The sequence below is a fragment of the Microvirga zambiensis WSM3693 genome (assembly GCF_016735695.1).
Taxonomy (GTDB): domain Bacteria; phylum Pseudomonadota; class Alphaproteobacteria; order Rhizobiales; family Beijerinckiaceae; genus Microvirga; species Microvirga zambiensis.
In genome coordinates, this window is record NZ_JAERQD010000036.1 from 1 (window position 1) to 57,104 (window position 57,104).

Annotated in this window: 54 protein-coding genes and 3 pseudogenes (1 of these 57 running past the window's edge); 33 read left to right on the forward strand and 24 right to left on the reverse strand. The window is 61.2% G+C overall.

Going from position 1 to position 57,104, the window contains the following annotated elements:
• Positions 1–92: 92 nt before the first annotated feature.
• Positions 93–896 carry an IclR family transcriptional regulator gene (locus JKL46_RS22780; protein WP_246529469.1) on the reverse strand — a complete coding sequence of 268 codons (804 nt, stop codon included), beginning with the start codon at positions 894–896 and terminating at the stop codon, positions 93–95.
• A 117-nt stretch (positions 897–1,013) separates the two neighbouring features.
• On the opposite strand from JKL46_RS22780, the gene JKL46_RS22785 reads away from it, so the two are divergent.
• The 9 genes from JKL46_RS22785 to JKL46_RS22825 all read left to right on the forward strand — a co-directional run bounded on the left by JKL46_RS22785 (position 1,014) and on the right by JKL46_RS22825 (position 9,637).
• Positions 1,014–1,448 (forward strand): VOC family protein, encoded by a 435-nt coding sequence (locus tag JKL46_RS22785; protein WP_201837687.1) that lies wholly within the window; start codon positions 1,014–1,016, stop codon positions 1,446–1,448.
• Positions 1,449–1,457: 9 nt separating this feature from the next.
• The gene (locus JKL46_RS22790) at positions 1,458–2,633 is read left to right on the forward strand and encodes a mandelate racemase/muconate lactonizing enzyme family protein (RefSeq protein WP_201837689.1); all 1,176 of its coding nucleotides are present in this window, start codon (positions 1,458–1,460) and stop codon (positions 2,631–2,633) included.
• Positions 2,634–2,651: 18 nt separating this feature from the next.
• Positions 2,652–3,818 (forward strand): mannonate dehydratase, encoded by a 1,167-nt coding sequence (locus JKL46_RS22795; RefSeq protein ID WP_201837691.1) that lies wholly within the window; start codon positions 2,652–2,654, stop codon positions 3,816–3,818.
• Positions 3,819–3,835: 17 nt separating this feature from the next.
• A complete protein-coding gene (locus JKL46_RS22800; RefSeq protein ID WP_201837692.1) occupies positions 3,836–5,053 on the forward strand; it encodes an ABC transporter substrate-binding protein in 1,218 nt (405 codons plus the stop codon).
• 68 nt (positions 5,054–5,121) lie between these two features.
• Entirely contained in the window at positions 5,122–5,979 is an 858-nt protein-coding gene (locus tag JKL46_RS22805; RefSeq protein WP_343074097.1) for a carbohydrate ABC transporter permease, read from the forward strand.
• Positions 5,976–6,836 (forward strand): carbohydrate ABC transporter permease, encoded by an 861-nt coding sequence (locus JKL46_RS22810; RefSeq protein ID WP_343074098.1) that lies wholly within the window; start codon positions 5,976–5,978, stop codon positions 6,834–6,836. The genes JKL46_RS22805 and JKL46_RS22810 overlap by 4 nt, the downstream gene beginning before the upstream one ends.
• A gap of 9 nt (positions 6,837–6,845) precedes the next feature.
• Positions 6,846–7,652 (forward strand): aldo/keto reductase, encoded by an 807-nt coding sequence (locus tag JKL46_RS22815; protein ID WP_201837693.1) that lies wholly within the window; start codon positions 6,846–6,848, stop codon positions 7,650–7,652.
• A gap of 24 nt (positions 7,653–7,676) precedes the next feature.
• Positions 7,677–8,414 (forward strand): RraA family protein, encoded by a 738-nt coding sequence (locus JKL46_RS22820; protein WP_201837694.1) that lies wholly within the window; start codon positions 7,677–7,679, stop codon positions 8,412–8,414.
• A gap of 26 nt (positions 8,415–8,440) precedes the next feature.
• Positions 8,441–9,637 carry a mandelate racemase/muconate lactonizing enzyme family protein gene (locus JKL46_RS22825; protein ID WP_201837695.1) on the forward strand — a complete coding sequence of 399 codons (1,197 nt, stop codon included), beginning with the start codon at positions 8,441–8,443 and terminating at the stop codon, positions 9,635–9,637.
• A 53-nt stretch (positions 9,638–9,690) separates the two neighbouring features.
• Here the strand turns inward: JKL46_RS22825 and JKL46_RS22830 are convergent, their stop codons facing one another.
• From JKL46_RS22830 to JKL46_RS35695, 7 genes are all read right to left on the reverse strand, one after another.
• Positions 9,691–10,515 (reverse strand): ATP-binding cassette domain-containing protein, encoded by an 825-nt coding sequence (locus JKL46_RS22830; RefSeq protein ID WP_201837696.1) that lies wholly within the window; start codon positions 10,513–10,515, stop codon positions 9,691–9,693.
• Entirely contained in the window at positions 10,484–11,467 is a 984-nt protein-coding gene (locus tag JKL46_RS22835) for an ABC transporter ATP-binding protein (protein WP_201837697.1), read from the reverse strand. Before JKL46_RS22835 ends, JKL46_RS22830 begins: the two co-directional genes overlap by 32 nt.
• Positions 11,464–12,381 carry an ABC transporter permease gene (locus tag JKL46_RS22840; protein WP_201837699.1) on the reverse strand — a complete coding sequence of 306 codons (918 nt, stop codon included), beginning with the start codon at positions 12,379–12,381 and terminating at the stop codon, positions 11,464–11,466. Before JKL46_RS22840 ends, JKL46_RS22835 begins: the two co-directional genes overlap by 4 nt.
• A gap of 1 nt (position 12,382) precedes the next feature.
• Positions 12,383–13,390 (reverse strand): ABC transporter permease, encoded by a 1,008-nt coding sequence (locus JKL46_RS22845; RefSeq protein WP_201837701.1) that lies wholly within the window; start codon positions 13,388–13,390, stop codon positions 12,383–12,385.
• A gap of 108 nt (positions 13,391–13,498) precedes the next feature.
• On the reverse strand, positions 13,499–15,088 hold the full coding sequence (locus tag JKL46_RS22850) for an ABC transporter substrate-binding protein (RefSeq protein WP_201837703.1): 1,590 nt from the start codon (positions 15,086–15,088) through the stop codon (positions 13,499–13,501).
• A gap of 37 nt (positions 15,089–15,125) precedes the next feature.
• Positions 15,126–15,791, reverse strand: coding sequence for an AroM family protein (locus tag JKL46_RS22855; RefSeq protein WP_201837705.1), 666 nt, complete (start codon positions 15,789–15,791; stop codon positions 15,126–15,128).
• A gap of 107 nt (positions 15,792–15,898) precedes the next feature.
• Positions 15,899–16,801 (reverse strand): AroM family protein, encoded by a 903-nt coding sequence (locus JKL46_RS35695; RefSeq protein ID WP_343074099.1) that lies wholly within the window; start codon positions 16,799–16,801, stop codon positions 15,899–15,901.
• A 208-nt stretch (positions 16,802–17,009) separates the two neighbouring features.
• Between JKL46_RS35695 and JKL46_RS22865 the strand changes: the two genes are divergently transcribed.
• Together JKL46_RS22865 and JKL46_RS22870 are read left to right on the forward strand one after the other, a co-directional pair.
• Positions 17,010–18,089 (forward strand): S-methyl thiohydantoin desulfurase family protein, encoded by a 1,080-nt coding sequence (locus JKL46_RS22865; protein WP_201837707.1) that lies wholly within the window; start codon positions 17,010–17,012, stop codon positions 18,087–18,089.
• On the forward strand, positions 18,086–19,642 hold the full coding sequence (locus tag JKL46_RS22870; RefSeq protein WP_201837709.1) for a hydantoinase/oxoprolinase N-terminal domain-containing protein: 1,557 nt from the start codon (positions 18,086–18,088) through the stop codon (positions 19,640–19,642). The genes JKL46_RS22865 and JKL46_RS22870 overlap by 4 nt, the downstream gene beginning before the upstream one ends.
• Positions 19,643–20,878: 1,236 nt before the next feature.
• Here the strand turns inward: JKL46_RS22870 and JKL46_RS22875 are convergent.
• Together JKL46_RS22875 and JKL46_RS22880 are read right to left on the reverse strand one after the other, a co-directional pair.
• Complete coding sequence (locus JKL46_RS22875) at positions 20,879–21,943, reverse strand: magnesium transporter CorA family protein (protein ID WP_201837711.1); 1,065 nt, start codon at positions 21,941–21,943, stop codon at positions 20,879–20,881.
• 197 nt (positions 21,944–22,140) lie between these two features.
• A complete protein-coding gene (locus tag JKL46_RS22880) occupies positions 22,141–22,476 on the reverse strand; it encodes a hypothetical protein (protein ID WP_201837713.1) in 336 nt (111 codons plus the stop codon).
• 438 nt (positions 22,477–22,914) lie between these two features.
• Between JKL46_RS22880 and JKL46_RS22885 the strand changes: the two genes are divergently transcribed.
• From JKL46_RS22885 to JKL46_RS22905, 4 genes are all read left to right on the forward strand, one after another.
• A complete protein-coding gene (locus tag JKL46_RS22885) occupies positions 22,915–24,060 on the forward strand; it encodes an alpha/beta hydrolase (RefSeq protein WP_201837715.1) in 1,146 nt (381 codons plus the stop codon).
• Between the two features lie 140 nt (positions 24,061–24,200).
• The gene (locus JKL46_RS22890) at positions 24,201–25,343 is read left to right on the forward strand and encodes an L-dopachrome tautomerase-related protein (protein WP_201837792.1); all 1,143 of its coding nucleotides are present in this window, start codon (positions 24,201–24,203) and stop codon (positions 25,341–25,343) included.
• Positions 25,344–25,387: 44 nt separating this feature from the next.
• The gene (locus JKL46_RS22895; protein WP_343074100.1) at positions 25,388–26,440 is read left to right on the forward strand and encodes an SDR family NAD(P)-dependent oxidoreductase; all 1,053 of its coding nucleotides are present in this window, start codon (positions 25,388–25,390) and stop codon (positions 26,438–26,440) included.
• Positions 26,441–26,999: 559 nt separating this feature from the next.
• Positions 27,000–27,287: an arginase family protein gene (locus JKL46_RS22905; RefSeq protein ID WP_201837718.1), complete on the forward strand. Its 288-nt coding sequence runs from the start codon at positions 27,000–27,002 to the stop codon at positions 27,285–27,287.
• Between the two features lie 5 nt (positions 27,288–27,292).
• On the opposite strand, the gene JKL46_RS22910 is transcribed toward JKL46_RS22905, so the two are convergent.
• Positions 27,293–28,150 (reverse strand): c-type cytochrome, encoded by an 858-nt coding sequence (locus JKL46_RS22910; protein ID WP_201837720.1) that lies wholly within the window; start codon positions 28,148–28,150, stop codon positions 27,293–27,295.
• Positions 28,151–28,358: 208 nt separating this feature from the next.
• Between JKL46_RS22910 and JKL46_RS22915 the strand changes: the two genes are divergently transcribed.
• Positions 28,359–28,592 (forward strand): DUF2934 domain-containing protein, encoded by a 234-nt coding sequence (locus JKL46_RS22915; protein ID WP_201837722.1) that lies wholly within the window; start codon positions 28,359–28,361, stop codon positions 28,590–28,592.
• Between the two features lie 56 nt (positions 28,593–28,648).
• Here the strand turns inward: JKL46_RS22915 and JKL46_RS22920 are convergent, their stop codons facing one another.
• The 4 genes from JKL46_RS22920 to JKL46_RS22935 form a co-directional block, all read right to left on the reverse strand.
• Entirely contained in the window at positions 28,649–29,197 is a 549-nt protein-coding gene (locus tag JKL46_RS22920; RefSeq protein ID WP_201837725.1) for a sigma-70 family RNA polymerase sigma factor, read from the reverse strand.
• Complete coding sequence (locus JKL46_RS36920) at positions 29,187–29,270, reverse strand: NepR family anti-sigma factor (protein WP_425493292.1); 84 nt, start codon at positions 29,268–29,270, stop codon at positions 29,187–29,189. The genes JKL46_RS22920 and JKL46_RS36920 overlap by 11 nt, the downstream gene beginning before the upstream one ends.
• Positions 29,271–29,276: 6 nt before the next feature.
• On the reverse strand, positions 29,277–29,423 hold the full coding sequence (locus JKL46_RS22930) for a hypothetical protein (protein WP_201837727.1): 147 nt from the start codon (positions 29,421–29,423) through the stop codon (positions 29,277–29,279).
• Positions 29,424–29,583: 160 nt separating this feature from the next.
• On the reverse strand, positions 29,584–30,141 hold the full coding sequence (locus JKL46_RS22935) for an ATP-dependent Clp protease proteolytic subunit (RefSeq protein WP_201837729.1): 558 nt from the start codon (positions 30,139–30,141) through the stop codon (positions 29,584–29,586).
• 122 nt (positions 30,142–30,263) lie between these two features.
• Between JKL46_RS22935 and JKL46_RS22940 the strand changes: the two genes are divergently transcribed.
• The 10 genes from JKL46_RS22940 (at position 30,264) to JKL46_RS36615 (ending at position 39,608) form a co-directional block, all read left to right on the forward strand.
• Entirely contained in the window at positions 30,264–30,518 is a 255-nt protein-coding gene (locus JKL46_RS22940; RefSeq protein WP_201837731.1) for a hypothetical protein, read from the forward strand.
• Between the two features lie 447 nt (positions 30,519–30,965).
• Positions 30,966–32,771 (forward strand): PQQ-dependent dehydrogenase, methanol/ethanol family, encoded by a 1,806-nt coding sequence (locus tag JKL46_RS22945; RefSeq protein WP_201837733.1) that lies wholly within the window; start codon positions 30,966–30,968, stop codon positions 32,769–32,771.
• Positions 32,752–33,576, forward strand: coding sequence for a substrate-binding domain-containing protein (locus JKL46_RS22950; protein WP_201837735.1), 825 nt, complete (start codon positions 32,752–32,754; stop codon positions 33,574–33,576). Before JKL46_RS22945 ends, JKL46_RS22950 begins: the two co-directional genes overlap by 20 nt.
• Positions 33,573–34,133, forward strand: coding sequence for a c-type cytochrome (locus JKL46_RS22955; protein ID WP_201837737.1), 561 nt, complete (start codon positions 33,573–33,575; stop codon positions 34,131–34,133). The genes JKL46_RS22950 and JKL46_RS22955 overlap by 4 nt, the downstream gene beginning before the upstream one ends.
• 7 nt (positions 34,134–34,140) lie before the next feature.
• Positions 34,141–35,145 (forward strand): cytochrome c oxidase subunit II, encoded by a 1,005-nt coding sequence (coxB, locus tag JKL46_RS22960; RefSeq protein WP_201837739.1) that lies wholly within the window; start codon positions 34,141–34,143, stop codon positions 35,143–35,145.
• Between the two features lie 83 nt (positions 35,146–35,228).
• Positions 35,229–37,154, forward strand: a complete 1,926-nt coding sequence (gene ctaD / locus JKL46_RS22965) for a cytochrome c oxidase subunit I (protein WP_425493293.1) — start codon at positions 35,229–35,231, stop codon at positions 37,152–37,154.
• A complete protein-coding gene (locus JKL46_RS22970; RefSeq protein ID WP_201837741.1) occupies positions 37,151–37,795 on the forward strand; it encodes a cytochrome c oxidase subunit 3 in 645 nt (214 codons plus the stop codon). Before ctaD ends, JKL46_RS22970 begins: the two co-directional genes overlap by 4 nt.
• A gap of 4 nt (positions 37,796–37,799) precedes the next feature.
• Positions 37,800–38,150 (forward strand): hypothetical protein, encoded by a 351-nt coding sequence (locus JKL46_RS22975; protein ID WP_201837743.1) that lies wholly within the window; start codon positions 37,800–37,802, stop codon positions 38,148–38,150.
• Positions 38,147–39,046, forward strand: a complete 900-nt coding sequence (locus JKL46_RS22980) for a cytochrome c oxidase assembly protein (protein WP_246529472.1) — start codon at positions 38,147–38,149, stop codon at positions 39,044–39,046. The genes JKL46_RS22975 and JKL46_RS22980 overlap by 4 nt, the downstream gene beginning before the upstream one ends.
• A 19-nt stretch (positions 39,047–39,065) precedes the next feature.
• Positions 39,066–39,608, forward strand: a complete 543-nt coding sequence (locus tag JKL46_RS36615; protein WP_343074101.1) for a c-type cytochrome — start codon at positions 39,066–39,068, stop codon at positions 39,606–39,608.
• Between the two features lie 297 nt (positions 39,609–39,905).
• On the opposite strand, the pseudogene JKL46_RS22990 reads toward JKL46_RS36615, so the two are convergent.
• From JKL46_RS22990 to JKL46_RS23010, 5 genes and pseudogenes are all read right to left on the reverse strand, one after another.
• Positions 39,906–40,400: pseudogene (locus JKL46_RS22990) on the reverse strand (YciE/YciF ferroxidase family protein).
• 384 nt (positions 40,401–40,784) lie between these two features.
• Positions 40,785–41,708 carry a manganese catalase family protein gene (locus tag JKL46_RS22995; protein ID WP_201837745.1) on the reverse strand — a complete coding sequence of 308 codons (924 nt, stop codon included), beginning with the start codon at positions 41,706–41,708 and terminating at the stop codon, positions 40,785–40,787.
• Between the two features lie 310 nt (positions 41,709–42,018).
• Entirely contained in the window at positions 42,019–42,639 is a 621-nt protein-coding gene (locus JKL46_RS23000) for a cysteine hydrolase family protein (protein WP_201837747.1), read from the reverse strand.
• Positions 42,640–42,932: 293 nt separating this feature from the next.
• Positions 42,933–44,987, reverse strand: a complete 2,055-nt coding sequence (locus JKL46_RS23005; protein WP_201837749.1) for an NAD(+) synthase — start codon at positions 44,985–44,987, stop codon at positions 42,933–42,935.
• Positions 44,988–45,288: 301 nt separating this feature from the next.
• Positions 45,289–46,144 (reverse strand): annotated as a pseudogene (locus tag JKL46_RS23010) (SDR family oxidoreductase).
• A gap of 292 nt (positions 46,145–46,436) precedes the next feature.
• Here JKL46_RS23010 and JKL46_RS23015 point away from each other — a divergent pair.
• The 3 genes from JKL46_RS23015 to JKL46_RS23025 all read left to right on the forward strand — a co-directional run bounded on the left by JKL46_RS23015 (position 46,437) and on the right by JKL46_RS23025 (position 49,007).
• On the forward strand, positions 46,437–46,721 hold the full coding sequence (locus JKL46_RS23015) for a hypothetical protein (protein ID WP_246529473.1): 285 nt from the start codon (positions 46,437–46,439) through the stop codon (positions 46,719–46,721).
• 34 nt (positions 46,722–46,755) lie between these two features.
• Positions 46,756–47,214 (forward strand): hypothetical protein, encoded by a 459-nt coding sequence (locus JKL46_RS23020; RefSeq protein ID WP_201837753.1) that lies wholly within the window; start codon positions 46,756–46,758, stop codon positions 47,212–47,214.
• A 503-nt stretch (positions 47,215–47,717) separates the two neighbouring features.
• Positions 47,718–49,007 carry an HD-GYP domain-containing protein gene (locus tag JKL46_RS23025; protein WP_246529477.1) on the forward strand — a complete coding sequence of 430 codons (1,290 nt, stop codon included), beginning with the start codon at positions 47,718–47,720 and terminating at the stop codon, positions 49,005–49,007.
• 538 nt (positions 49,008–49,545) lie between these two features.
• Here JKL46_RS23025 and JKL46_RS23030 read toward each other — a convergent pair.
• The 4 genes and pseudogenes from JKL46_RS23030 to JKL46_RS23050 form a co-directional block, all read right to left on the reverse strand.
• Positions 49,546–49,791: a hypothetical protein gene (locus JKL46_RS23030; protein WP_201837755.1), complete on the reverse strand. Its 246-nt coding sequence runs from the start codon at positions 49,789–49,791 to the stop codon at positions 49,546–49,548.
• Entirely contained in the window at positions 49,788–50,537 is a 750-nt protein-coding gene (locus JKL46_RS23035) for a Crp/Fnr family transcriptional regulator (protein ID WP_201837757.1), read from the reverse strand. Before JKL46_RS23035 ends, JKL46_RS23030 begins: the two co-directional genes overlap by 4 nt.
• Positions 50,538–52,608: 2,071 nt before the next feature.
• A pseudogene (locus JKL46_RS23040) lies at positions 52,609–53,072 on the reverse strand (LysR substrate-binding domain-containing protein).
• Between the two features lie 39 nt (positions 53,073–53,111).
• Positions 53,112–53,375 (reverse strand): helix-turn-helix domain-containing protein, encoded by a 264-nt coding sequence (locus JKL46_RS23050; protein WP_201837763.1) that lies wholly within the window; start codon positions 53,373–53,375, stop codon positions 53,112–53,114.
• 203 nt (positions 53,376–53,578) lie between these two features.
• Here JKL46_RS23050 and JKL46_RS23055 point away from each other — a divergent pair, with 203 nt between their 5' ends.
• From JKL46_RS23055 to JKL46_RS23070, 4 genes are all read left to right on the forward strand, one after another.
• The gene (locus JKL46_RS23055) at positions 53,579–54,256 is read left to right on the forward strand and encodes an HAD family hydrolase (protein ID WP_201837765.1); all 678 of its coding nucleotides are present in this window, start codon (positions 53,579–53,581) and stop codon (positions 54,254–54,256) included.
• 7 nt (positions 54,257–54,263) lie between these two features.
• Positions 54,264–55,211 carry a sugar-binding transcriptional regulator gene (locus JKL46_RS23060; protein WP_201837767.1) on the forward strand — a complete coding sequence of 316 codons (948 nt, stop codon included), beginning with the start codon at positions 54,264–54,266 and terminating at the stop codon, positions 55,209–55,211.
• Between the two features lie 155 nt (positions 55,212–55,366).
• Positions 55,367–56,680 (forward strand): extracellular solute-binding protein, encoded by a 1,314-nt coding sequence (locus JKL46_RS23065; RefSeq protein ID WP_201837768.1) that lies wholly within the window; start codon positions 55,367–55,369, stop codon positions 56,678–56,680.
• Positions 56,664–57,104, forward strand: partial view of an ABC transporter permease subunit gene (locus tag JKL46_RS23070; protein WP_201837770.1) — the 5' end (the start) only. 567 nt of this gene lie beyond the right edge of the window; the window shows 441 of its 1,008 coding nt (coding positions 1–441); its start codon is at positions 56,664–56,666; its stop codon lies beyond the right edge, outside the window. Before JKL46_RS23065 ends, JKL46_RS23070 begins: the two co-directional genes overlap by 17 nt.

Below are 57,104 nucleotides of genomic sequence, written 5' to 3' on the forward strand. Positions count from 1 at the left end.
AGATCCGCATCACGCCCGATCCGAAGTTCGTCCACCTCTTCGACGAGCAGACCGGAAAACGACTCTGAACGCTCACGCAGCCAAGGACGGCGTCAGCCAGACAATGCCGTGCTTATCTCGTGCGCCACGCTGATCACGGCGTGCCGGATATTCTCGGCCTGCTCGGATTCGGTACCGTGAAGGAACGGGATACTCAGCGCGGCAAGCACCCGTCCGCTATGATCCCGGATCGGTGCCGCGTAGGCGTAGATGCTGGGCGCGCTCTCGCCACGGTCCTGTGCCCAGCCCTGGCGGCGGATGCGTGTTGCTTCCGCCTTGAGTCGCTTGGGATCGGTGACCGTTCGTGAGGTGAAGGCGGAAAGAGGACGGGAGAGCCAATCCGCTTGCCTCTCGGGCGGCTCAAAGGCGAAGAGAAGCTTGCCGGCTGCGCCCGCATTGATGGGCATCTGCTGGCCGGGCGTCACCCCCAGCGCATAGGGGCGTCGGCCCTGCGCCGCTGCGAGCACCAGCACGCCGCCGCCCTCAAGCACTGACAGCTTGACGCTATGCCCTGCGGAAATCGCGATCTGATCGAGGAAGGGCTGAGCCAGCGCGGCAAGATCGAGTTCGGCTGCGCCGGACGGGACGTGAGCGGCGAGCTTCCGCAGACGCTGGCCCAGCCGATAGATGCCGGAGCCGTCGCGTTGCACGACATCGTGCACCTCCAGGGTGTTGAGAATTCGATAGATCGTACTGCGGGGCAGCACCAAGGCAGTCGTCAGCGCCGTTATCGAGGCGCCGTCTCGTTGATCCTCCAGGACGGATAGTACGCTCATCATGCGGTCGATGGCCGGAATGGTGTGCTGGATCGCTGCGGCATCCATACTTCGGGGTGCAACGGTCCTCGTTTTCCTCATTGACTTGTGATCCGGCTCGTTCTTAAGATGATCCAAATATGAATTCTAACTATTCATATTTGAATAATAAAATTTGAGCAAGCCGATCGAACGGCTGCCTGGCCGGAGGAAATGCCGATGCTGACGGTATCGTCGATCACCCATGTGGCCATCCGCGTGAAGGATGTGGAGCGCACCCTCGACTTCTATTCCGGCAAGCTCGGCATGCGCGAGATGATGCGGCTCGACCGGGACGGCCGCTTGTGGCTGCTCTATCTGCGCATCACCGATACCCAGTTTCTCGAAGTGTTTCCCGAGGGAGTGGGCGAGCGGGCGTCTGAGCGCGATGCGGTGGGATTCAACCACATTTGCCTTGAGGTTGCGGATATCGACGTCGCGCTGCGTGAGCTGGAGGCCGCAGGCGTGCCACTGATCAGAGACAGGCAAATGGGTGCGGACGGCAACTGGCAGGCCTGGATCGAGGATCCTGACGGTCATCGCATCGAACTGATGCAGATGATGCCCGACAGCCTCCAGGCCAAGGCCATCGTTCGCATGGCGGCTGGCGACTAGGCGGTTGCCATGAAGATTACCGGCCTCAAGACATTCGTGGCCAACGTCTCGCGGACGAACTTCGTCTTCGTGAAACTTTATACTGACGAAGGCATCGACGGTGTCGGCGAGGCGACGCTGGAGTGGAAGACGCTCGCGGTCACGGCCGCGCTGGAGGAGCTGGAGCGCCAGCTCATCGGTCGCGATCCCTTCCGATCGGACGCGCTTGTCGAGCAACTCCATCGCGACAGCTACTGGCGCACCGGCGCGGTTTTCCGTACAGCGCTTGGTGCGGTCGAGGCTGCGATGCTCGATATCAAGGGCAAAGCGCTTGGCGTGCCGGTGTTCGAACTCCTGGGCGGCAAGTACCGTGACCGGGTCGCCTGCTATGCCAATCACTGGTTCTTCGGCGCGCGCACGCCGGAGGAGTATAACGTAGCGGCGAAGCGTGGTGTCGCTATGGGTTATCATGCGCTCAAATGGGACCCATTCGAGGCGTCCGACCTCGAAATGGATCGCGCGCAGCGCCACCGCACCGTCGCAATCGTGGAGGCGGTCCGGGATGCGGTTGGGCCCGACATCGACCTAATGCTCGACGTCCATGGGCGCCTCAATGTCCCGACCGCCATCGCCATGTGCAAGGCGCTCGCTCGCTTCGACCTGACCTGGATCGAAGAACCGACGCCCCCTGAATCTATCGATGCACTTGCTGAAGTGCGAGCGAACTCACCCGTGCCCATCGCTTCGGGCGAGCGCTGGTACGAGCCGATCCGCTTCCTGGAAGCCCTGTCCAAGAAGGCGGTCGACATCCTGCAGCCCGACGTATCGCACGCGGGCGGGCTTGCGGAAACCAAGCGTATCGCTCATCTCGCTCATCTGCATCTCATCCCCGTCGCACCTCACAATCCCGTAGGCCCGGTGATGAACGCCATGACGCTGCATACGGCGGTTGCCATCCCGAACTTCTCTGTGTTCGAGACCATCAGCACTGACGTGCCATGGCGCAGGGAACTGGTGAAGGAGACACTCGTGTTCGAGGACGGGCATCTGCTCGCTCCGACGGCGCCGGGTCTCGGCGTCGAGCTCAACGAGGCGGCGTGCGCCCGCTTCCCCTATGCGGCCCATGACGTGCCGCTCTTCGACGGCTCCATCAATCTAAGCGGCGTGGCCACTGGTGTGGACGTCATGAACAAGGATCAACTCTAGCAGGAGGAGTCTGCTTCAATGCGCGTCGGCCTGACCCTCAGTGGAGACAATCTGAGCGAGGATGGCGCCATGTTTGCTGCTCAGCTCGGGGTGACCGACGTGGTCGTTCATTTCAACGATTACGCGGCTGGTCCTGATGCAGAACCCTATTTGCGGGGGGATTCGGTGGGGCCGATCCTCAAGGATTGCCACGGGGCTCCACTATGGGACTATGAGAGGATGGCAGCCGCCGCCGCCATGCTGGCGCGGCACGGGCTTCGGATCGCCGCGCTCGAAAATTTCTCGCCGGCCTTCTGGTCCGACATCCTGCTCGATGGCCCGAACCGGGCTACGCAGATGGATGGACTCAAGCAATTGGTGCGTGATGCAGGGCGGGTCGGCATCCCGATCATCGGCTACAATTTTTCCATCGCAGGCGTATGGGGCTGGCGCAAGCGTCGGGCTGCGCGCGGCGGTGCGATGACCGTGGTGATGAACCTTACTAAGGAGGAGCGGGACACACCCATCCCTGACGGCATGGTCTGGAATATGCGCTACCGCGACGGTGATCCGGCTGCCGCTCCCGTCACTGTGGGGGAGGCGGAGCTTTGGGAGCGCTTCGCGTGGTTCCTGGCGGAGCTCGTGCCGGTGGCGGAGGAGGCGGGGGTGCGTCTTGCCGCCCATCCGGACGATCCGCCGGTCGAGACCCTGCGCGGCACGGCGCGGCTCGTGAACCGGCCAGAGAAGTATGACCGCCTGCTCGCACTGGAGCCAAGCAGCGCCAATGCCCTGGAGTTCTGCATCGGCTCGCTCCAGGAAATGCCCGGCTGCGACATCTACGAAAGCACCCGCCATTACGCTCGCCGGAAGGCGCTGGCCTATGTTCATTTCCGCAACGTGCGTGGCAGCGTACCCAACTATGTCGAGACCTTTATCGATGATGGCGACGTCGACATGACGGAAATTGTCCGCATCCTCCGCGACGAGGGTTTCGAGGGCGTGCTCGTGCCTGATCACGTGCCGGATCTCACCTGCGCCGCGCCCTGGCATGCGGGCCATGCCTACACCGTCGGATACATGAAGGCCTTGATCGGGCTCGCACCGATGCTCGGACCATCCTGGTCGGCCGCGCAATCTCGTCGTGAGAAAGTCGGAACGCCTCGGACCATCAGCGTTCCAACGCATAACCGAGGGTTCAATAATTAGGGGCACAGGAGGAAACGATGAAATTGCTCAAACTCGCAGGCTTCTTCGCTCTATCCGTGCTGTCGACTGTTACGATGAACACAGGTGCCCAGGCCGGTGACGTGGTGTGGTGGGCTCCCAACTGGGGCGAGGAGAGGGCGCGCACGCTCGCCCAGAAATACATGGCCGCCAATGCCGGGACCAACATCAAAATCGAGGTGACTGTCGCGAACGGCCTCCCCGAGCGGGTGCTCACCGCCATGCGATCCGGTGCTGCCCCGGACATTATCGAGGTTCAGCATGGTTGGGTGAACGGATACGCGCAAGGAGATCTGATCGTGCCGCTCGACGACACGATTCAAGACAAGGAGGACTATGTCAAGGCGGCCATCAATTACGTCAGCTGGAACGGCAAGATCTGGGCGATGCCCTATCGCATCGAGACGCATGGAGTGATCTACAACAAGGATCACTTCAAGGAAGCCGGCCTTGACCCCGAGAAGCCGCCGAAGACCTGGGATGACCTGATTGCGGCGGCCAAGGCGCTCACGAAGAGCGGCCGCTACGGCTTTGGTATTACGGGCGGCGGCGAGGTCGGCAACACGATCTTCCGCTCACTGCCTTTCATCTGGATGAATGGCGGCGACATCATCTCGCCGGACATGAAGAAAGCGGTGCTGAACTCGCCGGAAGCGGTGAAGGCGGTCGAATTCTACACGAACTTCTACAAGCAGGGTCTCGCGCCCAAGTCGACACTCGAGAATGATGGCCTCGCGCTGCGCCGTCTCTTCATCGCCGGCACGGTGTCCGCCTATCAGTCCGGCCAATTCGATCTTCCGGCGATCCAGAAGGAGAACCCCAACATCAAGCTAGGAGCGATGATGATACCCGCACCGGCCGGCAAGCAGACTGCGGCGGTCCTGGGCGGTTGGAGCTATGTCATTCCGAAGAGTGCAAAGAACCCGGTCGAGTCAAAGAAATTCCTTCAGTTCCTGAACACGACCGAAAACCAGGGCTATTACACCGATACCTTCCCAGCCCGGACGTCCTCGATCAAGCTCCCACGCTTCGACGATTCCATGCTTAAACCCTTCGCCGAGATGCTGCCCTATGGGCGGCCTGTTCCGGTGCATAAGAACTGGGTGAAGATCGTTCAGGCCTATTTCGATGGCATCCAGCGCATCCTGCTTGGCGACCAGAGTGTCCAGAAGTCGATGGATGAAGCCAACGAAGAGATCCAGGCGCTGCTTAACTAGCCGTCTTGAAGGAGAAGGGCCGGCTCATTCAAGGAGCCGGCCCTCCCCGAAGATCGGAGTCACATGCCGTGAAATCGAATACGGGTCTTGTCTTCGCACTGCCCGCGCTGATCGTACTCTTCATGCTCATCGCCTACCCGGTGTTCTATACCGGCTGGCTGAGCGTGACGAACGATCAGGGGCAGTTCACGGGATTGCAGAACTTCTCCGCCGTGCTGCGCCCGCGTGTGACCACGCAGGCATTGTGGAACACGCTGTGGTGGGTTGCGGGCTCCATCTTTTTCCAGGTGCTGCTAGGGGTCACCGCGGCGATCCTGCTCAACCAGAACTTTATGGGCCGCGCGCTCGTGCGCTCTATTGCTCTCATTCCCTGGGTGATCCCGGGGATCGTCGCGGCGACGACCTGGGCGTGGATGTTTCACACCGAGTTCGGCATCATCAACTATATGCTCACAAGTACTGGAGCGCTCGACGAACCGGTGGGCTGGCTCACCCGATCCAATACGGTCATGCCTGCGATGATCGCCATCAATGTGTGGAAGCTCTTTCCCTTCGTGGCGATCATGGTGCTTGCTGGGCTGCAGACCATCCCGCAGGAACTCTACGAAGCTGCCCGGATGGATGGAGCGAGTTATTGGGAAGAGGTGCGCCATGTCATGCTGCCGCAGATCCGGCCCGTAATCACCGCGGTTACGCTCTTGCTGGTGATCTGGGCGCTCAATGCCATTACGATCATCTACGCCATCACCAGGGGGGGACCCGCCAATCGGACGGTGATCACGCCGATTCAGATCTTCCGACTTGCCTTCGAGAACGTCGAGTTCAATCAGGCCGCGGCGCTGAGCGTGATGTTCTTCGCGGTCGTGATGTTGATCGTGCTCGCCTACAGCAAGGCATTCGCCAGCCAGCCGGGAGAAGTCCAGTGAGACGCTCGCGGTTCACCAGCAGATCCTTGAGGCGGCCCGGGCTCAATCGCCCTTCAATCTTTCTCGGGTGCATCGTGCTCGTCTTCGTCTGCCTGTTCCCGTTCGTGTGGATGAGCCTGTCCTCGATTAAGGTACTGAACGAGCTCTACACCATTCCGCCGCAATGGTGGCCGGAACATCCGACGCTGGCGAATTATCATAAGGTTCTGTTCGAGAGCCGCATCCCGCGCTACTTCCTGAATTCCATCATCGTCTCGGTCGCTGCTACGGGTCTTGCCCTGGTCCTTGCGGTATTCGCTGCCAATGGCTTCGCCCGGTTTCGGTTCAGAGGGAGGTCCTTCTGGCAGGCCTGCATCCTCGTCGGGCAACTCCTTCCCACGGCGGCGATCATCGTGCCGCTCTTTATCACCTTGAGGGTGCTGGGACTGGTCAATACCTATTGGGGCCTCATCCTTGTCTACATGATCATCACGCTCCCGCTCAGCGTGTGGATGCTGACGAGCTATTTCAAGGCTATTCCCCTCGAATTGGAGGAGGCGGCGATCATCGATGGTGCGAGTCGCGTTGGCATCCTATTTCGCATCACGCTACCTTTGTCGCTACCCGGCATCGTGGCGGTCCTGGTCTATGCCTTCATCACGACCTGGAACGAATTCATCTTCGCCCTTTGCTTTGCGACGGATTCGCGCGTGAAGACCCTGCCCATCGGGCTTGCGGAATTCTCGACAGAATTCAATACGGATTGGGGGGCCGTTATGGCGGCTTCGATGGTGATGACGGTTCCGATCGCGCTCCTTTTTCTCGTGTTCCAGAGACACTTCGTTGGCGGTCTCACCGCCGGAGCTACCAAGGGGTGATGTCACACCATGGTTGAGATTCCAAAACTCGGGTTGGGCACATATGGCCGCACAGGCGAGAACGGCATGCTGGCCATCCTCAAGGCCCTGGAGGTCGGTTATCGCCATATAGACACAGCACAGAGCTACGACACCGAAGCCAGCGTAGGTGATGCCGTGCGTCGTAGCGGCCTTCCTCGCTCCGAGGTGTTCATCACCACGAAAGTGGCAGATACGCAGCTCGACAAGTCGCGATTCATGGACAGCGTCGAGCACAGCCTGGAGACAATCGGCGTCGGTCCCGTCGACCTTCTTCTGATCCACTGGCCAAGCAAGAATGATGCTATCCCATTCGAGGACTACATGCTGGCGTTGGCCGAGGCACAGCGGCGCGGTCACACAAGGCTGATCGGAGTCTCGAACTTCCCCGGCGTCCTGCTGGAGCGCACGGAGCGCTTGCTCGGGCCTGGCGTGATCGCCACTAATCAAGTGGAGATCCATCCCTATATGCAGGCGCCGAAGCTGACTGCCTATGCGCGAAGCAAAGACCTGACGTTGACTGCATACCAGCCGCTTTGTCGTGGTGCTGTGGCATCTGATCCTGTGCTGCGACGGATCGCCGATAAGCATGGCGTCTCGGCCTCGGCCGCTGCGCTCGCCTTTCTGGTGGCGGAGGGGCACCTGGTCATTCCGGCGTCGGCCAGCGAGGCTAACCTGCGTGCCAATTGGCAGGCACGCGACGTCATTCTGGATGCTGAGGACATGCAGGCGATACGCGCCTTGCATCGCGGCGAACGCAGCATCAACCCCGAAAAGGCACCCATCTGGGACGACTAGGCCGATTTGCGAGAGGAGCCTATCATGATCCAAACGCCGGACATCAAGCGTCCCGACCGCCACCTCGTCGAAGCTCTGCGGGAGATCGGCACCGCCACCATCTCGAGCGAGTTGCGCAATCTCGGTATCCGCAATGCCGCGATCACCGGGCCGCGCTCCTTCACTCCTGGCAGGATCGCAGCCGGCCCAGCACTGACGCTGCAATTCATGCCCATGCGCGAGGATCAGTTCGGCTCCGCGGAGTATGATGATCCCGAGAAGCAACTCCATCGTCACGTGCTCTATCATGCGCAAAAAGGAGACGTGGTCGTTGTCGATGCCCGCGGTGACATGGATAGCGGCATCTTCGGCGAGATGATGCTCACTTATTTTGTTGGTCTCGGCGGCGAGGGCGTGGTGATCGACGGATGCATCCGCGACTCGGCTAAGGCTCGCGACCTCGGTGTCGGCCTATGGATCCGTGGCGTCACGCCCAATTTTCATGCCCAGACCAACATCTTTCCTTTTGCCGTCAACGTGCCCATTGCCTGCGCCAACACCTTCGTCGTGCCGGGTGACATCATCGTCGCGGACAATGACGGTGCGGTGGTCGTTCCTATCTCATTGGCCGAACAGGTGATCGAGGTCGGCAGCAGGCATGCCGAGTGGGAGGAGTTCTCGCGGCTCCGTCTTTCTCAGGGCGGAGACTTGCGCAAATACTACCCTTTGCGTGCGGACGCAGAGGCCGAGTATCTCGCCTGGAAAGCCCCGGGAGGCTCGTGAGCGCTCTCCGTAAGGAGCATTTATTCATGAGGATCGTCGACCTGAAATGCGCCCTGATGGATGGCCATCCCATCATCCGCATCGTGACAGATGAGGGGATCAGCGGCTACGCGCAGATCGAGCATCACAAGGCGTTCATCAAGCCGCATGTGCTCTCCTTCCGTGAGGCCTTGATCGGAGCCGACCCAACCGACGTTCAGCGGGTAATGTTGCGCATCCGTCAGCGCGGTGCATTCAAGCCATATGGCAGCGCCGTGAGCGCCATCGAGATGGCCATGTGGGACATTGCCGGCAAGGCCACCGGAGTACCGGTCTACAAGCTCTTAGGGGGCAAGGTGAGGGATGAGGTTCGTGTGTACAATGGTTCGCTGCGCTTCCCCATGACAGGTTACGGCCCGAAGGATTATGCGGAGGATGTGCGCCGCATGATGGCGCTACCCGAGGGCTTCACCATCATCAAACAACCCATTTCCTTCCACAGCCCGATGAAGCGCGAGGTGCCGGGATACTACTACGGAAAACCCGAGCTGGGTCACTTCCACGGCGCGCTCGACAGGGGGCCATTAACCGAGCGTGGATTGTCCCATACCGTCGAATGCGTAGCGGCGATGAAGGAGGTGCTGGGCGATCGCGTCGGCCTCGCTCTCGACTGTGGGCCCGGCTGGATGCTCTCGGATGCGATTCGCTTCGCGCGTGCCGTCGAACCCTACAACCTCCTGTGGCTCGAGGACATGCTCACCGGTGACTACATCCCCTATGTCGATGCAGATATGTACCGGGAGCTGACGCTCTCGACCTCCACACCCATTCATACCGGTGAGCAGATCTATCTGCGGCAGAACTTCAAGGAGCTGATCGAGAAGAAGGCCGTGCGCGTCATTGGGCCGGACCCCTGCGATGTCGGCGGCATCGCAGAGCTGAAATGGATTGCTGAGTATGCCGACCTCCACAGTGTTCTGATCGCACCTCATGGGACCGCTAATGGTCTTCTGGGCCTCGCCGCGCTCGTCCAGGTTTGCGCAACGCTGCCACACAATTTTATCGCTTTCGAGTACCCCGGCGCCAATGCTCCATGGTGGCCCGACATCATCGAGGGCCTGCCGTCGCCTGTCGTGAAGAACGGCATGATTGCGGTCTGGGACCGGCCGGGAATGGGCTTTGACCTCATCCCCGAACTCGCCCGGGCTTATCTTGCCGAAGAGGATGGCACTTTTTTCGACTGAGGTCCCGCGGATTGTGATTGAGGCTTGGCGAACCCGGCAACACGAGAAGCAGATTAAACGCAAAGCCGCGGAATACGAGGCACGCTATCGATCAGTTTCCGAGTGTAGGCCTCACGAGGCGATTTGAAGACGGCATCGGTAGACCCACTCTCTACGATCCTACCCTTGCTCATGACGATCACGTCATCGCAAAGATGTCGGACGACGGCCAGATTGTGGGAGATGAAGAGATACGTCAGGTTCAGGCGAACTCTGAGATCCTGCAGGAACATGAGGATTTGAGCCTGTACTGAAACGTCGAGAGCAGAGGTCGGTTCGTCAAGGACGAGCAGGCGGGGCTCCAAGGCAACGGCGCGGGCGATGCAGACGCGCTGCTTCTGCCCCCCGGAAAGCTCGTGCGGATATCGGTATTTGAATGCCTTCGGTAGACTGATGATATCGAGCAGAGCCTCGACCCTGCGCTCAAGCTCCGCGCCTCGAATCCTGGTTTGCACTAGGAATGGCTCCGCGATCGCGCTCCCAATCGTATCGCGCGGGTTCAGCGCGGAATGCGGATTCTGAAATACGATCTGCATATGCCGGCGGGTTTGGCGCAGGGCCTCTCCCGATTTGGCAGTCAGATTCTCGCCCTCGAACATGATCTGTCCGGAGCTCGGCTCGATCAGCCGCATCACCATACGTGCGACCGTGGACTTGCCCGATCCTGACTCGCCGACGATCCCGAGCACCTTTCCAGGCTTGACGTCCAGGGAGACGCCATCGACGGCGCGAAAGTCCTGCCCTCCGGTATGGAAGACCTTGGTGAGATCGCGAGCGGAGAGGAGGGGCTCCGCCTCCGGCCCCGTCTCAGTCGAAAGCATGGTGGCAAGCGACGACATGATCGGCTCCAACGCTACGCGTTTCGGGTTTCTCTTGACGGCAGATCGCCGTGGCTCGCGGGCAGCGGGGATGAAAGCGGCACCCGGACGGCGGATTGATGAGATTCGGGATCGTGCCCGGGATCGCTTCCAGCGGCTGCGCGTCCCCCTCGATGTCGGGAAGTGCTGCCAGAAGGCCGCGGGTATAGGGATGGCGCGGCCTCGTGAGGATACTCTTGGCCGTTCCCTGCTCCACCACGGTGCCCGCATACATCACCGCCACACGGCGGGAGAGGGCGGCAATCGCGCCAACGTCGTGACTGATCATGACGACGGTCAGGCCGAGGCGATCGACCAGACCGCGCAGGAGCTTCAGGATCTCCGCCTGAATCGTCACGTCCAGCGCGGTCGTGGGCTCGTCCGCTATCAGCAGCTTGGGCTCGCCTGCCAATGCCATGGCGATCAGGATGCGCTGACGCATGCCGCCGGAGAGCTGGTGAGGATAGCTCTTGAGCACACGCTGCGTATCGGCGATCTGGACCTGTTCAAGCAGCCGCACACAGCGTGCCAGCCGGTCAGTCTTCGCGGGAGCGGGCTTGCCCTGTGCCCGATAATGGGCCGTGATCACATCGAATAATTGTCGGCCGATCGTCAGCAGCGGGTTCAGATACGTCATCGGGTCCTGGAAGATCATGGAGATCTTCACGCCGCGCACACGCCGCCAATCCGCCTCGCTCAACTCGTCGAGAGCAGTGGAATCGAAAACGATGTGTCCCGACACGCGCCTGGCGTTGCGAGGGCCGATGCCCATGATCGAGCGGGCGAGAACGGTCTTGCCGCAGCCGCTCTCTCCGACGATCCCCAGAGTGTCGCCCTGTTCAAGCGCGATATCGATGCCGTCGAGCACCTTGAGGACGCCGTCGAATGTCGGGATGTCCAGGCGGTAGTTGTCGATGTTGAGCAAAGCTGTCATCGGCCACGGCTCCGAGGGTCGAGGATGTCGCGCAGACCATCGCCGAGAAGGTTGAATCCAAGCACGGTCAGGAAGATTGCGAGACCCGGAAATGCCGAATACCACCACCAGTCGGGCATGTAGGTGCGAGCAACGGAGATCATCGCGCCCCACTCCGGATGAGGGGGCTTGGCGCCGAGGCCGATGAAGCCGAGGCTTGCGGCCGAGAGAATGGCCATGCCCATGTCCATGCTGGCCTTGACGACGATCGGCGTCATGCAATTGGGCAGGATATGCTTGCGCAGGATCCAGGGCGTCTTCGCGCCGAGCGCGCGGGCGGCTTCCACGTGAAGCTCTTCCTTGATGGAGAGTGTCTTCGCCTCGACCAGCCGCACATATCCGGGCCACCACACGATGGCGAGGGCGATCACGCAATTGGTGATGCCCGGCCCGAGTGCGGCAACGATGGCAAGGGCGAGCGCGAGGCCGGGAACTGCCAGGAACAGTTCCGTGACGCGCATGATCGCCGCGCGCACGAAACCGCCCTTGTAACCGGCGATGATGCCAAGCGGCACACCGATGCCCGCGCCGATGCCGGTGATGACGAGGCCAATCCACAAAGATGTGCGCGCACCGACAATGACGCGTGAGAGGATGTCGGCGCCCATTTCATCCGTGCCGAAGGGATGCGCGAGGCTCGGGGCAAGCAGACGCTGGCCGAGCTTTACTGCGCCCATCGTATCTTCGGGATAGGGGGCCAGCATCGGTCCGAAAGCCGCCAGGATGAGGAACAGCAGCACGAGCGCGAGCCCCAGCATCGAAGAGAAGCTGCCGGTAAACAGGTGGACATAGAGGCGCCACTGGCGGATCGTGCTGGCGTGGCGCTCTCTGAACGTCGGAACGTGCACGGCGGTGCTCTGAAGTTCAGCCGACATTTCACGCGCTCCTCAGGCGAGGATCGATCCAGGCATAGGCCAAGTCGACCAGCGTGTTCGTAATCATGAAAAAGAAGCCGATGACGAGAGTGACGCCGACAACTGGCTTGAAATCGGAGGCCAGAGCCGAGGACACGGCATAGAGGCCGATTCCGGGCCAGTCGAACACGGTCTCCACGAGTACGGTCGAACCTAGCATCCAGCCGAATCGGAGGCCGATCATGGCGAGTGTCGGAAGGAGGGCGTTCTTGAGTGCGTAGATCATGACGATCCGGGAGGAGCTGATGCCATGCGCACGGGCGGCCACAATGTGATCGGATTGCAGGACCTCGATCATCTCGGCCCGATTCACGCGCAGAATGGATGCCAGGCATGGGAACGACAAGACGATCGCGGGCAGAATGACGTGAGAAAGGGCAGCCCGGAACGTGTCGAACTGGCCACGCAGAAGGCTGTCTACCAGAAGAAGATGGGTGATGGGCTCAGGCGGCAGCTCGGTTAGCGGAAGCCGGCCGGAGACGGGCAGCCATTCCAGGCGGACGGCAAAGAAAAGTTGCAGCAGGATGCCGAACCAAAAGGCGGGCAGGGCGACGCCGGAAATGGAAAAGATGCGCGTGACCTGATCGAGAAACTTGTCCTTGTAGACGGCGGAGAGCATGCCGAAGGGCACGCCGACCAGGATGCCCAGCACCATCGCAACGAGCACCAGCTCAAGGGTCGCGGGAACGTAGCGCGCAAGCTCATCGATGACCGGGCGGGTGGAGACAATGGAACGACCAAGATCGCCCGTCAGCAGGTCACCCATATAAATTGCGAATTGCGCGTAGAGCGGTCGATCCAGACCATATTCCTGACGGATCGTTTCGACCATGTCGTTGGTGGCATCAGGTCCTGCAACGAGGCGCGCCGGATCGCCCGGCGCCACGTTGGTGATGAGGAAAGTCAGGGCCGCAAGGCCGAGCATGGTGCCAACCAGCACCGCAACCTTGCGGAAGGTGAACGTCAGCATGGCGTCATGTCCTTCCGTCGAGAACAATGTTCCCGGAATGCGGGGTCGTTGAGACCCCGCATCCGTCACGTGAGCAGTCGAACTGCGCCAAATCTTTGGCTGCGTTCATTACTTGGCTTCGACCCAGAGAGGATAGAGATCCACCTCGCCCGTGAAGCGGACCGGACTGAAAGAGAAGCCTTTCAGATAATCCCGGTGCGCCCAGCGGCGGTCCTGCATCATGCCGAACACTTCCGGCTGATCCTCGACGATCTGCTTTTGAATTTCTTCATAGAGCTTGGCGCGCTCGTTCCAATCGCTGCTCCGGCGTGCAGCATCGATCTTCGCCGTGACATCGGGGTTCTGATAGAACGACATGGCAAAGTACTGGCCATAGGAATTCGGATGGTATTGATAAGCCACCGCGTCTGGATCGGTTGAGATTGGCGTCACGTAGACCGAGCTCATGGCCGGCGAGCTCTCAACCTTGGACCCCTTTGCAACCATGTTCGGCCATTGCTCGGGACGCAACTCCACCTTGATGTTCAGCGGAGCCAGATTGTCGAGAAGCAGAAGGCCGATGCGGCGCGCCTCCTCCAGGCCAGCCACGTGGTAGTACTCGAGAGTCAGGCCGCCATTCGGATACTGCGACTTGGCAAGAAACTCCTTTGCCTTGGCGAGATCCTTCCGCGGCAGGTTCGGTACATCGACATGACCGCGCAGGGCATTCGGGAAGGGGCTTGTCTGGAGCTTAGCGGCGCCGTTGTAGATCTGCACGAGGCCGTCGTAATCGAAGGCATAGGCAATCGCCTTGCGCAGGTTCTTGTCTGCAGTCGGGCCCTGCTGATTGTTGAACTTGATGCTGAACGTCGTCATGCCCGGGTGATCCTGGATGGTCACACCACGCTGCTTCGCAATCTGCACGTAATCGTCCGGGGTGAGGCCCTCGACGATGTCGACCTCGCCGCGCAGGAGAGCGGCCTTCTGAGCTGCGGGCTCCCGGACGATCCGATAGATGACGCCCGCGGGACGGTTGGCTTCGCCTTGCGGCCAGCCTTTCCAGTAATCCTTGACGGCCTGGACTTCGTACAGGACGTTCGGCTCCCACCGCTTCAGCTTGAAGGGGCCTGAGCCTGCGGCATTGTCTGTCAGCCACTTCTGGCCATAATCGCCGTCCACCTCGTGGGCCTTCACTTCCTTCGGGTTGACCACGTACCACCAGGGCAGGAAGGACAGGAAAGCGGAGTAGGGGGACTTCAGCTTGAAGCGAACGGTGCGGGCATCGACGACCTCGACGCCCTCCGGATCGAGAAAGTCCTTCAGCATCCAGGCCACGCCCTTGTTGAGCTTCAGGCCGCGCTCGAACGAGTAGCGAATGGCTTCGGCATCGACTGGATCGCCGTTGTGGAACTTGGCGTTGCCGGCCAGGTGAAATGTCCAGGTCTTGCCATCCTCGCTGGTTTCCCAGCGCTCGGCCAGCCAGGGCTTGATCTCGGCGGGATTACCTTCGTACTTCACAAGCGCGTCGTAGACGGCCTGTTGCATCATGCGTGTCGACCAGTCGTAGCGCACGTGCGGATCGAGCACGGGAATTTGCTGGCGTCCGCCAAACACGATGACCTTGCCGCCTTCCACGCGCTCGAATGCGAAGGCCGGCTGGGACTGCGCCATGCCGGCAATGAGGCTTGCCGCAGCAACTCCGAAAATCCAGTTCCTCATCACTCTCTCCTGTTCCCTTTAGCTTTTCAGTTGACTGTCAGAGGATTTGACGGATGGCGCCGGAAACGATCCGGCGCGACAGAAGCACGGGGGCGGAGATCGCACTGCGAACCTCCGCGCGCATGGCGTTCGAGTAACCCATGCAATGCATGACGACGAGATCGCACCCTGCTAGCAACTTCGCCTTGTCTGCCATGTCGTCCCCGGCATAGGGCGATGCTGCGGCGAGCGTCGCGGTCGTGTTGAAGACGTGACGCTTAGGAAATTCTTCGATCTGCCTCTCCAAAGGAAGCAAAACGCCCAGGCGCTTCGAGGAGGCCGCCATCGCCTCGACCATGGAATCGACGATGCGCTGCGACTCGATCATCAGCGTCTTTTTCAGGGGAGCGACATGCGTGCCTGTGCAGAGAAGAACGACGGCATCAAAGCCTTCGTTGTCGATACGCTGGAGAAGCTCTTCGAGACGGATCTCGATCCGCTCCTTGGAGATGGTAACCTCGCTGCCGTTCCGCCGACGCGTCGCGAACGATGTTTCGCCGGAGAGCGGGGTCAGCGCAGCGACCTCCGCTTCCGTGAGGTCGTCCATCGCACCGAATTCGACAGCTTCCACGTCGCCGCCAATATCCGCCAGCATTTCGGGGACAATGTCGACCCGCGGAGTCTCGCCAATGGTCACGAATGCAAGCCGCAGCTTTCTCGTCATATCTTCATCCCGCTTCAGTAGATTGAAGCAGGCTAAATTTGGCAGGCGGATCGGGCTATAGGGGAATGCCCGTACAAATACTAATGGCTAAAAACCTGGCAATTGCCTCAAAAACCAGGGTGCTCTGCCGAAACGATGAGCCGAATAAGCGCTCCCGTCGAGGACACTTCCATTTTGCTCATGACCTTGGAGCGATGGATCTCGACGGTCTTCGGGCTGATGCCGAGCTGGCGTCCGATCGCCTTGTTGGACAGGCCCTCCGCTGCCAGGGAAAGGACCTGCCGCTCCCTCGGGGTCAGACGCGCCAGCCGCTCTGCCAGAATCGGCGAGGAATCGTAAGAGCGGGGCATTTCCGGGCGCCCATCGAGAAGGAGCCTCATGGCACCTGCCACAAGTCGGCGCGCAAGAACCACAGGCTTTCCGCTGGCCCGGGTCACCATCATCCGGTCCGCATCGGTGAAGCTTACGGAATTCAGGACGATGATTTCGCTCTCTGCAAGGTCGACCAGGGCCCGCGCCAGCGCGCCCTTGTCGCCCGGTGATGCGTGGCTCTTCAGAACCCGGTAGGCTGACAAGGCGGGGAGGGCGATCTCATCGACCTGCTGCGCGAGCGGCTGGATCAGGCCGACTGCCGTTCCTTGGGAGGCCAGGGACAAGATACCGGATTCGATGGCTCGCTGAGCGTTCACGGTCGGGCAGCGGCTTTCGAAATCCCTGAAAAGCCCTGTGGTGAGAATGACCACGAGGTCGAAATCCGAAGGCGCGAATCGGGATACGATCTGCGCCATGCGCTCGGCCACGCCCGGTTTGGACAGAACGATATCACTTCCATCTGCAAGGCGCGAGACGATGGCCTGCTCGGACGGGTGCGGTGCGAGTGCCATGATCTCTTCGTCGGACAAGCCGTCCAGGCAGCCGAACTCGGTGGCCGCTATCGGGAGATCGAGCTGAGCCAGGAGGTCGGGGACCAGATCGAAGCGTGGCGTTTGTCCGACACTGACGAATGCCACGTTCAGCAGGGCTGGCGCACCAGCATCTCGGCTCTGAGTAATGTTACATTCGGTGCTCGTCTGCATGATAAACATGTACAGCGAGAGTAGGTGGTGGAACAAGCGGTGACCGCACCGTCGTTGCGTGCCCCGACCAATTAGGTGCACACCCTTATTTCGGCATGCTCCTGGGATCGATACGGTTTTCGATATCACCGGAGGAAGATCAATGATCCGCGAATTCGGGGCAGACGAAATCGATCCTTTGGCTATCGGAGCCTGGATCCTGGGAACTGGCGGTGGCGGCAGTCCCTATCTTGCCCAACTCAACCTGAAACAGCTTTATGCTGAGGGCAAAACCTGCAAGCTGATCGACCCGGCCGCCCTGGCCGATGACGATTATGTCGCGGTTGTCTCCAAGATGGGCGCGCCCCTGGTGGGGCAGGAGCGGCTCGTCGACCCGGCACACCTCGCCCGCGCCGTGCAGGTGATGGAAGAGTACCTGGGCAAGAAGTTTCGCGCCATCATGAGCGTGGAGATTGGCGGCGGCAACGCGATCTCGCCGTTCCTGGCCGGCGCCATCCTCGATTATCCGGTCGTCGATGCCGACGCCATGGGACGCGCCTACCCCGAAGCGCAGATGACCAGCTTCGCTATCGGCGATCTGCGGATGTACCCGCTGAGCTTGGTGGATTGCCGCGACAACGAGGTCGTGGTGGCTCGCGCTGCTTCATGGAAGTGGATGGAGCGTATCTCGCGCAAGGTCTGCACCGAAGTCGGCTCCACCTCCGCGACCTGCAAGGCGCCTCGCACCGGCAAGGAAGTGAAGGAATGGGGCGTGCTGCACACGGTCACCAAGGCAACCCGCCTCGGCCGGGCGGTGCTCGAAGCACGGGCCGCCCACGCCGATCCGATCGCCGCGGTTCTTGAGCACGAAGGTGGAAAGATCCTGTTCAAGGGCAAGGTTGCCGACATGGACCGCACGACGACCGGCGGCTTCCTGCGTGGTACGGCGACCATGGAGGGCCTCGATGCCGATCGTGGCAGCAAGCTCGAGCTCGCCTTCCAGAACGAATGGGCGGTGGGTTTCCGCGACGGCGAGCCAATCGTGATGACGCCGGATCTCATCTGCGTTCTGGACACCGTATCCGGAGAGGCCATCGGGACTGAGACGCTCCGCTACGGCCAGCGGGTCACGGTCATTGCCTTGCCGGCACCGGACGTCCTTCTCACCCCCAAGGGCCTGGACCATGTCGGTCCCAGGGCCTTCGGTTACGACCTCGACTTCAAATCGGTATTCGCAGCATGAAGCGCATCGGCATTGACGTCGGCGGCACCAACACGGATGCCGTCCTGATCGACAAATCGACGGTTCTGGCAGCCGTCAAGTCACCTACGACCTCGGACGTCATGTCCGGCGTGATCAACAGCATCCAGCGTCTTGTGAAAGCGCAGGGCGATGCTCCACTGGATATCGACGCCGTCATGATCGGCACCACCCACTTCACCAACGCGGTGGTGGAGCGCGCACGGCTGGACCGTGTGGCGGCGATCCGCATCGCCATGCCGGCGGCGGCCTCCCTGCCGCCGATGGTGGATTGGCCCGCCGATCTGCGCGCCTCCGTCAATCCCCTGTCCTTCATGGTTGCGGGCGGCCATGAATATGACGGACGTCCGCTGGTTCCGCTGGACCGTGATGCGATTCGCGATGCGGCCATGCGCATCCGCGACGCAGGCATCACCGCCGTCGGCATCACGGCTCTCTTTTCTCCACTGACGGCGGAGTGCGAGGTCGAAGCGGCGGAGATCGTGTCCTCGGTGCTCCCTGAGGCCAGGATCACGCTCTCCCATCGGCTGGGTCGGATCGGCCTACTGGAGCGGGAGAATGTGACGCTCCTCAACGCCTCGCTGCAGAGCCTGGGGCAGACGACGGTCGAGGCGTTCCGGAGCGCCCTGGCCAGCGTCGGCATCCGTGCCCCGTTCTACCTGACGCAGAACGATGGCACCGTTGTGCTGGCTGAGGTCGCGGCGGCGAACCCTGTCTACAGCTTTGCATCCGGTCCCACCAACTCCATGCGCGGCGCCGCCTTCCTGTCCGGTCGGACCGAGGGCATGGTGATCGATGTCGGCGGTACCACCAGCGACATCGGCTGCCTAGTCAACGGTTTCCCGCGCGAGGCCAACAACATCGTCGAGGTCGGTGGCGTCAGGACCCTGTTCCGCATGCCGGACCTCCTGCCGATGGCGCTCGGAGGCGGCACGATCATCGATCCGGAAACAGGTAGGATCGGCCCGCGGAGCGTCGGTTACCGCATCACTGAGAAGGCGCTCGTCTTCGGCGGCGATACGCTGACCACGACCGACATCGCGGTGGCTGCAGGCATCGTCGAAATTGGTGATCGTGACCGGGTAAAGCACCTCGACCGCTCGCTGGTCTATAGCCGTCTGAAGGGTATTCATCAGATGATCGAGGATGGCGTCGATCGCATGAAGACCTCGGCCGGCGACATGCCGATCATCGTCGTGGGTGGCGGAGCCTTCCTCGTGCCGCGTGAGCTCTCAGGGGTGAGCGAGGTGGTCCATGTGGAGCATGCCGGTGTCGCGAACGCGCTCGGCGCCGCGATGGCTCAGGTGTCGGGCGAAGTCGACCAGGTGTTTTCCGACATGAGCCGCGACGCGGCACTTGCCGCTGCGCAGGAGATCGCAACCCAGCGCGCCGTGGAGGCCGGAGCCGATCTGAACACGATCAGCCTCGTCGATGCCGAGGATATCCCGATCGCCTATCTTCCCGGTGATGCTCGCCGTGTGAGAGCACGCGTAGTTGGGACCATCGGTACGCCTGGCATGAAGCTGGTTGCTTAAGCATCTGGCATCTGTTCCAGCGAGAAGGCCGGTTGCGAGACCGGCCTTCATGCGTTGAGCCATACACGCTCGACCTACGCTGAAATTCGTCGTGTGAAAGCGGCTACCTTCGAACAGCGGATCCACGTTTAGATCGTTTCCGGTCCGAGGCATTGGGTGAGGGGGCTTTGTCGAGGTTAAAGGGAACCCGTGCCGCCGGGACCGCCTGCCGCTGCGGGGCGATAGTCGTCAAGGTTTTCGCAAGGAGGCCTTTACTGGACTTGTGTGCCTCCCGTGAACGTCGAAGGCTCCCGGCGATTTTGGTCGAGGGCATTGTGTCCAGGTTGAAGATTTGGTTGCGGGGACCTGAAACCACCGACGCTTCGCGCGCAAAGTAATTTCATCTACGCACACACACAATCGCTTGGGCTAAGCTGCAGAAGCGAAAGGGAATTATTTTAGTTCGGGACGCTCATGGAGCCCCCGACTTTTAATCAGAGGGTCCTGGGTTCGAGTCCCAGCGCGCTCACCAATAATATCAAAGGGTTACCGGCATTTGTCCTTTGATCTGTTTTCCTCCAGGTAGCCAATAGGTAGCCAAACGTTGAGGCGGGCAGTGCTCGCTCAGGGAGGTCGAGCGGATCTTAGGAGCGGGAATGGCGAATTGAGTCGTTCGACGCCTAACCTCCGTCCATTCCCAGCTTATCCACAGTGTTGCTACAGAGCGTCGCGTGATGAAGGCATAAAGATCTGGTCTCTCACGGTTAGCGGACCTTTAGCGGGCATACCTAAACTTCACAAATTGGACCCAAAGCTGCCCTTCAAAACTCCCTGGTTCTTGGGTTTTCATGTCAGGACCTCAGGGCTGTCCCTGATGCACACCGGAACGGCGTTTGGTCGTAAAAGCCACCAGATCCGTGGTATCTTTGGGGCTTCGGGATACGCTGTTGCGGTTTCTCTGTCAGCCCATGAGGCGGATATGAGGTGGCTCCGCTCTGCCGCAATGCTCCTTGCGTCTCTCTCTCTGCTGGGGCCTGCGGAGCGTTCACCAGCGTGGCAAGCGGATCGACGGCGAGAGCGTCGCCTATATGGCGCGGCAGGTAGACTTATACCGCGGTCCCTTGGCCGACCTCGGAATAGATGCGCACCTGCCCGCCCGATCGCCGGGCAAAGCCGAAAATCGTCGACAGGCCCAGCTATCCGGTCCTCGGCCGCGATCACTAAAGCCAAGGGGCGCCCCGATGAGGTGACCTTTGCCTAGATCCAGCCTCTGCGCCGGGCGAACAGGGTGGCAGCCGTGCTCAAGGTCACCAGTATCCCGACCACCGCCCAGAACTCGAGCACGCCCGCTTGCTTGTATGGCATCTCGAAGTTCATGCCGAAGATCCCGGCAATGGCGCTGATCGCGCCCAGCAGCACAGTCACAAAGGTGAGGCGCCGGACCAGATCGTTGGTGGCCTCGGCCGTGCGAGTGGTGAAGAGGTCAAATGAGCCGTTGACCAGATCCCTGGAATGGTCGACAGCATCCACCGCCCGCTCGAAGCGCCGCTCCAGCGAGCGGTAATGCGAGGCCGCGTCCGATTCCACCACATGGCTGAAGTCGGGCCGGGACAAACCGTAGAACACAAGACGCTGGGCTGCGAGAAGACGCCTGAGCCGCGACACGCGCCGGCGCACCTCGACGACGCCCGACAGCAGGCTCTGCTTGGCGGATCGGGTGAGTATCACTTCGTCGAGTCGATCCAGGAAGGCCTCATGACCTGCGAGCGCCTCAAAGTAGGCGGTGAGGTGCCAGTCCAGCAGTGAGGCCACCAAGGCCGGCGGGCTCAGGGCACCAATCAGGGTTTCGCCCTTGTCCTGTTCGCGGAAAGCTTCCAGGAACGGCAAGTCCCCGTCATGGACGGTGATGATCCATCGCGGCCCGACGAGAAACTCCAGGTGCACAGCATTGTGCCCAGGCATTAGCTTCTCGTGCCCGTTGTCGTCTGACGGGCTGAGCGCCACGACGTCGAACTGGAAGTACTCGCCATAATTGTCGAGATAGAGGTCGTCCTGCGAGCGCAGGAGTTCGCGAACCGAAGTGTCGTCGAGATTGAAGAGTCTGGCCAGATGCTCGAGGGTCTGACGGTCGCGCGCACCCACATCGACCCAGAGCAGGCTGCGCTCACCCAAATCCCGAATGCAGGCCTCGTCAAGGGCCACCTCGCAATCATGGCCGTCGGCCTCATAGAGGTAGGCGTGAACACGGCCATCCCGGACCTGGCTGGGAAGCGGCGGCGGCTTTGTGGGCTGGTCGTTTACGCTGAACTGGCGGTGATGCATGCGACGCCGTCACCGGACCCCGAGGGACCTGCGAAGTGCGCTGACACCCCACGATCCAAGCGGAACGCCAAACCACCGGAATCCGAGGAGGATCGGGGCACCGAGAATGAGAGAGCGGTTGTCGCTAAGGATCCTCTGACCGTTGTCTTTCAAGCTCGCCATGGTGGGCACCAACGAAGGCGAGTGCCGATTAGTTCCTAGTTGGACGCCGAGTGGCAGAGAAGCCTGACCTGGGAGTGATTGCCTCCCATGCCGAGGAACGCTGGAATCCCGGGGGGACACCTGACACCTGATCGGGAATGCCATGGAGCCACGGGAGGGCAAGCCGAACCGGACATGGTTATTGACAGAGTGGCGACTGCTGCCATTGACACCTGCTCGCTGTTACCGAACGCTTCAATAGCAACAGTTCCAATCGCTTCCATGATCTTGTTCTGCATCTCCGGGTCGATGGTGGCCCACCACTCGCGGAAGCCTTGCTGCGTCTTCAACCCGGCAAGAACAGCATCGGCAAACTTTCGGGTATTATCCATCCCGTGCCTCCAGTATGGCGGTGAACTCCGTTTTCCAACTCCACGCAGGCTCGCTCAGCCCTAGTCAGCCTTCGAGCTTAACCCATCCCGCCGGTAGCGGATGGGGGGTGGAGCGGACCGAAACAATCCGGGCAGAGCCTACGAGTCAGCATTCGGAGCAGTTCCCGTGTGATGTTTTTCGTCCTCTGAGTTCACGCCGAACTCGCGGTGAAGGTCATCTGAAGCAACTCATCTCGGCATGCGCGCGGACGTGCTCTATCGTCTAACCGTCGCGCCCTGTCGTCGTCCGTATTGACGGAAACTGCCCTCAAGCTTTCCCGGGCACGGCCAAAGGGTTGAGGTCGGAACAACGGCATATCGGGATAGTTGTCACCCGCGACCATTACCTGTCCGAAAAAACTGGACCCTGACACTCCTGCCCATCGAGGATTTGCGAGAATGACAACCCATGCCCGTCTGGCGCTCACTGGCGCTTCCCTGACCGTTCTACTCGGCCTTGGAACGCCAATGGCGTTCGCGCAGTCAAAGTCGCCGCAAGCCCAGCCGGCGGCCCAGGACAGCGGCACCATGCAGCGCGCCGACAAGGAAGACATGCGCCCGGTGCTGATGAAGCTCCAGGAACTTGGCGCCAAGCCGATCGAACAGCTCTCGGTCGAGCAGGCCCGCAGCCAGCCCACCCCCGCCGATGCCGTGAAGGCTGTGCTCAAGGATCAGGGTAAGGATCCGCTCGCCCTCATGGCCGCGATGAAGGTGGCCAAGAAGGACATGACCTATCCGACCGCCGGCGGCACCCAGACGATCCGTATCTACACGCCTGAAGGGGCATCCAGTCCCCTGCCGGTGATCGTCTACTATCACGGGGGGGGCTGGGTCATTGCCGACATCGACACCTACGAGTCCTCCGCCATGGCATTGGCGAAGAAAGCCAACGCGATCGTGGCCTCGGTCGAGTACCGCAAAGGGCCGGAGAACAAGTTCCCGGCCGCTCACGACGACGCCTTTGCCGCCTACAAGTGGGTGCTGGAGAACGCCGGCCAGTTCAACGGCGATGCCGCCCGCGTGGCGGTTGCCGGCGAGTCCGCCGGCGGCAATCTTGCCACCTCGACAGCGATCATGGCCCGCGATCAGAAGGTGCAGATGCCCGTGCACATGCTGCTCGTCTATCCGGTGGCCGGGACGGACATGACGACACCATCGTATCAGAAGAACGAGAAGGCGATGCCGCTCTCCAAGGCCGGCATGGAGTGGTTTGCCGACAAGTATCTCGGCAAGCCCGAGGACAAGCAGAGCCCGCTTCTCAACCTCTATTCCAAGGCCGACCTGAAGGGACTGCCCCCGGCCACGCTCATCAACGCCGAGATCGATCCTCTCGAATCCGACGGCAAGCTCCTTGCCGACAACCTCAAGGCCGCCGGAGTGGAGACGGCACGTCATGTCTACGCGGGCGTGACGCACGAGTTCTTCGGCATGGATGCCGTCCTCGACGATGCCAAGAAGGCTCAGGAAGTCGCGGTGAAGGACCTGAGGGAGGCTTTCGCAAAGCACTCTACGACAGGTTCGACGACCCAGCGCCCCAAGCAGTAACCACCGGGCAGCACGGTGATGGGCGCGGGCCGGACGCAGGAGTGTCCGGCCCGCGCCTCCAACCCAAACTACGGAGCACTCTCGTGCCAGATCTCACTTCCTCTGTCCGGCTTCTCGCCGGTGTTTGCCTTGCAGCAGGCATGGCCTCGACCGGAGCGGCTGTCGCGCAGCCGGCAGTCCCGGGCGGTGCGACGTCCAAGCTCGAGCAGGTCGCCGAGTTCCCGCATCAGGTGACAGGAGTGACCGTCTCGCAGGACGGCCGGATCTTCGTCAACTTCCCGCGTTGGACCGAGGATTCCCCGATCTCCGTTGCCGAGGTGATGAAGGATGGATCGATCAAGCCGTTCCCCGACGAGGATTGGAACGCCTGGCGCAATGCCCGCAAGGACGAGATGACGCCGCAGGACCACTGGATCTGCGTGCAGAGCGTGGTGGCCGATCAGCGGGGAAACGTCTGGGTTCTCGATCCGGCGGCTCCCGCTCAGGCCCAGGTGGTGCAGAACGGCCCGAAGCTGGTCCGGATCGATCTGGCGTCCAACCGCGTCGCGCAGACCATCGCCTTCGACGAGACGGTCGCGCCGCAGGGGAGCTACCTCAATGACGTGCGCTTCTCGCCCGACGGGCGGCACGCCTACATCACGGATTCCGGCGCGAAGGGCGCGATCGTTGTGGTCGATCTTGCCCGCGGCAAGGCCAAGCGCGTCCTCGACGGTCACCCCTCGACACAGCCGGAGAAGGGTCTCGTGGTCAAGGCTGACGGCAAGGAACTGCGCCGCCCCGACGGACGCGGAGTCGAATTCGCGGCGGATGGCATCGCCCTCTCGCCCGATGGCCGCCACCTCTACTGGCAGGCGATCAAGGGGAAGACACTCTATCGGATCGCCACGGATGTCTTGGAAACCAAGGGGCTGCAAGCGGGACAGGACATCGGCCTCGAGGTCGAGGACTACGGCAAGAACGGCGTTGCGGACGGCCTGCTCATCGGCCGCCAGAGCGGGCTCATGTATGTGACCGCTCTGGAGGAGGATGCCGTCAAGGTGCGGGATCTCTCTGCGGGCCCGAAGGCAGAGCCGAGGATCCTGGTCCAGGACAAGCGCCTGCGTTGGCCCGACACCTTCGCGGAGGGTCCGGACGGTGCCGTCTATGTCACCACCTCGCGCATCCAGGACTCAGCCTTCTTCAAACCCGATGCGCCCAAGAGCCTGACGACGCAGCTCTGGCGTATCGACCAGAGCGGGGGCGGCGCGACCGGCTCCGTCAATCAGTCACCGGCTCAGAAATAGCAGCCATCCAATCGTTGAACGATCGATAAACAAAGGAATTGCTCGTGAGCGACGCGTCCACACGTCCTTACGCTGTCGTGACCGGTGGCTCCAACGGGATCGGTCTCGAACTCGCTCGTCAGTTCGCCCGGAACGGCTATGACGTCCTGATCGCTGCCGAGAATCCCGGACACCTGTCGGAAGCGGCTCGTCAGCTTTCGGCCGACGGCACCCAGATCACGACCCATGCCGCCGATCTGTCGCGTGAAGACGGTGTCAGAAGCCTCTACGAGGCGCTTCGATCGCCGAACAGGCCCGTCGATGTCCTGTGCGTCAATGCGGGCATCGGCCTCGGTGGAGCGTTTGCAGAAACCGATCTCGAAACCGAGCTCAAGATGATCGACCTGAACGTGCGCGGTGCCGTACAGCTCACCAAGTACGTCCTGAAGGACATGGTGGCGCGCAACAGCGGGAAACTGCTGTTCACGTCCTCGATCGCCGCGACCATGCCGGATCCGTTCGAGGCGGTCTATGGCGGGACGAAGGTCTTTCTGCGCTGGTTCGGCGAGGCACTGCGAAACGAGCTGAAGGACACGGACATCGGCGTCACGGTGCTCATGCCGGGGGTGACAGACACCAACTTCTTCAACCGCGCGGACATGCTCGACACGAAGGTCGGCGCGTCCAAGAGCAAGGACGATCCGGCGGTTGTCGCCAAGGCTGCCTTTGACGCTCTGCAGTCGGGGAAGGACAGGGTCACGCCGACCCTGAAGAACAAGATCATGGGCACCGTCGCCGACGGACGCCGTCGGGGCACAGGTGCACCGGGGCCTGTCGGAGCCGTGTTCGGCAAAGAAGTAGAGAGAGCTTCATGCCTGACTATGTCCGCCCAGTACACCTGTCCGGCCGGCAAGCTACTGCAACAGTTCCTGCGCAACTACGCGGTGGCGCACACCGACAGTGCTCATGACGGCATTCGCAAGTACCGTGCCTCAAAGGGATTGCCAACCATGCGAGCTCAAGGCGCTGTTCTGCCCGAACATCCTGACCGTAAGGTGCTGCGTAGCGTCCATGAAGAAGTGCGCGATCAGGCACATCCGTTAGCTGGAACACCGTAGTTCGCAACCTCATGCAACATCGCTCAAAACCTGCGCCGTATGGCTCGGCTGGCTGCGGCAGCGGCTGCCTGAGTGAGGAAGGGCGAGGGCTGAGGCCAGCGGCCTTGGGTTCTAGTCAGCACCCAGTCGTTAAGAAGCTAAGACGGGAATCCAGCGGCCCGATCGGCGGAGTTTTTCAACGTAATCGACCCGTCTCTGACGTCTAGAGAAGCCTCGATCGACATGGCGGTGGCGCGGCGGCATCCGTTGATTACACTTCCACATCAGCGTCGCGCGAACCCGGGGGAAGGATTTGAGCCATGGCGATCGACCCACGCAAGGTTTTGCGCCTCAACTTGCCGCAGTGGCAGGGTGGTGACCGGGGCCCAACTACCGCATCGGAGGACGGGCGCTGGCCGCCATCGCGCCTGTGCCGCAAGGGCCGGAGGAGACCGTCTCGGTTCCCTTCGCCGTGAGAGACGAGCGGCCCGTCGAACGCGGCATCGTCTCGCGTTAGGCTCTGCTCGAGCAGCTCGTTGCCGCTCGCACGGCTATCGACCAGCATAGCCCGGAGGCGATCGTGACGCTGGGCGGGGACTACCACGTCGATCTGGCGCCGATCGCCTATCTCAGCGAGCGCTACGGCGACAACTTGGCCGTGCTCTGGATCGATGCCCATCCCGACATCATGCTTCCAGCGAAGAACCTATACGCCCACACGCATGTGCTCGCGACGCCTATGGGCGAAGGCGATCCGGACTTCGGGGCGGCGGTGCGTCGGACGGTGCATCCGAAGCGCGTCCTCTATGTCGGCCTAACTGAGACCTCGCCTGTCGAGAGCGGTTGCACGAGCGCCGATCGTTGGTAGGATGCCTAACGCATTGAATAAAGATAAGCGGCGATGTCACGCGCATCTCGCTCGGTCACGCCCAGGTCTGGCATGGCGGAGAGCGGGTTGACCCTCTGTGGATGACGCAGCCACTCGATCATATGCGCCGGCTCGTTCGTTAGAACGCCGGCGATATAGGTCTGTTCGGCGATACCGGCCAGAGGTGGTCCTACCTGGGCGTCGGGGCCCCGGATGCCGGGTATGAAATGACAGGTTGAGCACGCATATTGCCCGATCGCGATCCGACCGCGCTGCACTGCGCCCTCCCGCTCCCATGGGGCCTCGGAATCGGGGGCATTCGATCCGCCCATGCGGGCCGATGTCCGGCCGGGTCGAAGTGCCCGGTATTCTGCGGGCGTCAGCTTCGGAGCACTTTTCAGGAACGCCACAAGGGCCCAACGCTCGTCTTCACTGAGACGAAACCTCCATGCCGGCATTCCTGTCAGCTTGATCCCGTTCGAGATGGACCAATACATCTCGGGTGCGGACAGATCCCGGCCCATTTGGGCGAAGTTCGGCGGGGAGGGATTCATTCCGAGACCGATCACGCCGGGCGCAACTCCCGGTGCGCCATGGCATTGCAGACAATGGTTCTCGAACAGGACGAGCCCCCTGGCGATAACATCTGCGTTGGCTAAGTCCAATGGCGGCGGCTCTTTGGAGGCATGCGACTGGACCGATTGGCGCCGCGCCGTGCTCAAGATCCAGTAGACCAGCGGCGTATGCTGCTTGGTCGCCGATATGTCATACACACCGGAGTAGATATAGCCCAGAAAGCCGCCAACACCTGACGTTAAAAGAACAAAAGCCCAGAACACGATAGAGGAAGGTGAACGTGGCATCGGCACTTGTTTCCAGGAGGCACTAGCCGCCTCGGGAAAACCGTATCTAGCGGCCCGTAAGGCCAAGGCAAATCTGGACACAAAGAGAAGAGACGCGACGGGTCCCTGCTCATGGGAAAGTGCCCCAGCCGGCCGAACCCAACTGATAACGAGGTGAACATTTCTGCGGGCCGATCATTGGAGGATGTCCACGAAAAGGGAGAAGATCATGTCCGATGGAGTGTCTGCCGAGTCTGTCGATATTAGCCGGGACGAAAGGATCAGGCAAAGGGCCTATGAGATATGGGAAACCGAGGGACGCAAGGGAAATCCTGGAGACCATTGGCTCAGGGCCGAAAATGAGCTTCGTGAGGGCAATGAGGAGCGTTCCGAGGCGACTGTCGAGAATGCTCCGGCGGCTGCCGCTGCAAGGGCCAACTCTGCTGCAAACGGTAAGTCTTGACGAACCCGCGGCTGGGGAGGGCAGATCGTTGCGCCTGCCGTGCATTGGGAATGCGCTCAGGGCGACTGCAAGAACAGGGCAGCTTTGACCAGGCGATCGGGCCCTAGGTCTTCACCGCCGCCAACCTTCAGGAGTTCCGCCAGCCGGGTGCGGGCGCGGTTAACACGGCTCTTGATCGTGCCAACATTCGTGTCGCAGATCTGCGCTGCCTCCTCGTACGAGACACCTTCGGCAGCGACGAGCAGAAGCGCCTCGCGCTGCTCCAGGCTGATTTTCGCGAGAGCCGACTGCATATCCTTGAAGTCCAGGTGTGATCCCTGTTCCGGCATTACCGCCAATTTGCCGGCCATGACGCCGTCTGGATCTTCCACTTCACGTTTGCGCTTGCGGTACTGAGTGTGGAAGAGGTTGCGCAGGATCGTGAGTAGCCATGCCTGCATGTTCGAACCGGGGAGGAATTTGTCCAGGTTCTCCAACCCTCTCAGCAGAGCACCCTGGACGAGATCGTCCGCCTTCTCCACGCTGCCGCTCAGCGAGATGGCAAAAGCACGCAAGTGCGGGATAGTGACCAGCATTTCCTGACGAATGTCGTCCTCAGTCGCCATCGCCCTTATGACCCTCCCGATCCAACTGAGCAAGGAGCTGAACGAAACGGTCGGGGACCGGCTCGCTCATCAGTTGCGCTTAGAAGGTTTGGAGCTTCTCGCCGAGAAAGGTTGCGACATGTAGCGGAAGAGCCGGCTCTGGCCCAGGGTCACCCTGGAGGTCGAGGATCTCTTCAAGCGCCCCTTTCTCGTCCGAGGCGATACTGTCCTTGTGGATGTCGACCACGCTCTCGTCTCCTGGCATAGGTAGGTACGCTCCTGAGGCTCATGTGCCGGGAGGATAGACAGCCTTATGTCATCGGGAAGGTCTCGCCATTAACCTATGATACGCGTGACCCAGATACACGTTGTCTCCCAAGGAGGCATCGGTCGTCGGCTGTTGTTGACTAGACAAGTCCGGCGACCAGCTTTCGTCTTAGTGCCTCCTCGGCGGTCAGATACCAGTTCGTCTCGGCGCAACGCCGGATTTCCTCTTCGCTCACGTCGCTACCGGCAATGAGCTCGGCAAAGCCAGCCCGTTCCAATTCGATTCCCTTCTCCAACTCAGCGATCTTGGCCTTGGTCATTTGAAGGACGGCTGTTAACGGACCGCCTTGAGACTCTTCCTTTTCAATGCGGCGGCCATGGATCAGAAGCGCGGTATCGTGCGCGAGATAGCGGTGGGTGTTAGGAAATGCCGCCATCACAACCACCCCGGCTGAGTAGACGGTCGTTGTGCCGAAGAAGATCATCTCGCGTTTCAGATGCTCGCGACTCAGGCGGATCTGGAGCGCCATGCGCCGTCCGATATCAGCTTCGCCGCCCTGTGTAGTCAATTCCAGCACAATCGGACCATCGCGTTCGAGCGCCTTGGCCAGTTGATCGAAGAACCTGCCCAACATCTCCTCGTCGACCGTGCCGAACAGACGAATATGAGGGTTAAGAAGCAGGGCAATGCGCTCCAATGGCATTCCTCGCAGACACACTTAAGGAACGTGGCCGTGAAGCCTCGCTCCCGCTTTCTCCGTCTGACCCACTCGCCTCGAAAGGTGGGACAATAGGCGCCTTACTTCTGACGCTGATTTTCTTGACGTTGATTCTGCTGTTTACCGCGTTGTTCTTCCTGCCGTTGTTCTTCCTGGCGCTGGTCGGCTTGGCGCATGCCTTGCCCGCCGCGCTGCTCGTTCTGGCGTTGCTTCCCCGGGTTCTGATCGTCTTGCCGTTGATGGCCCATGGGTTCCTCCTTGGGCTGGATGTGCCGCAATCGAAGTCCGGCACTGATGGCGAAATGAGATCGCTCTCACGGTCGGATGTGCCTTGTCCCATGGTCGGCTCGCCATGACATTCAACTATGTGAAACTCGGCTGTCTGCTAGTGCTCGGACCTTACCCCCTGGTTCCGGAATAGCTATGTCAGTCGTCGGGCTGAGGGGAGGGAACCGGCTCAACTACGACACCGTTGCTCTCGCGGCGAGCACTCGGCCGAGAGTGGGGCGATCAAAATGCCGAAGAGCAGATCCTTAAGGAAGGACTTTCGCATTTTCAGCGATTCCGGCTTTCTGATTGCGCTGCTCATCATAGGATTTTTGTGCGCTCTAAGTGCCTATATCCTCATTGAAGCGAACAATCGATATGGCATTTCCATTCGTCCCTATTGGGTGCGATTTGGGTTCTAGCTCGGCTGCAATTTAATTTCGGTTACGAACACATTTTCGGAACATAGCCAAAGCTGAACAGTTAGAGTGGAGCATTGCTGAAGTTCCTTCTCTTCGCGTTCCGGAGAACACGTCGTGGGATATCTCCGCGTCACGATTCTTCTGGCTGTTCCCCTGCTATTGCAGCTCTCTGTCCCGAGCCGTGCTCAGACCGGTCCTCAGCCCTCGCCTCCCCCCTTCGCTACCACGCCTGAGGACGGGCAATGGACGATTCCGCAGAAGAATTTCGCGAGTACGCGCTACAGCGATCTGTCTGAGATCAGCGCGGAGAACGTAAAGAATCTCCAGGTCGCCTTCACTTTCTCGACCGGCGTGAACAAGGGGCAGGAGTCCGCGCCGCTCGTCGTCGGCTCGACGATGTACGTGCTCTCCCCCTATCCCAATATTCTCTATGCCCTCGACCTGACGCAGCCGGGCGCCCCAATGAAATGGCAGTACAACCCGAAGCCTGCGGCCGCGGCGCAGGGCGTTGCCTGCTGCGACGTGGTCAATCGCGGTCCCACCTTCTCCAACGGCAAGGTCTTCTTTACGACGCTCGATGCCCATGTGGTGGCAGTCAATGCCGAAACGGGCGAGGAAGTCTGGAAGACCAAGCTCGGCTATATCAACCGGGGCGAGACCATGACGATGGCTCCGCTGGTGGTGAAGGACAAAGTGATCGTCGGCATCTCCGGCGGGGAATACGGCGTACGAGGGTGGATCCAGGCCCTCGACGCCAATTCGGGGCAAAGCCTCTGGAAGGCCTACAGCACGGGGCCGGACCAGGACGTCAAGATCGGTCCGGACTTCAAGCCCTTCTACGATAGCGACAAGGGAAAAGACCTCGGCGTCACAACTTGGCCGGCGGATGCCTGGCAGCAGGGAGGTGGCTCCGTCTGGGGCTGGATCTCCTACGATCCGGACCTCAACCTGATCTATTATGGCACCGGCAACCCTGGTCCTTGGAATGCTAGCCAGCGCCCCGGTGACAACAAGTGGACGGCGGGCATCTTCGCCCGCGATGCCGATTCCGGCGAGGCCCGCTGGTTCTACCAGACGGCGCCACACGACCTGCACGACTGGGACGGCATCAACGAGATGATTCTGCTCGACATGGAGTGGGAGGGAAAGCCGCGCAAGGTGCTCGTTCATCCCGGCCGTACCGGCTTCGTCTATGTCGTCGATCGGACGACAGGCGAGGTGCTCTCCGCCAAGCCATTCGCCGCGCTGACGGCGGTCACTGGCGTCGATCTGAAGACGGGCCGGCTTCAATACAATGCCGACAAGGCACCGGTGATTAACCGTGTCGTCCGCGACATCTGCCCCACTGCGTCCGGCTCGAAGGATTGGAACCCGAGCGCCTTCTCGCACAAGACCGGCATTCTCTACATCCCTCACGAGAACCTGTGCATGGACTGGGAGAGCGTGGAGGCGAACTACATCGCCGGAACACCTTATGTCGGGGCCGAAGTCCGCGTGCATCCTGGCCCCGGCGGACATATGGGCGAGTTCTCGGCTTGGGATGTAAGGGAGGGCAAAGAGCTCTGGACCATCAATGAGCGCTTCCCGCTCTGGAGCGGCGCGCTCGCGACGGCGGGCGACGTGGTTTTCTACGGGAACATGGAAGGCTGGTTCAAGGCCGTTCATGCCCGCACGGGCGAGGTGTTGTGGCAGTTCAAGACGGCATCCGGGATCATCGGGCAACCGACTACCTATCGCGGACCTGACGGCAAGCAATATGTGGCGATCCTGTCCGGCGTCGGCGGATGGGCTGGCGCGATCGTGTCCGGCGATCTCGACCCTCGGGACGGAACGGCCGCTACAGGTTTCGTCAACGCCATGCGGGACCTGAAGAACGTCACCACCACGGGAGGGACGCTCTATGTGTTCAAGCTCCCATAAAATTTGTGCAGTTGCGGCCCTTCTCATCTTGTCGGGCGGCGTACAGGCACGAGAGCTTCGTGTCTGTGCCGATCCCAACAACTTGCCGATGTCCAATAAGGCCGGGGAGGGGTTCGAGAACAAGATCGTCGATCTGATCGCCCGGGAACTGAAAGTCGAGGTCAGCTATATCTGGTGGGCCCAGCGTCGCGGCTTCCTCCGCAATACCCTCAAGGCCGGGATCTGCGATCTCGTTCCGGGCCTGCCTGCCAATCTCGAAGGCGTCCGCACGACCGCCCCCTATTACCGGACATCCTACGTTTTCGTGACGCGCTCCAGCGGGCCCGAGATTTCCTCATTCGACGATCCGGTTCTTCGCCAAGTGAAGGTGGGCGTGCACCTGATCGGTGACGATGGCGCCAATACGCCGCCTGCTCATGCCCTGGCTCGCCGCGGAATCACCGACAACGTGCGCGGATACATGATCTATGGCGATTACAATGAGCCGAATCCTCCGGCGCGCATTCTGGATGCGCTTGCCGACGGCTCGATCGATGTCGCGATCGTCTGGGGGGCGTTGGGGGGCTACTTCGCCCAGCATGAAAAGGTCCCGCTGAAAGTCACGCCCGTGCGGCCGGCCTTCGACGGGCCGCAGTTGCCCATGGTCTTCGACATCTCCATGGCCGTGCGCAAGGAGGACGAGGCCCTGCGTCAGGAAATCGATACGGTTCTCGCCCGACGCCGTGTGGATATCGAAGCCATTCTGGCCGGATATGGCGTTCCGCGTCTCGATGGCGGCCTGCGACAGGAGGAGCGGGCACCATGAAGGTGTATCTGGTCCTCCCGCTCGTCGCTTTCGCGCTCGCCGCCTGCGAACGCGAGGACCGCGAGTACAGGGCGAACCCTATGACGGCCGAGTCGCAGGAGAAGATCGCACTCGTGCCACTGTCGGCAGGTCCGAGCGGTCCGACGGAATACCGATCCGGTCTCGGCAAGGAATATGAGGAGAACGCCTTTCACATCTCGCAGGGTCAGCGCTTTTATACGTGGTTCAACTGCAACGGCTGCCATGCCAACGGTGGCGGCGGGTCCGGCCCGGCTCTGATGGACGATCGCTGGATCTATGGTGGGCAGATCGAGAACATCGTGCAGACCATCCGCGAGGGCAGGCCGAATGGCATGCCGTCGTTTCGCCGGAAGATACCGGATGACCAGATCTGGGAGATCGCGGCCTATGTTCGCTCCATGGGCCGCAATGTACCGAAGGCAGCCGCGCCCGGCCGCAAGGACGACATGAGCCCGGGCCCGGCCGAGCAGCGCCGCCCGCCCGGACAGGTGATCGACGGCGGTCAGGTTCCACCCTCTGCACAGATGCCGCAATGAGGCGGTCATGAAACGGCTCGTGCCCCTTCTTCTCATCGTGACCCTGGCTCTCGCAGGGTGCCAGGGTTGGCAATCGGCTCTCGATGCGCACGGACCGGCGGCACACACGCTCGCCAACATGTTCTGGATCTTCGTCGCCGTGCTAGGAACGGTCTGGTTCCTGACCATGGCAGCGCTCCTCCTGGCGCTGCGCCGGCGACGCCCGGTCGATGCGGACCCGCTCGTGACGGATCCCGGGACCGAGAAGCGTATGACGATGACGATCTCCGTCGCCATCGGCCTGACGCTTGTCACCGTCATTACCTTCACGGGCCTGAGCTACGCGGCCCAGAAGGTGCTGTATTCCCACAAGGACGGTGCGCTGACCCTGCTGGTCACCGGGCAGCAATGGTGGTGGGAAGTCACCTATGAGGACGAGCAGCCGAGCCGTGTCTTCACCACCGCGAACGAGATCCACATCCCCGTCGGCGAGCCCGTGCTGATCAAGCTCGAAGCCTCCGACGTGATCCACTCCTTCTGGATCCCCAACCTGACGGGAAAGATGGACGCCATTCCCGGCCGTCAGAACCAGATCCAGATCCAGGCGGACCGGCCCGGCCTCTATCGTGGGCAATGCGCCGAATTCTGCGGCCTCCAGCATGCTCATATGGGCATTGTCGTCATCGCCGACACAAGGGAGGATTTCGAGCGCTGGCGCGACCATCAGGTTTCGTCGGCCATCGCGCCCAACGATCCCGAGCGGCAGCGCGGCATGGAAATCTTTCTCTCGAGGCCCTGCATCATGTGCCATCAGGTCCGCGGCACGGATGCGGGCGGCAAGGTCGCGCCGGATTTGACCCATGTCGGAAGCCGTCGCACCATCGGTGCCGGGACCCTGACGACGACGCGGGGCAACATTGCCGCCTGGATCGTCGATCCACACGGCGTCAAGCCGGGCGTGAACATGCCGACGATCCAGCTCGAGCCCGACGAGGTGCAGCCCCTCGCGAGCTATCTGGAGGGGCTGAAGTGACACAGGCGATCACCGCTCATGAGCGCGACGCGGTCCCCGAAGTCACGCGCCTGGCCACGGGTGAGCGCGGCGGCGCCCCTGGCATAACGAGCGAGGCGGATCGCCCACCGGACCCGCAGGAGTTGCGTGACGACCAGGTGGACGGACCTGAGCTTACGGCGCGGCTCGCCAAGACATGGGGCACGGAAAAAGGCTTGATCGGCGCGCTGTCCACCGTCGATCACAAGGTCATCGGACGCCGCTTCATTGTCACTGCCATCATCTTCCTGTTCCTTGGAGGCCTGTCCGCTGTCGTCATGCGCCTGCAGCTGGCACAGCCGGAGAACAATCTCGTCGGGCCGGATCTCTACAACCAGCTCTTCACCATGCACGGTGTGACGATGATGTTCCTCTTCGGCGTCCCTATCGGTGAGGCTTTCGCAGTCTATCTGGTGCCGCTCATGGTCGGCACACGCAACATCGGCTTCCCAAGATTGAACGCCTTCTCCTATTATGTCTATCTGTTCGGCGGCCTCATGATCTGGGTCGCCTTCATGCGGAATATCGGACCGGATGTCGGCTGGTTCGCCTATGTGCCTCTCTCGGGGCCGGAATTCTCGCCCGGGAAGCGAGCGGATGTCTGGGCGCAGATGATCACCTTCACGGAGGTGTCTGGCATCGCGATAGCGATCTCAACTGTCGTGACCGCGTTCAAGCTACGGGCACCCGGCATGACCTTGGATAGGATCCCGCTTTTCGTGTGGGCCGAACTGGTCAATTCCTTCGTGATCATCTTTGCTCTACCGGCTGTGGTCACGGCATCCGCTTTCCTGCTTATGGATCGGCTCATCGGCACCCACATCTTTAATCCGGCGGAGGGTGGGGATGCGCTTCTTTATCAGCACCTGTTCTGGTTCTTCGGTCATCCAGAGGTCTACATCATCTTTCTTCCGGCAACAGGCTGGGTATCGGCTATCGTCGTCACCTTCGCGCGCCGCCAAGTCTTCGGCTACATCCCGCTCGTTCTGTCCCTCATCGCGACAGGATTTCTTTCATTCGGCCTCTGGGTGCACCACATGTTCACCACGGGCCTGCCGCAGCTCGGCGCGAGCTTCTTTACCGCATCGAGCATGCTTATCGCCATCCCGAACGGCATTCAGATCTTCTGCTGGATTGCGACGCTTTGGGACGGGCGGCCCGTTTTCCGCGCGCCGCTTCTGTTCGTCATCGGCTTCTTCTTCATCTTCGTGGCCGGTGGGCTGTCCGGCATCATGCTGGCATCCGTGCCGCTCGATACCCAGGTGCACGACACCTTCTTCGTGGTCGCCCACTTTCACTATGTGCTTATCGGCGGCAACGTCTTTCCGTTGATCGGCGCGATCTATTACTGGTTCCCGAAATTCACCGGGCGGATGATGAGCGAGCGCCTCGGCAAATGGCATTTCGGGCTCGCCTTCATCGGCTTCAACGTGGCCTTCTTTCCCATGCATATCACCGGGCTCATGGGCATGCCGCGACGAGTCTACACCTATATGCCGGAAATGGGTTGGGCCAATCTCAACATGATTTCGACAATTGGCGCGGTTCTGTTTTTCGGAAGTTTCCTCCTCTTCCTCCACAACATCGTCGCGAGCGCGCGCCGGGGAGCCCTGGCCGGCCCCAATCCCTGGAATGCCGGCACGCTGGAATGGGCTGCCGCCTCGCCGCCGATGCCGCAGAATTTCGACCGCATTCCCGTGGTCACGAACCGCGAGCCGCTCTGGGCCCATCGTGACACACTTCCGGTTGTCGCCGGGCTGAGCGTGGAGAACCGGGAGCAGATCGTCTCCACCGTCACGGCCGGCCGCGCGGATCTGCGGGAGACCACGCCTGAACCTTCGATCTGGCCGTTCCTGACAGCCATCGCCACTACGATCCTCTTCATCGGTTCGATGTTCACGCCGTGGGCGTTCGTATGGGGCACCCCGCCGCTGGCCCTCGCGCTGATTGGCTGGTTCTGGCCGAAGCCCAGCACGGAGGACGAGAAATGACGATCGACTCCGTCCAGCCTCGAAGGGAAGGGGCGTTGCCGCCCCACCGTGTCGTTCTCAACGCCAGGTCGATGCCTGCTTACGCCTATGGTCATCGCAGCCCGATCTGGTGGGGAACGGTCGGCTTCGCTGCAGCCGAAGGCATGGGTTTCGCCCTCGCCATCGGCGCCTATTTCTACCTCGTCTTCATCAATGGAAACTGGCCGCTCAGCGCTCCACCGCCGGATCTCTTTTGGTCAGGCCTCTTTACGATCGTCATGCTTGCCAGTGCCTGGCCGAACTCCCTGGCCAAGAGAAATGGCGAACGCGAGGATCTCGTCCGGTCCCGCCGTGACCTGGTCATCATGAGCCTCGTCGGTCTCGTGCTTCTCGGAATTCGTGTTATGGAGTTCACTGGTCTCCACGTGCGCTGGGATCAGAATGCCTACGGATCGATCCTGTGGGTCCTGCTCGGCCTGCATACCCTGCACCTCGTGACGGATCTGGGCGACACGATCGTGCTCACGGTGCTGATGTTTACGCGCCACGGACACGGCAAGCGCTTTTCAGACGTCGGGGACAACGCCTTCTACTGGTACTTCGTCATCGCCTCGTGGGTGCCGATCTACCTGATCATCTATTGGTTCCCGAGATGGTGGTGAGCCTATGACCGGATGGCTTTCACGCGGTCTTCCATCAGCCGGCATCTACGTCGGCCCCGGGGCGTGGATCCTCAGCACGCAGTTCAACTACGCCGCCGTTCCATGGGTATGTGCCCATCAGGTCCCGCTCATTCCTGTCTTTGCGCTGGTCATGGCGCTGATCAGCCTCTTTGGAGGCTTCCTCTCCTGGCGGGGCTACGTGACCGCCGCACCCACTCCGCTGCCCGATTCGACGGGAGCGGGGAGGCCGCATCGATTCCTCGCCCTGATGGGCATGGCAATCGCGGCCCTCTTTACCGTCGTCATCCTGATCCACAGCGCCGCCGGCCTCGTCTTCCACGGGTGCGAACGATGAGAACTGGCATTTTCCTCTTCATGCTCCTCGTCGCCAACAAGGCACAGGCCCATTCAGGCCACGTGCACTGGCTTGCAGGAGGCACGACTTGGACATGGGATCCGCAGGTCACTCTTCCGCTTGCATTGTCCGGTGGGCTTTACCTCGTCGGGACTGGGCGCCTGTGGCATCGGGCCGGGATCGGGCGGGGCGTACGTGTCTGGCAGGCGGCATGCTTTGCTCTTGGTTGGCTGCTGCTCGTCTTCGCCCTGGTTGCCCCGCTTCACTGGCTCGGCGAGCGCCTGTTCTTCGCGCATATGATCGAGCATGAGATTCTCATGGCCGTCGCCGCGCCGCTCCTCGTCATCGGCAGTCCCGTGGCGATGCTTTGGGCCTTGCCGGCAGGGTGGCGCCGTAGCATCGGCGGGGTCGGGCAGACGAAGGTCGTCACGTGTGCATGGCCATGGCTCACCAACCCGCTCGTTGCCACCTTGCTCCATGGAGCGGCCGTTTGGCTGTGGCATGCCCCGGCCCTCTACGAAGCGGCCTTAGCCAATTTCTGGATCCATTGGGTGCAGCATCTCAGTTTCTTCGTCACGGCACTGCTCTTCTGGCGCGCCCTTCTGCAAGGGCCTGAAGGAGAGCGCGGCTACGGCGTGGCCGTGTTCTATCTCTTCATCACATCCCTCCATACCGGCTTTTTGGGCATCCTGCTTTCGCTCATTCGCAACACCGTTTATCCGGTCCAGACTTCGAGGGCGGCGGAATGGGGGCTCACCCCTCTCGAGGACCAGCAGCTCGCCGGCCTGTTCATGTGGATCCCGGCCGGCCTCGTCTATGCAGTGGCCGCCCTGATCCTGGCCGGGTTGTGGATCGCCCGTTCCGGAGGAAGGCGCCATGCCTATGCCCCGCGCTAGGGAGTGGTCTCCCCTTGCCGTGATCGTGTTCACCGGAGTGATCGGCGCATTACTTGGCTTCGGCAAGGCTCCACGTTCGAGCCGAACCAGGACGAGATCACACCCAGATTTTAATGCGGACACCCATCTTGCCGGCATGCAACTACCGGCACCGTTGCGGCTACGGCAGCGCGCTGTTCAAATCGGCCTTGTTATGGTGCTTCTAATGGGAACTGGTGTCTACGCAGGATACCAGATCAAGATCACGCGGGACGCTCGCTTCCGCGCCATCGCGCTGACGGGAGGCGACCCAGACCTCGGACGTCGTCTGATCCGGCAATATGGCTGTGCTGGGTGCCATACCATTCCAGGCGCTTCAGGCGCCCAGGGGAAGGTGGGGCCAACCCTCGATGGCTTCGCTGCCCGCCTTTACATCGGCGGGGTGGCTGCCAACTCGCCGGACATCCTTGTCCGATGGATCGAGGACCCCCGATCCATCGACCCCAAGACCGCAATGCCCGCGACCGGAATCTCGCATGCCGAGGCTCGGCATGTGGCAGCTTACCTTTATTCATTGCGTTAGTTGCGTTGCGCGCTGCATAGAACCTAAGGCGGCTATGAGGCCCTGCTGAGCAGCGGGAATGGAATGCAGGGGGATACGGCCAATTCAAAACGTTTAGGAGTTTGCGCGTCTCAAACTGGGTCCAGTGCGAGTGAGAACCACCTCGTCTTTTCGTGGCGCTCAAACCCCATTGAGATGGGTTTAGCGGGCTCACCGCCGGTGGTCGGGCATAATAGTTCCCATCTGTTCGGTGATTTGGAACGCCTCTGTCTTGTGTTTTGTAGATCTTTCTTGAGGATTTAGAGGACAAGCTGCCGTCTACGCCGCCTGCCTGTTCACCCTGGCCTTGGCGAGCCGGGTCAGGAGTTCATCCGTTTCCTTCTCCTCTTGAAGGTTTTGATCAAGCAGGGTCACTGCGTCCGGCAGTCCGAGTTCCTCGGCCCAAGTCTTGAGCGTGTCGTAGCGAGTGATCTCATAATGCTCGACCGCTTGCGCCGCGGACAGGATTCCGGCATCGAGCGCGGGACTGTCGGCGAAATCCTCCATGATCTCAGTACCCTCGTCGATGATCCCCTTGATCGCCTCGCGGGTCACGCCGCGCGCCGGTTTGCCGAGAAGCTCGAAGATCTACTCAAGGCGTTCGATCTGCCCCTGCGTCTGCTCGCGGTGGGTCTCGAAGGCGGCCTTGAGTTCGTCCGATTCCGCGCCCCGGGCCATCTTCGGCAGGGCCTTCAGGATCTGCTTCTCGGCGTAGTAGATATCCTTCAGCGTGTGAAGGAAGAGATCGTCGAGTGTCTTGGGTTTCGCGGCCATTAAGGATTCTCCCAAGTTCGGCTGGAAAGTGGATAAAGCGTGCGGTGCTGCGTCAAACGACATCGCCCGCGCCTAGGTTCCCATGCTCAAGGTGGACAAGTGCGAGGCAGCATCGGGATACACTTAGGTTCGGGGCCGTAACCTCATCAATCGCGCTCCATGCACGCGGTTCGACTCGGTAATTCTGAGCTGCAACGTCCAGAGGCTCTCATTCAAGTTGAGCGCCGATTGTGCCGTTGCAGCGCGACATGATGGAGTGAGCCAAGCTCTCGCCAGTAGACGGCTGAATGATAATGGACGGCGACCGGAAGGCTGGTACGTACTCGTCACCAGCCTTCGCGCCGGGCCTCAGTAGACTTGTCAAAACGCCGAACTATGATTGGCCTATCGCGAGGCTTTGTAGAGCTTGGTGGCGATCTCGAACATTTCCTCCGGGGCATAATCCGGGGTGAAGGCCGAGGGAACGCCCGTGAGCTGGTGGATCTTGCCGCCTTCCGGCATCCCATCGACCACCGTCAGCTCGCCCGGAGGATCGTCGGGCAGGGCCACCTCGCCGTTGCCCCAGATGCCTGCCATCTCATTGTAATCGTCGGGGCTGAACGTATAGAGGCGCCGGTGGGAGCCTTCATCGAGGTATTTCTGGCATTCGGGGATGTTGCCCAACGGGATATTCGGCGTCGGCAGCATCTTCTCGATCTCGACGCCCGTGATCTTCTTCAGCGCTAGAGCATAGGCATGGGCGTGCACCGAGCCGCGCACCAGCAGGTAGCCGCAGACCTCACGCCCGGTCGGATCGGTCAGAGTCTCGTAGACCCGCAGCTTGTGCAGCCTGGCGCCGCATTCGAGATGGAAGTTGTGCAGGAGATCGAGCACGACGTTGCCGGTTGTGGTGATGAAGTCGTTGTTCCACGACTGGCCGTTGCTGTTCACGGGCATTGCGCCTCCGCCGCCCGACAGAAAGGCTGCCGCCAGCCGGATGTCCTTCATGTCCTCGAACGGCGCGCCAGAGATGTCGCCGCCGTCCTGTTCATCGCCGTCATTGTCCGGCCCGTTGTTCAGCATGGCGACGCCGTTGCTAACCAATTCCACATGGCCAAGCTCCTCGGCGGTGATGGCGGCGACGAGGCTGTAGAAGGGCCGCAGCTTGCTCTTGCTGCGGAAATTGAAGCTCTGGAACATGTAGTTCCCAAGAGTCGACATCTCACCGTACTTGCCGCCCAGGAGTTCCTGTAGGGCAGCGGCAGCGTTCGGATCCTGGCGCTTCGGCGCCGGCAGTTCGATCTGCAACTTGTCGACACGCAAGAACATCGGGAATCTCCGTTGATTGAGGCAACTGTCCCCAACGGGGAAGAGCGGAGCATGTTCCAGGCTGCGCAGTGACTTCGTGTCCAATTGTCGGGCCGGCACGATGAGGATTGAGGACAGCCTTGAGAGGCATCCGTCCTCAGCCTTAGAACCCGTCGCCGGACGACCGCCACGGCGGACCAGTGCGACCCGTTGCCTTGTGGCCCAGGGTGCTGCTGGTAGAGCGGCTGATCACGGCGTTCACCATCGCCTCGACATCAAACCGGGGAGATCCGCTCAGCAGTGCGGTAGCGATCGCCATAGCTGATCAGGATCACATCATTACTGGCGATGTTGCAAGTTCTCGCGGCATCCATTGCTCAAGCACGCTGTCACTCTCGACTGTCTCGATCTGGTGGCGGAAGCGCTTCGAGTAAAGCGTCAGAAGGGAATCGTGGCCCTCGTCCGAGGAGCTGCAGACACCGTCCGTGACGATCATGACGCGCAGCCCCAGATCGACGGCGCCGAGCACCGTGGCGAGCACGCACATATCCGTCTCCGAACCGGTGATCAGCAGCGTATCGACGCCGCGCTCGCTGACGAGATCGCGCAGCTTGTGGCCCGCGAAGGCCGAATACACCGGCTTGTCCAGAATGACGGCAGGCGGCACGAAAGGCTGCAACGGCGGCATCAGTTCCAGAAGACCGGGATCGAGATGCTCGCGGGTCGCCTGACGCCAGCGCTCGTAATAGCCGCGCCACGTGCCCGGCATGTCCTCTGGCCTGTAGGGCGGGATGAAGCGCGTGAAAACGGTACGCTCCGGCGCCCGCTCCGCGATCTCGGCCACGACCGGCAGAACACGCTCCATCCACGGAGTCGGCCAAGGGCCCTCGGACGAGAAGAGGCGTTGCATGTCGATGCACAGGTGAAGCGTGGCGGGGCTCAGGGGCGTCATGGCTCACACAAACGACATGCGTGTGAGCCAAGTTCCACCTCTTGTGAAGGTCCAATAGCGAGATAGTCATTTTCGATATGGATTGGCGGGTAGCCAATATTCCGAATTGTGCAGAAGCCACCGGAGTCCGGTCGCAAAAGGGCAGCAACGACAATATCGGCCATCCACGACTTGGAGGGGATGCGAACGCTGCGTTGCAGAGTGCCGTCTCGGGTGTGAGGCACGTGGTTCCAAGGAACGAGGAGTCCTTGCCCTTTATGGTGAGGAGGTATCAGTGTAGCATCATCAAATCCTCAATCGTCGCTTTGATCTGGCACGTTCCGCTCGAGTTCCTCAAGCCAAACTGCTGGGCTGGCATCAGACGGCGCGCGCCAGTCGCCCCGTGGCGAGAGGGATCCGCCCGACGAGATCTTCGGCCCGTTCGGCATCGCGGTCCGTTTGAATTGGTTCGTGAAGAAGCGCCGTAAGAACAACCGCAGCCAGTGCTTGATCTCTCCGAGCTGATACGCCCGCTGCTCATGGGCAGGAATGTGCGATGGCCAAGTCCCTGCCGCGGCATCGCTCCAAGCGCACCAGGATAAATAGGCGATCCTCGACGGCCGGAACCCGTACCGGGAGAGATAGAACAGGTTGAAGTCCTGGAGTGGGTAGGGGCCGATCATTGCCTCCGTGGACTGGATCGCTCCGGCTGTCTCCTGCGGCACGAGTTCCGGTGAGATCTCGGTCGCGAGAATCGCGTGGAGGATGTCGGCCGTCGCCTGATCGACGTCGCCTGAAGCGGCTACGAAGCGGATGAGATGTTGGATCAGGGTTTTCGAGACCGAGGAGTTGACGTTGTAGTGGGACATCTGGTCCCCGACGCCGTAGGTGCACCATCCCAGTCCCAGTTCGGAAAGGTCGCCTGTCCCGACGACAAGGGCGCGGTTGTGGTTCGCGAGGCGAAACAGGTAATCGGTCCGTAGTCCAGCCTGCACGTTCTCGAAGGTCACATCATAGACCGGCCGGCCCTCAGCAAAGGGATGGCCGAGATCGGCCAGCATCTGACGTGCGGCGGGACGGATGTCGATCTCCGAGGCAGTCACCCCCAGCGCCCGCATGAGCGCCCATGCATTGCCCTTGGTACCCTCGCTCGTGGCAAAGCCGGGCAGGGTGTAGGCCAGGATGTTGGCGTGCGGCAGCCCGGCCAAGTCCATAGCGCGGCTGCAGACGAGCAGCGCCTGGGTTGAGTCGAGGCCACCAGAGATGCCGATCACGACCTTGTCGGTGCCAGTCGCCTGAAGGCGCTTGACGAGGCCCTGGACCTGAATGTTGTAGGCTTCGTAGCAGTTCTCCGCGAGCTTAGTGGGATCAGATGGCACGTAAGGAAACCGCTCGAGCGGTCGGCGCAACGCAAGTTCATCCTTGGGCGTATCAATCGTCAGGGGAATAACCCGGAAGTTGGTCTCCGTTATGCCTTCAGCCTGCCCGCAATCGCCAAATGTGACCCGCCGACGGCGCTCCTGGCGCAGGCGGCCCAAATCGACGTCTGCTACGGCCATGGTCGAGCCCGGCGGGAAGCGTTCTGTTTCAGCGAGGCGCAAGCCATCCTCGAAGATCCCACCATGTCCGTCCCACGCGAGATCGGTCGTCGACTCGCCGGGGCCGGCTGCCGAGTAGGCGTAGGCAGATACACACCGCATCGATTGCGACGCGCAAAGAAGTCGCCGGTCTTCAGCCTTCCCGATCGTGATGTTGCTGGCGGACAGGTTGAGGATGATCTCAGCGCCGGCGAGAGCCGCGGCAGTGCTCGGCGGCTGAGGCACCCACATGTCCTCGCAGATCTCGACATGGAAGGTGAAGGGGCATGTGCCGGCGGACCGGAACTGGAGGTCGATGCCAAACGGAACGGTCGAACCCGCAAGCTGCATCGCAAGCCCTCGCAGCTGCGCACCTGGGGCGAAATGGCGGCGCTCATAGAACTCCCTGTAGTTTGGCAGGAAGGCTTTCGGAACGACACCGAGGACGCGGCCGGCATGGATGACGACGGCCGCGTTATAGAGCCGCCCTGCGGCCCGCACGGGAGCACCGACGCAAAAAGCCGGGAAGAGGTCTGTACTGTCCTCAGCAAGCCGGGCAATCGCCGCTTCGACGGCATCCAGCAAAGCGTCCTGGTGCAGCAGATCGTCGATGGCGTAGGCCGACAGGCCAAGCTCGGGGAAAACCATGAGGGCGATCCGATCTTCATGCCCCTGGCGCAATAGCTCCAGGGTCCGCTCAGCGTTGAAGGCCGGGCAGGCGACCTCGATGCGCGGCACGCAGGCTGCGATGCGGACGAACTCATGGCTGTAGGGCGAGAAGAATGAGGTCATTAGGGTTGATTGCCTTATATGCCGGAGCAGAGCTTCGTCATGGCATATGGCGCAGTCATACCGAGGCGACGAGGGCTCCTAGGATCCCGATGGGTCGCTGCTGCTACTCCTTATCTGGCATAGCGTTGCGGAGTTATGGATTCTATGTCTTACAAACTCGGCCGTTTCCGCGGAGAGTTCTCGTGGGCCTGCAGGAACATCGTTGACCGAACCTCTTGCCCTCAAGGGGAGACCGCCAGATCGCGCTCCGACGGGCTTTTCGCTTGGTGGCTCCCAGTGGAGTAGGGCAACCCGGTTGCTCTTACAAGATCGGCTTACCGCCGGTGACTGCGATGGTCGCACCCGAGACATAGCTGGCCTCGTCGGAGGCCAGCATGACGTAGACCGGAGCCAGCTCGGCCGGCTGGGCCGGGCGCTTCATCGGCACCTGCTCGCCGAAATGCTCGACCTTCTCCTTCGGCATCGTCGACGGAATCAACGGCGTCCAGACCGGACCCGGAGCGACGCAATTCGCTCGAATGCCTTTTTCGGCAAGGAGTTGCGAAAGGCCTGCAGTGAAGTTCTGGATCGCCCCCTTTGTGGTGGCATAGGCCAACAGCTGTGGGCTTGGGGTGTCCGCGTTCACGGAGGCTGTGTTGATGATCGCGCTGCCTGGGTTCATGTGCGGCACGGCTGCCTTGGTAATGTAGAACATCGCCGAGATATTGGTGGCGAAGGTCAGGTCCCACTCTTCGTCTGAGATATCCTCTATCGCCTCGAAGCTCATCTGGTGCGCAGCGTTGTTCACGAGTACATCGATCCGACCAAACGCACCAACGGCTTGCTGCACCAGATTGCGGCATTGGCCAGCCTTCGAAATGTCACCTGGAACGAGCAGGCATTGCCGGCCCGCCTCCGACGAGCCGCTTGGTTTCGGCCACGTCCTCGTCCTCGTTCAGGTAAGATACGAGAAGGTCCGCACCCTCCCGCGCGAAGGCGATCGCCACGGCACGTCCGATGCCGGAATCGCCGCCGTTCAGCAGGACCTTCTTGTTCTTCAGTCGGCCTGAGCCCTTGTAGCTGTCCTCGCCATGATCGGGCCTCGGCCGCATCGCCTCGGTGGAGCCTGGAACCGGCTGGGATTGGCTCTCGAAGGGCGGTTTGGGATAGGCGGTCATGGTCAAACCTCATCGGTGGAGACGTCATTGCCCTAACCGGTCGGCCGCCAATTTGTTCGATCATTCTCGGCACTCCTGCCAGGTCTGCAGGCATAAGGAAGGCCGTTAACCACGCGCTAACCGTGTTTTACGGAATGGGCTTGATGCGGGTCAGATCCACCCGGACGGCAGGAACTGTCAGGACCACCCCGGGCTTTGTTTGACATGCCGGGTGCGACGACAACCGGCTCCCTTCTCCAATCGAGGTGCTATTATGCGGCTAACTTTCGCAGTGTTTGCGACGTCTTTCGTCATGTCTTCATCTGCTTTCGCTCAAGTGCCGGGCGAGGTCGAGGCGTGTCGCTTGTCGGGTCTCGCCACAATCAAGAAGCGCTCGCCCTCCCTCGACCAGATCACATTCGACATGGAATCGCTCGCCGTCTCGAAGGCCAACACCAAGGTCGGCGACACGCCGATCAAGATGGTGGTGATGGGCGACGCCTATCTCCAGCGCGACAAAACCGACAAGCCCAATCGCTTCGTCTGTCTTCTCAGCGACGAGGGCGAGGTGGTCCTGACCTTCTTCACTGAGCAGTAGTCCAATCCGCTCTCGTGTTCCTTGGAGTGCGTTCATGTCCACGATCTCCCGCCGCTCGTTGCTGTCTCTTGGCCTTGCTGCCACTTCCATCTCACTTGCCGGTTGCTCGGGATCCTCCTCAGGCGGGCCGATCTTCGGCGGATTGCTCGACGGTACTGGCTCACGCCGACGCCTCAGCGGCCGTACCCTCAGCAAGCCGAACTATTCGGTCGTGTACGCAAGCTATCCTGGCGAGCCGGTTCCAGTGAAGGCGTTCGATTACTCCCAGGTGGACTTGGTCTATCTGCGCCAAGAGGTGAATATCTCGGGCAGGAGGATCCCGGCACCGTGGTCGTCAATCCGGCCTCGCACCACCTCGTCTTCGTCGACGCCCGGCAAGGCTACGCGCTACGGCGTCGGACGCGAAGGCTTCGGCTGGTCGGGCACCGCCGAGATCAACATGCGCCGGACGTGGCCGGACTGGGTCCCGCCCAAGAAAAATGGTGGCGCGTGATCCGGCAATCCGAGCACAGCTCGTGTCGACCTCACGGGGCAAGGGCGGAACAGGGCTATGCCACCGGTGAGCCGGACAATATGATGAGCTGGCGGGTGAACTAATGTGGTGGCCTCTGTCCCAGCCAAGCATCCCACAATGCTCGCAGGGCGATAGCGTGGCCTGAAACGTCCGAGCCAACATCCCCTTGGCAGTAGCGTTCGCCGTTGCAGGCGAGCCCAATGGTCGGCGATGGTTATAGCGCAATCTTGGACATTCTGATCCTGAGTGCTGCGCGGCGGCAATGGTGCTTGGCCCGGGCCGGAAGAGGACCTTTAAGTAGAGCTTAGCACCTGCCGGTGCAGGATCACAGGATGACATCGGACATGACCCCCGTGTGCGACCGCCGGGATGCCTCGTATGGTCACGGCTCCGTGGCGTCCTCCCAAGCGCGCCTCGCCGGAATTCGATCGCCGGGCATCCGGCTGGCCGAACTCCTCGAGGCTCTCAGCTACGCGCTCGACATGACGGAAGGCCAGCCCGCCGGACACTGCGTGCGCTGCTGTTGGATCGGCATCCAGATCGGCCGCGAGGTAGGCCTATCCGAGACGGATCTCGCATCCCTCTTCTATGTGCTGCTTCTGAAGGATCTCGGCTGCTCCAGCAATGCAGCCCGCATCTGTCAGCTCTATATTGCCGACGACCTGAGCTTCAAGCGCGACTTCAAGAAGATCGGGGACAGTGCCCCCCAGGCCCTGCGATTCATTCTGGGCCACACCGGCCTCCAATCCGGTCTGGCCGACCGTTTCCGGGCAATCATGCGGATTGTGCAGAACGGCGGCGAGATTGCGCGCGACCTCATCGAGACCCGTTGTCAGCGCGGGGCGCAGATCGCGCGTCGGATGCGCTTTTCCGACGAGGTCGCGCGCGGCATCCAGGACTTGGATGAGCACTGGGACGGCCGTGGGAGGCCTCTGGGTCTGAGAGGCTTGAATATCTCGCCATTCGCCCGCATCGCGCTCCTATCCCAGATCGTCGATGTGTTCCACACCAGCGCCGGGGCCGAGGCTGCGCAGCAGGAGATCCACAGCCGCTCGGAAACGTGGTTCGATCCTGACCTCGTCTCTGCATTCGAACGGGTGTCCTCGCATCCGAGCTTCTGGACAACTCTCAAGGCCGGAAATCTGGAATCAGCGCTCTTCCTGCTTGCCCCGGCCCAACACGTCGCGATGGTCGATGAGGACTACCTCGATGACATCGCAGTTGCCTTCGCGCAGGTCATCGATGCAAAGAGCCCTTATACGCATGGCCACAGCGAGCGCGTGGCGACCTACACTGACCTTATCGCACGCGAGCTCGGGCTGAAGGGAGATCACCGCCGCTGGCTTAAGCGCGCTGCGCTACTCCACGACATTGGCAAGCTCGGCGTTTCGAACCAGATCCTCGACAAGCCCGGCAAGCTCGACGAGGCTGAGTGGACTGCCATGCGCGAGCACGCCGCCCTGAGCGAGGCAATCCTGGCGCGTATCGGGGCCTTCAGGGACCTTGCCCGCATCGTGGGGGCACATCATGAGCGCCTGGATGGCAAGGGGTACCCAAACGGACTAGCCGGCGACCAGATCGCGCTGGAAACGCGCATCATCTCGACGGCCGACGTGTTCGATGCGCTCACGGCCGAACGTCCGTATCGGGCGGCACTGCCCCTAGTAACCGTGCAGGCCATCATGGCCGGGGACGTGGGAGCGGCGCTCGATGCGCGCTGCTTCGCGGCACTCCAGTCCGCGGTGCGGAGGATTCCTACAGCGCTATCCTAATCACTCACACCATGAATCCAAGTCATATACGCCGCTCCCAGCGCTTCGCCCATAGGCTGCGCCAAGCCTTTCGGATCACCTTACGGTCGGCTGCGCACGTAAGATAACTGTCACTGGGGCTCCGGGAACTCTAAAAGTCCGAAGAGCAAAGCCAGCACCAGAGAGAGACACACAGCACCTAAGGCAGCCATGATACCCATGACGATGTTGCTTGCTCGCGCCCGTCTGGCCAAGTGAGCCTCGATCGCCTTTATCTTGCGAAGCTTCTCACGTTCGTACGGCATTGTCATGTTCGTTCCGGCATTGGCCTGATGCCAAGGCGCGAGGCTTCGGGCAAAAAAAGAGCGCCATTTTTGAGGGGGCGCTCTAGGAACCGGACCTTAGGGGCAAGGGAAGGTCAGGGATGAAATGGCCTTTAAACCGAAAGTTGATCTTCGCGTCCTGCACAAATGTTAATGGCACACGCATTATTGTGCCGATTGGCGTGACATCTTGGTGCGTAAAGCTGATATCGGCTGCGAGTTTCCGATAAGGCTGCCTAGTGCTCCCCTGCGAGCCGCTGACGGATCCACCTTTGAGCGGCGTCCAGATCACCGACTCTCGGCGGATCGCGTGTTTCCGCGCGCCCGAACCCCGCCTCGAGATACCAATATCCGGATAGGTCACCATACTGGTCGCCGAGCTGGGTCAGCACCGCCAGAAGCTGCTGCTCCTTATCAAAGACCAGCATGCCCTCCTCATTGAGGACATTGGCAACGCGCACCGTCTGAAGCGTAAAGGTCATGCGACGGCCTGTTCATTCCTCAGATGAAGGTAGAGCGGGTCGAAATCACCTGCCTGCCTTAACCTTTCCCAGTCAGGAATATTCAGCCGGTCGCCCTTCAGCTCGATAAGGCCGTCGGCGCGCATCTCCTGGAGAACCCGGTTGACATGGACCGTCGAGACGCCCAGCGCATCGGCAAACTCAACCTGGGTGATCGGCAGACCACAGCCACGATCGTCAGCCAGGCCCACCACCCTCAGACGCACCAGCATCTCACACAGGAGATGCGCCATGCGCGGGTAGGCCTCGCGCCGACCGACATTGAGCACCCATTCGCGAAAGATGGCTCCCTCGACCAGCGTCTCGCGCCAGAACGCTGCCGTGAGCCTGGGGTGGCGCATGCAGAGATTCCATAGCGCCTCATGGGTGATGAAGCCAATACTGCATGGGGTCAGGGTCGTGATGCTGAAATCGAGCACCGTCAGGTGCAGGCTCTGGATATCCGGCGTGTCACCTGCGATGCAGAACTTCACGATCTGGCGCCTGCCGTCCCCGGTCATCTTGTAGGTGCAAGTGAAGCCGCTTAGGACGGCGAACGACCGGGAGGGGCGGTCGCCTTCGCGCACGATGTCCTGCCCCTCCTTGATGAGAGCCATCTGCATCGGCAGGTCAAGCAGCGCCTGCCGCTCGTCATCGGTCAGGCTGAGGATGCTCTCCAGCTTGCGGACGAGCGGATTGAAATCGGATCGAGAAGCTGCTGGCAACATGACGTTCTCTATTCCGCAGTTGGGAGCTTTTCTGTAGTTCCCACTCCCGGCACCCTGGCCATTGCTGATGATACTGTCACTCTTCCAGACAGGTGAACGCCTGTCCTTGATCCATGTTACTTTTTGCGAACTCGTTCAGCCGATGCTTCCAATGTGAGGCATCCGTACGAGTCTATGAAACGCCGAGCCACCTATTCCGAAGAATTGGTAATCGGAGCCACTCAATAGGCTGGCTAATAATGGTGACAGCTTTGCAACGATCCTGCCAAAAACTCCCGTCACGTTCAACCTGGTTGAAGGCCGATAGCCTACAGAGGTCGCATCCTCGACAGCGCGGATAGGTCCTAACTAGACCCTTTTCGGCATCGATCCTCGAGAAGGCATAGGCTTCTGGATTGCAAAAGCTCCCTCGTTGGTTCTCGTCAGCGAGGGAGCTTTTTTATCAGTCAATTCTGGCTTGGGAGTACTGTAAATCTCCTGTCCCGTTTAACTCTGGTTAGTGGGAGCTCTAATGAAGCAACGTAGGCTTCGCGTGTTCCTCCAGTCGATCTCCCTCTGGATCCCTGCTCCCTCCCGGCTTCACTCTCTTGCCGGCGAGGGAGCTTTTTCATGAGAGCAGGCCGGCCGAGGATGACGCCACTCCCGGCCTCTCCGATCGGTCTTGAGCACATGGGGATTGCTGCATCAGCAGCTGGCTTGGCCCCGTCGAAGCAGGTCCAGACAATTCCTGGAACGCGGAAACCCCATCCGGGATAGAGCCGGATAAAGATTTCTGTTGCCTCAGCCTGTTACGCAAAGCAGTCCGGTTTCTTTATATCGGGAGGAAATAATGGTCATTGCTGCTTCCTCGCCAACGTCGACGCCGGTCCCACAACCTCTCGACCTTTCCCAAAGCAGTGCAGGAGCTTCGGTCACACAAAAAAGTGAACGGCAGAAGGCGGCTACGCTTCGCATAGGTTAAGGCTCTGCGCTTGAATCCCGGACACTCTTTGGAGCGGGAAAGTTCGAGTTCCGTTTTTGCCCGCTACTTTAGCTCCATCGGGATAGCCTCCCCTTGGGGCTCTTTCTTGGAGTTCAGGCCACATGATTGCTCTGTTCGGCACGAGCCTCTTCCTCGTGTGTTAAGGTGAACGATAAACGCGCCTTAGGATGGCAAGAGCAGGACACTCACACGTACAATTTCTTCCAAAGCTGCATAGGGCCAGAGCTGTTCTGTGCCGTACCTTCCGAATTACCAGTGCCGAGGTTTCTCACAACGGAGCGATGGACCTTCGCCGGATCGCTTCGCCCTGACGACGTTCGCCCACCAGGTTTCGACGCGAGGGCTGCGCGTTCCGGAGCTGGTATCAATGGGTTTTACCTGTTCCATCACGCTGACCGCAAAGCCCTTACAGCTGCGGACGGGAATAATGACCTTCGTTCAAGGCAACAGGTGCGGATGGCAGTCCGAGACCACATTAAAGCACTGATACGCGGCATCACCTCTCCTCAGTCAATGCAGGGAAAGGGGACCAGAAGACCCGGCCCGGCATGAGCGCCCGAACGGGAAACGGGAAGGGCGGTTCCTGGCACTCCTGAGATGTAAGACCATATGTCCGCTTCGGCACTCAAGTGCCGACGGTCCATTGAGTATCCGAGACGTGAACGTTCGAGCCAAACCAATCATTTGTGGATTGGATCACCTACGTCGTAAGGCTGAACGAGACACCCGATCGCTCAAGTCCCCGTCTGGATAAGGGCAGTGCCCTTGCCGAAGGGCCACTCATGGCACATTTGCGAAGCAGACTGAATGTCGGCTCGACAAAGGAACAGCAGACTTCCTTGGAAGATCTGTAATTTCCTTGGATGACCCGCCGCAGAACATCGAGTGAACAGGCGCACGCCGGAATGGCGGGAGATGCCGCTCACCTCGCGGTTCCATTCAGGGCGTGCCGTGGCGTCTACGGAGCGGATCGATCGGCCAGGTATTCGGTCACCCAGTTGATGAAAGCACGCGCACGCGCGTCCAGCCTCTTCGAGGGGTACATAACGGAGATCGGCTCCGAGCTGTTGGTCCAGTCGTCGAGCACCCTCACGAGCGCCCTGATGCCACAAGGTCCTTCACCGGCGATAGATAGGTTTGGCCAATCCCTAAACCGTTGCGGAGCATGTTGACGTAGCCAGTACTATCGTTCGCCAGGACATTGGGGACATCGATTTCGACCACGTTGCCGTCCTTCTTGAAGACCATCGGCCTCTGCTCTCCCCTCAGGGCGGAAAAGTACCCGACGAGTTGGTGGCCCTGGAGAAGCTGAGAAGGCGCGACCGGCGCAGGGTGGCGTTCAAGGTAGGCAGGACTCGCACAGGTGATCAGCTTATCCTCGTAGATCGTCCTGGCGATCAGCGAGGAATCTGCAAGTCTCCCGAGTTCACGATGCAATCCACCGCCTCCTCGATCAGGACGACGGGTTTGTCGGTGATGCCGATCACCAGTTGGATGTTGGGGTAGCGCGTCCGAAATCGATCCAAGGCCGGGATCAAAAGCATGTTGGCCATGGAGGAATGCACGTCGACCCTGACCCGGCCGCTCAAGCCTCATCCCCGTTGCTGGAAGTGGGCATCGACGTCATGCAGGTTCGCCATCAAGCGACTGACGTGGCCGTAGTACTCCTCGCCTTCGGGTGTCAGGGACAGTGAACGCGTCGAACGGAGGAGAGGCTTGGTCCCGAGATGAGCCTCGAGCTGACCGAGCAGCTTGCTGGCCGTTGATTTCGGCATCGCCAGGTCCGCGGCCGCCCGCGTGATGGAGCCGGCCTCGACCGTTCGCATGAAGACCCGGATGGCAGCAAGCTGGTCCATTGGTTCGGTATAGCCTCCAGTCGCCGTTATTGTCCACGTACATGGACACTGGTTTCGTCTGAAGATACCTAATCCTCCAGCCTCCGAATGCGTAACTCAGGGCAAGCATCTTCAGGAGTTGAAGGGCCCGGCCTTTTTGGATTTGACAGGAAATCGGGTAGATGCTCTTCATGCGAGCATCCGCTCAAGATTGTTGCTGTCCCATGCCCGTCCAAAGATCGCCCTTCGACCTCGTCATTCTCGATTGCGACGGCGTACTCGTCGACAGCGAAGTCATCAGCTGCCGAACCCTGGTCGATATTCTCTCACCTCTCGATCCGAGCTACGATCTGCAGACCGTCATGCGTCGCTATCTCGGGCGCCCGTCCAGTGTAGTCGTCGAGGATTACGAGAGAATGACCGGCCGCCCGGCTTCAGGCGACTTCATGGAGGACTGGCGGGCCCGCCTGTTTGCCGCATTCGCTCGCGAGCTCCAGCCGGTCGAAGGGGTGCGCAGCGTTGTCGAGGCCTTCGCGAGCGACTATTGCGTGGCGTCGTCCAGCGACGAGGAGCGCATCGAGACCTGCCTCCGGAAGGCCGAGCTATGGGATCTGTTCGAGGGGCGGATCTTCAGCACGACGCGCGTACAGCGCGGCAAGCCGGCGCCGGACCTGTTCCTGCTGGCCGCCAGGGAGCGGGGCGTGGCGCCGGAGCGCTGCCTCGTGATCGAGGATAGCGTCAGCGGCGTGACGGCTGCGAAGGCGGCTCGAATGACGGCCTACGGCTTGGCCGCCGGCAGCCATTTCGCAGTCCTGGACCAGAGACAGGCGCTTCTTGACGCCGGAGCCGACAAGGTGCTCGAATCCTGGCGGGAACTGGCACCGATGCCCGTGGACGGCTGATTTTCCCATGGCCGACAACGACAGCGCCCGTCTCGAAGACGCCGCCCGGGCCGGCTGGCTCTACTATATCGCCGGCCGAACGCAGGATGACATTGCGCAGATCCTGAAAATATCGCGCCCGGCTGCGCAGCGCCTCGTCTCGCTCTGCCGCAGCGAGGGGCTGATCAGCTTCCGCATGAACCACCCGATCAGCGCCTGCATGGAACTCGCAGCGCGGCTGCGCGATCGCTTCGAGCTGCTGCATTGTGACGTCGCCCCCTCCGACGGCTCGGCGGAGACGAGTGCAGCCGGCCTCGCTGCACTCGGCGGCGTGCTGATCGAGCGTTGGTTGCGTTCGCGCAAGTCGCTGGTCATGGCATTGGGCACCGGCCGGTCGATGCGGGCCAGCATCGAGCGCGTTCCGCCGATGTCCTGCCCGCTGCACCGGCTCGTCTCGCTGGTCGGGACCATCTCGCCCGATGGCTCGGCCAGCCCCTTCGATACGCTGGTCAAGCTCGCCGAAATCACCCGGGCGCAGTATTTTCCGATGCCGCTGCCTCTCTATGTGTCGAGCCCCGAAGAGCGCGCTCAGCTCATCGAGATCGAGTCGATCAGGCGCATTCGCACCATCGCGAGCGAGGCCGACCTCTGGGTGATGGGCATTAGCCAGATCGGCGAGGATGCGGTGCTATATCGGGACGGCTTCATGACGCGCGGCGAGCTGCTCGACATGGTCCGCCACGGCGCCGTCGGCGAGGTGACCGGCTGGGTCTTCGATGCCGAAGGCCGATTCCTTGAGCGCGGGACCAACCTGCGCGTGACCAGCATGCCGCCGGAGCCCGGCAGTGCTCGGTTACGCATCTGCATCGGCCAAGGCCCGGCCAAGGTCGCGCCGCTGCGCGCCGCGCTGAGCGGGAGAATCGTCAACGGCCTCGTCACCGACGAGGACACCGCCCGCGCTCTTCTCGCGGACTGACCCGCTCACCAACCTTGCCCGTCGCCCTCTGCTCGCAAGCCAACACGGCGGAGCGTCATCCGTGCGTCATCAACGGTTGACATAGAAAGCCATTGTGCGAGCATGTGCTTCAATAACGAGCATATGCTCGCATAATCTCACAAGGGAGGCTTTACATGCGACGTTTCTACGGTGTGTTGGCGGGTGCGGGCGCAATGCTGTTGGCGGGGCTCTCCTCCGCGCAGGCGGCGACGGAAATCGAGTTCTGGCACGCGATGAGCGGTGCGCTCGGCGAGCGCGTCGAGGAGCTGGTCAAGAAGTTCAACGACTCCCAGACGGAATATGTCGTCAAGGCGATCGGCAAGGGCACCTATGACGAGGTGCTGAACGGCACAATCGCGGCCTATCGCGCCAAGCGCCAGCCTGAGATCGTGCAGTCGAACGAGCGCTCCTTCCTGACGATGGTCAATTCCGGCGCAATCGTTCCGACGAGCGAGCTAATGGCACAGCAGGGCCATCCGATCGACGCCTCGCAGTTCATCGCCCCGGTCGTCAGCTACTACGCGATCGACGGCAAGCTCCAGGCGATGCCGTTCAACTCCTCCACGCCGATCCTGTTCTACAACCGCGACCACTTCAAAGCCGCCGGCTTCGACAAGCCCGGCGCGACCTGGCAGGAACTCGAGCCGCAGCTCGACGCGATCAAGGCCAAGGGTGTCTCGAAATGCGCGATGGTGCTGCCCGGCGACTATGAGTGGAGCTTCCTCGAGAACTATAGCGCGGTGAACGACATACCTTATGCGACCAAGCGCAACGGCATGGATGGCCTCGACACCAGCTACGTCTTCAACAAGGGTAAGCTCGTCGGCCAGGTCGAGCGCATGAAGCGGCTGGTATCTTCCGGTGTGATGCAGCTCGCCGGCCAGGGCATCATTCCGATCCAGCTCTTCACCTCCGGCGAATGCTCGACGATCATCGCCTCCACCGCTTCGCACGCCGCCGTCGTCGCCGCCGCGAAGTTCGACTGGAGCGCGGCCGAGCTGCCCTATGAGCAGGGGGTCACCCCGAAGAACAGCGTCATCGGCGGCGCCGCGCTCTGGACACTGAAGGGGCATACGCCGGAGAAGTACAAGGCGGTCGCCGCCTTCTACGATTTCCTCGCGAAGACCGACACTCAGGTCTGGTGGCATCAGGCGACGGGCTATGTGCCGGTCACGACCGCGGCGTATGAAGCGGCCAAGGCGCAAGGCTACTACCAGAAGAACCCGACGCGCGAGATCGCCGTGGTGCAGCTGATGCGCGGCACGCCTAGCGACAATTCGCTCGGCTTCCGTATTGGCAACAGCAACCAGATCAACGTCGCGATCATGGAAGAGGTCTCGGCCGCCTTCCTCGGCAAGAAGCCGGTGCAGCAGGCACTTGACGACGCTGTGGCTCGCGGCAACGAGTCGCTGCGCCGTTACGAGCAGCTCAATGCCGGCAAGAAATAACACGGCTGCTCTCCCCGTGGCGGCCGGCGGTGGCGGTTTGCGCCTCCGCCAGCCTCTCAGGCGCCTTTTCCTCAAGAGCGCCGGCGATGCACAGTCCGAAAGCGGGCTGAAGCGTGCGCATTTCCAGGAATGGCGCTTGCCATTCTGGCTGCTGGCGCCGCAGCTCTTCATTCTACTGCTGTTCTTCTTCATCCCGTCGATCAGGGCTCTGATCCAGGCCTTCCAGCTCACCGACCCTTTCGGCGCCACAACGCAATGGGTCGGCTTCCAGAATTTCGAGCGGCTGTTCCGCAGCAGCGTCTACTGGTCCTCGGCGCAGGTCACGCTGATCTTCACCATCGCCCAGAACGTGCTGACGCTGTCGATAGCGCTGCTGCTCGCCTTCGCCTCGAACCACATCCTGCGCGGGCGCGGCGCCTACCGG

Excerpts from the sequence above, each read along its gene's own strand:
- JKL46_RS22855 (WP_201837705.1), bottom strand. The coding sequence starts at position 15,791 with ATGACGAGAAAGCTGCGGCTTGCATTCGTGACCATTGGCGAGACTCCG.
- JKL46_RS22820 (WP_201837694.1), top strand. The coding sequence starts at position 7,677 with ATGATCCAAACGCCGGACATCAAGCGTCCCGACCGCCACCTCGTCGAA.
- JKL46_RS22850 (WP_201837703.1), bottom strand. The coding sequence starts at position 15,088 with ATGAGGAACTGGATTTTCGGAGTTGCTGCGGCAAGCCTCATTGCCGGC.
- JKL46_RS22835 (WP_201837697.1), bottom strand. The coding sequence starts at position 11,467 with ATGACAGCTTTGCTCAACATCGACAACTACCGCCTGGACATCCCGACA.
- JKL46_RS22995 (WP_201837745.1), bottom strand. The coding sequence starts at position 41,708 with ATGTTCTTGCGTGTCGACAAGTTGCAGATCGAACTGCCGGCGCCGAAG.
- JKL46_RS22920 (WP_201837725.1), bottom strand. The coding sequence starts at position 29,197 with ATGGCGACTGAGGACGACATTCGTCAGGAAATGCTGGTCACTATCCCG.
- JKL46_RS22880 (WP_201837713.1), bottom strand. The coding sequence starts at position 22,476 with ATGGATAATACCCGAAAGTTTGCCGATGCTGTTCTTGCCGGGTTGAAG.
- JKL46_RS22790 (WP_201837689.1), top strand. The coding sequence starts at position 1,458 with ATGAAGATTACCGGCCTCAAGACATTCGTGGCCAACGTCTCGCGGACG.
- coxB (WP_201837739.1), top strand. The coding sequence starts at position 34,141 with ATGAAACGGCTCGTGCCCCTTCTTCTCATCGTGACCCTGGCTCTCGCA.
- JKL46_RS23050 (WP_201837763.1), bottom strand. The coding sequence starts at position 53,375 with ATGGACCAGCTTGCTGCCATCCGGGTCTTCATGCGAACGGTCGAGGCC.
- JKL46_RS23060 (WP_201837767.1), top strand. The coding sequence starts at position 54,264 with ATGGCCGACAACGACAGCGCCCGTCTCGAAGACGCCGCCCGGGCCGGC.
- JKL46_RS22795 (WP_201837691.1), top strand. The coding sequence starts at position 2,652 with ATGCGCGTCGGCCTGACCCTCAGTGGAGACAATCTGAGCGAGGATGGC.
- JKL46_RS22800 (WP_201837692.1), top strand. The coding sequence starts at position 3,836 with ATGAAATTGCTCAAACTCGCAGGCTTCTTCGCTCTATCCGTGCTGTCG.
- JKL46_RS22825 (WP_201837695.1), top strand. The coding sequence starts at position 8,441 with ATGAGGATCGTCGACCTGAAATGCGCCCTGATGGATGGCCATCCCATC.
- JKL46_RS23000 (WP_201837747.1), bottom strand. The coding sequence starts at position 42,639 with ATGACGCCCCTGAGCCCCGCCACGCTTCACCTGTGCATCGACATGCAA.
- JKL46_RS23020 (WP_201837753.1), top strand. The coding sequence starts at position 46,756 with ATGTCCACGATCTCCCGCCGCTCGTTGCTGTCTCTTGGCCTTGCTGCC.
- JKL46_RS23065 (WP_201837768.1), top strand. The coding sequence starts at position 55,367 with ATGCGACGTTTCTACGGTGTGTTGGCGGGTGCGGGCGCAATGCTGTTG.
- JKL46_RS23015 (WP_246529473.1), top strand. The coding sequence starts at position 46,437 with ATGTCTTCATCTGCTTTCGCTCAAGTGCCGGGCGAGGTCGAGGCGTGT.
- JKL46_RS22980 (WP_246529472.1), top strand. The coding sequence starts at position 38,147 with ATGAGAACTGGCATTTTCCTCTTCATGCTCCTCGTCGCCAACAAGGCA.
- JKL46_RS22830 (WP_201837696.1), bottom strand. The coding sequence starts at position 10,515 with ATGTCGTCGCTTGCCACCATGCTTTCGACTGAGACGGGGCCGGAGGCG.
- JKL46_RS22865 (WP_201837707.1), top strand. The coding sequence starts at position 17,010 with ATGATCCGCGAATTCGGGGCAGACGAAATCGATCCTTTGGCTATCGGA.
- JKL46_RS23055 (WP_201837765.1), top strand. The coding sequence starts at position 53,579 with ATGCCCGTCCAAAGATCGCCCTTCGACCTCGTCATTCTCGATTGCGAC.
- JKL46_RS22890 (WP_201837792.1), top strand. The coding sequence starts at position 24,201 with ATGGCCTCGACCGGAGCGGCTGTCGCGCAGCCGGCAGTCCCGGGCGGT.
- JKL46_RS22780 (WP_246529469.1), bottom strand. The coding sequence starts at position 896 with ATGAGGAAAACGAGGACCGTTGCACCCCGAAGTATGGATGCCGCAGCG.
- JKL46_RS22785 (WP_201837687.1), top strand. The coding sequence starts at position 1,014 with ATGCTGACGGTATCGTCGATCACCCATGTGGCCATCCGCGTGAAGGAT.
- JKL46_RS22870 (WP_201837709.1), top strand. The coding sequence starts at position 18,086 with ATGAAGCGCATCGGCATTGACGTCGGCGGCACCAACACGGATGCCGTC.
- JKL46_RS22885 (WP_201837715.1), top strand. The coding sequence starts at position 22,915 with ATGACAACCCATGCCCGTCTGGCGCTCACTGGCGCTTCCCTGACCGTT.
- JKL46_RS23005 (WP_201837749.1), bottom strand. The coding sequence starts at position 44,987 with ATGACCTCATTCTTCTCGCCCTACAGCCATGAGTTCGTCCGCATCGCA.
- JKL46_RS22815 (WP_201837693.1), top strand. The coding sequence starts at position 6,846 with ATGGTTGAGATTCCAAAACTCGGGTTGGGCACATATGGCCGCACAGGC.
- JKL46_RS22975 (WP_201837743.1), top strand. The coding sequence starts at position 37,800 with ATGACCGGATGGCTTTCACGCGGTCTTCCATCAGCCGGCATCTACGTC.
- JKL46_RS22970 (WP_201837741.1), top strand. The coding sequence starts at position 37,151 with ATGACGATCGACTCCGTCCAGCCTCGAAGGGAAGGGGCGTTGCCGCCC.
- JKL46_RS22840 (WP_201837699.1), bottom strand. The coding sequence starts at position 12,381 with ATGTCGGCTGAACTTCAGAGCACCGCCGTGCACGTTCCGACGTTCAGA.
- JKL46_RS22845 (WP_201837701.1), bottom strand. The coding sequence starts at position 13,390 with ATGCTGACGTTCACCTTCCGCAAGGTTGCGGTGCTGGTTGGCACCATG.
- JKL46_RS23030 (WP_201837755.1), bottom strand. The coding sequence starts at position 49,791 with ATGACCTTTACGCTTCAGACGGTGCGCGTTGCCAATGTCCTCAATGAG.
- JKL46_RS22950 (WP_201837735.1), top strand. The coding sequence starts at position 32,752 with ATGTGTTCAAGCTCCCATAAAATTTGTGCAGTTGCGGCCCTTCTCATC.
- JKL46_RS22875 (WP_201837711.1), bottom strand. The coding sequence starts at position 21,943 with ATGCATCACCGCCAGTTCAGCGTAAACGACCAGCCCACAAAGCCGCCG.
- JKL46_RS22955 (WP_201837737.1), top strand. The coding sequence starts at position 33,573 with ATGAAGGTGTATCTGGTCCTCCCGCTCGTCGCTTTCGCGCTCGCCGCC.
- JKL46_RS23025 (WP_246529477.1), top strand. The coding sequence starts at position 47,718 with ATGACGGAAGGCCAGCCCGCCGGACACTGCGTGCGCTGCTGTTGGATC.
- JKL46_RS22915 (WP_201837722.1), top strand. The coding sequence starts at position 28,359 with ATGTCCGATGGAGTGTCTGCCGAGTCTGTCGATATTAGCCGGGACGAA.
- JKL46_RS22910 (WP_201837720.1), bottom strand. The coding sequence starts at position 28,150 with ATGCCACGTTCACCTTCCTCTATCGTGTTCTGGGCTTTTGTTCTTTTA.
- JKL46_RS23035 (WP_201837757.1), bottom strand. The coding sequence starts at position 50,537 with ATGTTGCCAGCAGCTTCTCGATCCGATTTCAATCCGCTCGTCCGCAAG.